The following is a 55,121-nucleotide window of genomic DNA, read 5'->3' on the forward strand; positions in this document are numbered from 1 at the left end:
TGAGGTGGCCGGTCTCGTGACGCCTACGAGAGCCGGGCGATGAACGGTCCCCGCGGCCTTAGGCCGCGGGGACCGGACATGCGCCACCCGACCCGTACGCCCTCACGTCTCTCGGAGCGTGTCTGGGGTAGGGCGTCGTGGGGCTCATCAGGGCTGGGGGAGGGGTTGGGCTACGGCGGGGATCGCGGACTGCGGGTCGACGGCGGCGAAGGCCAGCGTGATGACGAACCCGGCGACTTCTTCCAGTTGGCGGGCGCGGTCCAGTCCGCCGAGCACGGCGGGGATGCCTCCGATGTCGCGTACGAGTGAGCCGACAATCTCCACCGCTTCCGGGTCGTCGCCACACATCGCGACCGTGACCGGTGTCGGTGCGGGCGTGGTCCACTGTGTCGATGGGAACAGGTGCAGCGCTTTGACGACATGGGCGCCAGGGGCGAGGTCGGCGACGTGGTGCGCGATCGCGCGGCCGGGGTCGGTGCGTAGCACGCCGATGCCGTGATCGACGGCGTTCGTGGGGTCGATCAGGGGTTTACCGGCGAGCGTCCCGGCGGGCGCGCCGGCGGCGGTGAGAATGTCGGTGATGCCTTCCCAGTGCACGCAGAGCAGGACGACGTCGACGTGGTCGGCGATGTCGGGGAGCTGTCGGGCGTGGGCTCCGGACATGTTCGCCGCGGCGTCGGTGCGTTGGGGCGAGCGGCCGGCGATGCTGATGTCGTGTCCGGCCCGGGTCCAGGCGGTGGCGAGCGCCGTGGCGAGGGTTCCGGTGCCGAGGATTCCGATGCGCATGGCGTCAGACCCTAGGAAGTCTGATGCGAACCGATCAGGTCGTCACGCACCATCCGGTGCGCGTCGGCGGTGGGACGATTGTCGGATGTCTCGTGATACGGACAGCGGCTGCCTGGAGTTCGTGGCGGACTGCCGGCTGCGGATGGCAACGGACCTGTTCACGCATGTGTGGGATCCGGTGGTCCTGGCCGCTCTTGCCGCCGGCCCGCGACGTCGCCACGCGCTGCGGGCGATGATCGGCGGCATCAGCGACAAGGCACTCACCGAGGCACTGCACCGGTTGGACAGCAGCGGGCTTACCGAGCGCCTGTGGTACGCGCAGTCGCCCCCTCGGGTCGACTACGCCCTGACACCCCTCGGCCGAACCTTCGCCGACGGACCGATGCGCGCCCTCGCCGACTGGGTCACCCGGCACGGAGACGAACTCGTCGAGGCACAGCAACGGGTGCGCTCGACGTACACCTGACCCGGTCGTCAGGTGACGGGCCCGTCACGATCCCTGCTCGGAGTCAGGACGTGTCGGGTCCGCTCCCCGGCCCAGGCCGCTTCGAGGATCGCGGTCAGGCTGGCGGCGTCGGTCGGGCCCGGATGGTTCTGGATCAGGCGGGTGACGCCACTGGCCATCTCCGCGAAGCGCGGGAGGTCGGCGCGGGCCACGCCGATGTCGGCCAAGGTGGGCGGGATGCCGATGTCGGCGAGGAGCCGGTCGAGCCAGGTGAGGAACGCGTCTGCGGCCTCGGCATCCGAGGCGTCGGTCACGTCGAGCCCGCACACCCTCGCGAGGATCGCCAACCGGTCGCCGATGGCATCCCTGGCCGCGTCCAGCGCGTACGGCAGCAGCAGCCCGACGCCCAGGCCGTGCGGCGTGTGCGTGGCTGCGCCGATGGGGTACTGGAGGGCGTGCGGGGCCGCGTTGCCCGCGTGGGAGAAGGCGATTCCGGCGAGCATGGAGCCGTAGGACATGCCCGCCCGTGCGTCCGTGTCGCCGCCGTCCCTGACCGCACGACGCAGGCTACGGGCGATCCGCTCCGCGGCCAGGAGCGCGTAGTGGTCGGTGATCGGGTTGCGGCCGAGGAACACCTGCTCCACCGGGTCGCGCGGTCCGTGGGCCCGGGGTCGCGCGGTGTAGCTCTCCACCGCGTGACAGAACGCGTCGATACCGGAGTGGGCGGTGACGGTCGGAGGGCAGGTGTAGGTGAGTTCAGGGTCGACGATGGCGAAGTCGGGCACGATGTGGACGCTGGAAACCCCCACCTTCAGCTCGCGGTCGGGGTCGGTCAACACCGAGACGGGGGTGAGCTCGGAGCCGGTGCCTGACGTCGTCGGGACCGCGACGAGCGGAATCGTCGGCCCCGGCACCTTCGACTCGCCGTAGAAGTCGCGCGGCGTCCCACCGTGGCGCCGGATGACGCCGACGATCTTGGCGAGGTCGATCACCGTGCCACCGCCGATGGCGAGGATCACGTCGGCGTCCACCTCGGCGGCGACCGAGACGGCCAGGGCGACATCGGCGAGTGGCACGTCTGGAGTCGCGTCGGCGAACACCTCGACGACAGCAACCTCTTCCCGGACGGCGGCCACGATCTCGGCCACACTCGGCTGCCGGAAAAGTGCCTGATCGGTCACGACGAGGACTCGCGAGCCGATCTCGGCCACCACTCGTGGGATGTTCTGCGCGACCCCTTCGCCCACGATCAGCTGGCGCGGTCCGCGGACGGTCTCAAGCATGTCGGTGCCTCTCCGGAACGTCGGCGGCGATGTGCTGGGCGGACGTCCAGGTCAGCTGCGTGACCGGGACGGCGTCGGCGAGTTTGGCCGACCGGGTGACGCCAGCGTGCCCGCCGGGCGGCGTTGCGCACGCCGGCGCAGTGACCGACGTCCCGGGTGCCGGTGGCTTCGTGCCCGCTTCGGCCGGGGTCCCGTCCGCCGGGTGAAGACGGGCCGGGTGGCGTCCGCACAGGGCGCGGTGATTGCCGGTGTACGCCCGGAGCGGCAGGCCGGTCATGGGAGGTCGATCGCCGCGTAGGTGACGTCGAGGTATTCGAGGATGCCCTCGTGCGAGCCCTCCTTGCCGACCCCGGACTGCTTGACGCCCCCGAACGGGGCTGACGGGTCGGAGATCAGGCCACGGTTGATACCGATCATCCCCGTTTCCAGCCCCTCGGCGAACCGGAGCGCCCGCTGGAGGTCACTGGTGAAGACGTAACCGACCAGGCCGTGCTCGGTGTCGTTGGCCTTCGCCAGCACCTCGTCGTCGGACGTGAACGAGATGATCGGCGCGACCGGGCCGAAGATCTCCGCCCTGAGCATCCGCGCATCGTCGGGCACGTCGACGAGGACCGTGGGCGGGTAGAAGTGGCCCGGTCCGTCCGGACGCCTGCCACCCACCAGGACCCGGGCGCCCCGATCGACAGCGTCGGCGACCAGCCCGTCGATGGTGGCCACCGACGCCTCGTCGATCAGCGCTCCGACATCCACGCCGTCGTCGAGACCGTGACCCACCGAGAGCGCGCCCATCCGCTCGGCAAAGCGCGCCGTGAACTCCTCGCGCACCGGCTCCTCCACGTAGATCCGGTTGGCCGCGATGCAGGATTCCCCGATGTTGCGCATCTTGGCCACCATGGCGCCGTCGACTGCGCCGTCCAGGTCGGCGTCCGCGCAGACGATCAGGGCTGCGTTGCCGCCCAGTTCCATCGAGGTACGCAGTACGTTGTCAGCGGCCTGACGAAGCAGCACCCGCCCGACCTCGGTCGACCCGGTGAACGAGAGCTTGCGGGTCCGGGCGTCGGCCAGCAGTGCGGAGACCACCGCGCCGGAACGCTTGGTGGTCACCACGTTGACGACGCCCGGTGGGACGCCCACCTCCTCCATGATGCGGGCCAGGAGCAGCATGGTGAGGGGCGTCTGGCCTGCTGGCTTGGTGATCGTCGTGCAGCCCGCGGCCAGCGCCGGGGCGATCTTGCGGGCGCCCATGGCCAGCGGGAAGTTCCAGGGCGTCACGAACACGCACGGTCCGACCGGCTTCGGCACGGTGAGGATGCGATAGCCGCCTGCCGGAGCGGTGCTGTAGCGCCCTTCGACGCGCACCGCCTCCTCGGCGAACCAGCGGAAGAACTCGGCGCCGTACGCCACCTCTGCCCGGGCCTCGGCGAGCGGCTTGCCCATCTCCAGCGTGATCAGCCGGGCGATCTCCTCGGATCGCTCAATCAGTGCCCGGTACGTCGCGGTCAACAACTCTGACCGTCTCCGTGGTGGGGTCGCCGCCCACTGCCGCATTGCCGTGCTCGCCGCGTCCAGTGCCGCGAGTCCGTCCACGACGTCGGCGTCCGCCACCTCGGCGACGGTCTTGCCGGTCGCCGGGTCCTCGACGGCAAATGTGGCTCCGCTTGCGGCGTCGCGCCAGGCGTCGCCGATCCGGAGCCGCCGGTGCTCGGGGGCCAGGACGTTCATCGGGTCACTCATCGCGCCGCCTCCTGTGATCTTCTCGGTGTGTCGGCGTACCTCGGCGATCGCGCCGTGCGCGGAGGCGGGCGGTCACCCGCCCTCGTCGGGTGCCGAGCGGGTCGAACGTCGCAGTGGGCCGGTCTGCCCGGCGACACTCGGCGCGGTCGCCGGCTCGGGCCACGGCCGTCTCGGCGGTCCGTCGAGGTTCGATCGCCGCGTGCGGGCGCATGGTGCCGTCGCCGCCCGACGCGGTTACCGCCCGGCCTCGGACAGCGACAGCCCGGTGTCCGCATCGAACAGGTGCGCACGGTCCAGGTCGACAGTGACCTGCAGCTGCTCGCCCGGCGTACCGGTGACTGTGGGTCGTGCCTTGACCTTGAGGATCTCCGTCCCCACCCGGACGTCGACCACCGTCCGGTCACCGAGTGGCTCAAGCCCGTAGAGTTCCCCGGACAACGACGCGTGCCCACGTCGCTCGACGGACATATCCTCCGCGCGCAGGCCCAGCAGCAGCGGACGACCGTCCTCAGCCGTGGTCCAGCGGGGTCGCGGCAGCGTCCAGCCCTGCGCACCGATCAGTCGGTCTCCCTCGGCGTGGCAGGGGAGCAGGCTGATCGGTGGGCTCCCGACGAATCCGGCGACCCATTGGTTGGCGGGACGCTCGTACACCTCGGTCGGCGTGCCGACCTGTTGCACCTTCCCCTCCTTGAGGACCGCGACCTGGTCGGCCATGGACAGGGCCTCGACCTGGTCGTTCGTCACGTAGAGGAAGGTCGCTCCGAGGCTGCGGTGGATGCGGGTGAGTTCGGTGCGCATCTCGACGCGGAGCTTGAGGTCGAGGTTCGTCAGCGGCTCGTCCATGAGAAACGCGCGTGGGCGACGGACCAGCGCCCGGGCCAGGGCGACCCGCTGCATCTCACCGCCCGACAACTGCGCGGGACGACGCTGCAGCAGCCGTTCGATGTGCAACAGGCTCGACATCCGCTCGACGGCAGCGGCGATCTCGGCTGCCGAACAGCGGCGGGCGCGCAGCGGCGAGGCGATGTTCTCGTACGCCGTGTGTCGCGGGTAGAGGGCGTAGTTCTGGAAGACCATGGCCAGGTCCCGCTCGGCCGGAGCGTCAGCTGTCGCGTCCCTGCCGTCCAGACGCACCGACCCGGCGTCAAGCTTGTCCAGACCGGCGATCGCTCGTAGGGTCGTCGTCTTGCCTGCCCCGGAGGGCCCGAGCACGACGAAGAACGAGCCGTCCGGCACGTCAAGCGTCACCCCGTCGAGGGCCTGAACTTTGCCGAAGGACTTGCACAGCCCCTGCACTGCCACGGTTCCCATCAGGCCACCAGCTCTTCCGTGCTCACGTCGTAGACCACAGGGGTCCCCCCGGTGTGCCGCAGCCCGACACGTGCGTCAGCGGCGAAACGGACAGTCGGTGGCATCCGGACCCGGACGTCACGCTGGCCGCCGTGGTCGACCACGTAGATGATTTCGTCGCCCAGCCACTCCACCGAGACCACGCGGGCCGGAACCGAATCCTCCGCCCCTGGTTCGGTGACTTCCAGCGCCTCCGGCCGGACGCCGGCGACCAGGTGACGGTCGCGCGGCAGGCCTGGCGGTGGCGTGAGGACCAGCCCGCCCTGGCCGCGCAGCTTCCCGTCGGCCACCTCCACCTCGATCAGGTTCATCGGCGGGGAGCCGATGAATGCGGCGCAGAAGAGACTCGCCGGCCGGTCGTAGACCTCCAGCGGCGTACCGATCTGCTCGACGCGGCCCTTGTTGAGGATGGCGATGCGATGCCCGAGCGACATGGCCTCGACCTGGTCGTGGGTGACGTAGACCATCGTCGCCCCCAGTTCCCCCTGCAGGTGCTTGATCTCCGTGCGCATGTCCGCCCTCAGCTCCGCGTCCAGATTGGTGAGCGGTTCGTCCATGAGGAATGCGCGCGGTCGTCGTACCAGGGCGCGAGCCAGCGCGACGCGCTGCTGCTCCCCGCCGGACAGCTGGCGCGGTCGCCGGTCGAGCAGCGGACCGAGCCGCATCAGCCGGGCGGCCTCGGCGACCCGCTCGCGCACCTCCGCCTTGGGCAGTCCCTCGGCCCGCAGGGGGAACGCCAGGTTGTCGCGGGTTTTCAGATGCGGGTAGAGAGCGTAGAACTGGAACACCATGGCGATGTCGCGCTCGGCCGGCGGCAGGTCGTTGACAAGCGTGTCGCCGATGCGGATGTCACCTGTCGTCTGCCGCTCCAGTCCGGCTATGGCCCGCAGCGTGGTCGTCTTGCCGCAACCCGACGGGCCGAGCATCACGAAAAGCTCGCCGTCGCCGATGGACAGGTCCACGTGATCAACCGCGACCGTCCCGTCCGGGTAGCGCTTGTGCAGGGCTTTCACCTCGATGTCCGCCATCAGCGTCGCACCGCCCCGAGCGTCACACCGGCGATGAGGTGCTTGCGCACCAGGTAGGCGAAGACGAGCACAGGTAGGGCGAACACCACGGAGGCGGCGGCCACGAGACCCCAGTCCGTCGTGGTGCCACCGATGAGGCCGGCGATGGCCGGTGGAGCCGTCCGTACGTCGTCGCTGGAGGTGAGGAAGATGGCGAACACGAACTCGTTCCACGAGAAGATGAGAGCGAAGACCGCCGTCGCGGCGATGCCGGGCACGAGCAAAGGCAGGGTGTATCGCCAGAACGCCTGCAGACGGGTGTAGCCGTCGAGCATGGCGGCGTCCTCGTACTCCGCGGGCACCTCGTCGACGAACCCCTTCATCATCCAGATCGTGAACGGGACGTTGAACGCGGTGTAGATGAGGATCAGTCCGAGTTTGCTGTCTATGAGCCCGAGCTGGCGGTACATGAGGAAGATCGGGATCACCACCACCACCGGCGGCATGAAGCGGGTGGACAGGATGAAGAACAGTTGGTCCTTCTTGGCCCTCACGGCGAAGCGCGAGTAGGCCCAGGCCGCCGGGACCCCCAGCACGGTGGCCAGCAGCGTGGAGACCCCGGCGACCACCGCGGAGTTGAGGAACGCGACGGACAGGTCCGAACGGCCGCCGTCGGGAGCGACGAACACGTCCTTGAAGTGGTCCATCGTGACGGTGAAGCCGAAGAACTCGGCCGGGACGGCGTAGACGTCCCGGTTCTCCTTGATGGACGTCTCGATCATCCACAGCACCGGGAAGAGCATCACGACGGCCAGCGCGGTCAGCAGCGCGACCTCCAGCACGGACCGACCCCGGCCGCCGAAGCGGCGTGCGGGCGGCGTGCGGTCCCGGGCCGGGCCTGTGGACACGGCCTCGTCGACGGAGACGGCCATCAGCCCTCCTTGAGCTTGTTCAGGTAGCGCAGGTAGAGCTGCGTGAGAACGATGACGACGAGGACCATGAGGATCCCGTACGCCGAGGCGGTCCCGGTGTTGAAGCCCAGAAACGCCACCTTGTAGACGTGGAACGACAACGTCTCGGTGGAGACACCCGGGCCGCCGTTGGTGAGGATGTAGACGAGGTCGAACAGCCGGAAGGCCTCGATGGACCGGAACAACACGGCGATGAGCAGCAGCGGCCACACCAGCGGAAGAGTGATGGTGCGGAACCGGAACCACTCGGAGGCCCGGTCGATGGAGGCGGCCTCGTACAGGTACTTGGGCACCGCGGTGAGGCCGGCGAGGGCGATGAGCATGATGAACGGTGTCCATTGCCAGGTGTCGACCACGATCAGGGAGATCAACGCCGTTCGCTGTCGGGTGAGCCACTCCACCTGCCCCAGGCCGAGCGAGCCGAGCATGCTGTTGATCACGCCGAACTGCGCGTCGAGCATGAATCGCCAGAACAGCCCGACCACGACCGGCGACAGCATCATCGGGACCAGGAACAGGGTGGTCAGCACGCCCCGCCCGTGCGCGCGCCGGGAGATCAGGTAGGCGATGCCGAAACCGAGCACCGTCTGCAGGGTGACCGCGCCGACCACGTAGATCAACGTCGTCAAGGCCCGCTGGTGGACCTGCGCCGACGTCAGGATGGCTGTGTAGTTCGCGAACCCGATGAAACGGGCGGGCCCTCCGCGGGTGGCCGAGTAGTCGGTGAAGGACAGGTACAACGCCCACAGCAAGGGGAACACCGACATCCCGAGCAACAGCAGCAGCGCGGGGGAAATGAAGGTCACGGCGAGCACGCGGTCGCTCAGCCGGCGGGACCGACCCGGTGCAGGTGGCGGCGCGGACGCCACCTGCCCGGGGTGGTCGGTAGTCAGAGGGACGGGGTCACTCACAGCCCGCCGCCGCCCTTGCGGCTGCTGGAGTCGAGCACGCTCTGCTGCTCCTTCGCGATGTCGTTGAGCGCATCCGTGGGCGTCTTCGCACCGTTGAGTGCCGCGTTCACGTTCGTGTTCTCGATGTCGACGAGGCGTGCGTACTCCGGCACGTTCCACATGTCGCGCATCCGTGGCACCGAGTCGGTGTACACCTGGTTGAACGGCCCGGCGTTGAGGAACTCGGGCGATTCCAGGGCATCCGTACGCGACGGCACGCCACCAGCCGCGGCCCACTTCTTCTGGACATCAGCGCGCTGGAACCACTTCATGAAGTTCAGGGCCTCAGCCTGGTTCGCCTCGGGGGAGTAGGCCGACACGTGCATCCCCATACCGCCGAGCGGGACCAGGTTGGTCTTCTGGCTCGGCAGGGTGGCAAAACCCAGCTTGTCGAGGATCTGCTCCCGCGTGGTGCCGAGTGTCGACTGCTCCGGATCGAGCAGTCCACCGCTCGCGGCGATCCAGTTGAACGCGATACACGCCTTGCCCTGGGCGACCGCGGCGTTGACCTCGTCGATGAACCAGTTGCCGGATCCCCTGGCGGTCAGCGGCTTCATCTTGTTGACCAGGACGTCCATCGCCTCCTGGCCCGCAGCGTCGTTGAGGACGCCGTCGATCTTGCGCGTCTTGGAGTCCCACAGGTTGCCGCCGTAGACGCCGTTCACCGTGTTGTAGGTGACGGCCGCTGCGTCGGAGCCGTTGGCCTGGTGGAAAGCCAGGCCGCTGACGCCCGGGTTGTCCGCCTGGCACCTCTCGGCGACTGAGATCATCTCGTCCCAGGTCTGCGGTGGCTTGTCGCCGATCAGGTCCTTGCGGTAGATCATCGTCCAGGTGTCGCCGAGCAGCGGAAGTCCGTACAGGCTGGCGTTCTCGTCGCGCTTGCCGGTCTCCGCCTGGGGGAACTGGCCGTAGGCCGCGAGGAGGTACGGGTTGTAGGCATTGACATCGATGTTGCTCTTGACGAAGTCGGTGATGTCGAGGATGTTGCCGTTTGTCACGGCCTCGCCGATGTGTTGCGAGTCCAGGATCGCGATGTCGAAGTCGGTCTTGCGCGCGGCGAACTGGGTGAACATGGCGTCGTGCCAGTTCGCGTTCGGCACGGTGTTGACCTTGACCGTGGTGTTCGGTCGCTCCTTCTTGTACTCCGCGTTCGCGAAGGCTTCCAGCGCCTGGGCGGGCGGCCACTCGAACCAGATGAAGCTGAGGGTCAGCGGGTCCGTGGTGAGCTCCGGGATGGTCGCCGGCGCCTTGGGGGCGCTCGCCGCCCCGCCGCCTTCCTCGCCATCGCCGCACGCGGCCACGGTCGTGGCCATCAGCAGCATGGCCGCCGTCGCCAGCTGCACCCTTCGGCTGGGCACTGACATTCGTCGTATTCGCTGTTGATGCCGCATCTTCTCGCCTGCTTTCTGGGGTGGGGACTTCTAGAACCTCGCTATGTGCTTCGCCGAGCAGGTGCTGGGTTGTCCAGGCGTGTTGCCGGGCTGCCGCGGAGGGCCGGCGTCACGAGTGCGCCGCGATCTACTGGATCTTCGCGCCGTCGAGAAGTCCTCCGGCCCGGCTGCGGGCGGGCGGTGAACCGAGCAGGACGTCGAGCACGCTCATGGGAGCTCCAGGTGATCGAAGTAGAGCGATCGCGGGCGGCTCCGCGACGGTGCGCGATGGCGGTCATCCGCCATTTTTCCTATACGATCCGGGTGGTGCGTCAGCATGTCGCAGAGTTGTGACTGATGTCAACAGGTTCCGGAAGACGCAAAGAGAGGCCTCACGTCACGATGGACGACGAAGGAATGATCGCGCGGGGCCGTCGGGCCGTGACGGGCGGAACGCCACCGGGAAGATCTGGCGGCCGGCTTGCCGACGAGGTGTACGACACGCTGCTCGGACAGCTGATGTCGCTGCGGATCGAGCCTGGCTCCCGCGTGACCATCGACGTCCTGGCGCGCGAGCTGGGGGTCTCGCAGACGCCGATCCGAGACGCGCTGAACCGGATGGAGGCCGAGGGCCTGGTCGTGCGGGTGCCCCACGCCGGCTACCGCATTCCCCCTCAGATCACCCGTCACCGGTTCGAGGACATGCTCGAGGTCCGCCTGCTCCTCGAGCCGGCTGCGGCGCGCAGATCCGCCGAACGCGCGTCCTCGGAGCAGGTGGCCGGTCTGCGGCGAATGCTTGCGGAGATGGCGGAGCTGGAGGGCGGCAGCGGGCCCACGGCCTACGGCGCCTTCGGTCTACGCGACGCCGCCTTTCACGATCTCGTCGCGCTGAGCGCGGAGAACCAGGTCATCCGGGAAGCGCTCGCGCGCCTGCACAGTCACGTGCACCTCTTCCGGCTGCACCACGACGCCCAGGTCACTCACCTGGCCATGGCCGAGCACGAGGAGATCGTGGCCGCGATCGCCGCGCGTGACCCCGACGCCGCCGCCTACGCGATGCGTCGGCACATCCTGCGCTCCGGCGAGCGTTTCCGGCGATTGTTTGACGAAGCCAGGGACGCGAATGGCGTAGCGCTGGAGGCTTGACGGGCGGGCTGGGCCGGGGAATGCTGAGTCAATCGGATCGGATCGTATTGGATCTACCTCACCGGCCACCAGATGCGAGGAGAAGCAGGTGCCCAGAGCGCTGCTCCTGACCGGCGACGCCGCCGAGGAACTCGACACCATGTATCCCTACTACCGCGTCCAGGAGGGCGGCTGGGACGTCGACGTCTCGTCACGGACAAGGCGTGACGTGCAACTTGTCATCCACGAGTTCGACCCCAACTCCGACGCCTACGTGGAGAAGAACGGCCGGAAGCTGCCGGTCGACGTGCCCTGGGCCGAGGTCGACGTCGAGCGCTATGACGCCCTCATCATCCCCGGAGGACGCGCACCGGAGTGGATCCGGGTCGACGCCGACGTCAGGCGCATCACCGAGCACTTCTTCGCGCGCAACCTCCCCATCGCGCTTGTGTGCCACGGCGCGCAGGTACCAGCGGTGTACGGGCTGCTGAAGGGTCGGAAGACGGCGTGCTTCCCACCCATCACCGGCGACATGGAGAACGCTGGCGCGACAGTCATCGACGCCCCCGACGTCGTGGACGGCAACCTCGTCTCCTGTCGGGGCTGGCCGGACATGCCGCAGTTCGGCAAGGCGATGATGGAGGTCTTCTCGAAGTCAGTCGACCCCGCCTCGGCATGAGTACACCTTGCCCGACCCGCTGACGACACTTCGGACCGTCACCGTCGACGGCTTCCCCGTCCACGTCCTGGAGAGCGGCACCGGACCTGCGGTGCTGATGCTGCACGGCTCCGGGCCCGGCACGACCGGGTCCGGTGCCTGGGCTGTGACGGCGCAGGCGCTGGGCACGGCCTTGCACCTGGTGGCTCCTGACCAGGCGGGGTTCGGTCGTACCCCTGTCCCGGCGGGCGCCCGGGGTGGGCTCCGACTGTGGACGGAGCAGGCCGCGGGCCTGATGGATGCCCTCGGCATCGACCACTACGCCGTGGTGGGTCACTCCATGGGCGGCGCGGTGGCGCTGGCGTTGGCGGCCGCGCGCCCCCAGCAGGTCACCCGGGTGGTGGCGGTCGCGACGATGGGCGCCCCCGGAGCGCCGCTCTCCGCTGAGCTCGACGCGCTCTGGGCCGCCCCCGCCGGCCCCGTGGGGGCACGGGACATGCTGAGTCGCCTCGTCCTCGACCAGGCGCTGGTGACCGCGTCGGCAGTCGAGGCCCGGGCGGCTGCGATGCGAGCGGGGGCGGCGGCGTACGCGTCGCTGTTCCCTCCACCCAGGGCACGATGGGTCGACGATCTCACCCTCTCGGCGTCAACGCTGGCAGCGATCCGCGCGCCGGTGCTGCTCGTGCACGGCGCCGAGGACCGGGTCACCCCGCTCGAGACGGCAGCCCTGCCCCTACTCGGACACCTGGCCGATGTCCGTCTGCACGTGTTCGGTCGATGCGGGCACGTGCCGGCCATCGAGCACCCGCACGAGTTCAGGGAACTGCTGTCCTGCTTCCTCCGCCGCGACCACAGTCACTGATTTCCCGGGGCAGATCCGCAGCTCCGTGCTCGGACAGCCCAGCACGCCGATGCGCCGGCTCCCGCGCGGTCGGTGCCCGCCTCAAGCCCGGGACTGCTGCAGGAGAACCGGATGTCGAGCTGCGAACCCTCACCGCGGCCTGCCAGGCTGCTGGTGCGCGAGGCCCCGCACCGGCAGCCTCCGCGGGAACCCGAGGAGGACGAATGCGGTCAGTCGTTCCCGACTATCTGGCTGAGGTGCTTGGAGATGCCGAATCGGACACCTCCGGGGCGCAGGCGGGGTACATTCCCGAGCTCGCGACAGCTGATCCGGACCGCCTCGCAGTGGTCTTCGCCACGGTCGACGGCACGGTCCACGGTGCCGGCGACGTCGATGCCGCGTTCACGATCCAGTCGATCTCGAAGCCCTTCGTGTACGCGATGGCGCTCTCCGATCGCGGCTTCGACCGAGTACTCGCCAAGGTCGGGGTCGAGCCGTCTGGGGAGGCGTTCAACGAGATATCCCTTGAAAGCGAGACGGGCCGTCCCCGCAATCCGATGATCAACGCTGGCGCGATCACCGCTCACTCACTCGCCGGACCGGAGAACCTGAAGCCCGTCGAGCGGGTCGACCGCGTCGTTCAGGGGCTGTCGGCGTTCGCGGGCCGTCAGCTGACGGTCGATGAGACGGTGTGCGGATCCGAGATGGAGAACGCGCACCGCAACCTCGCCATCGCGCACATGCTCCGCAGCCACGACATCCTCACCGAGGATCCCCGGACCGTCGTCGACGGGTACATCCGTCAGTGCTCGGTGCTCGTGACCACCCGGGATCTGGCGATGATGGCGGCGACCCTGGCCAACAGTGGCGTGAATCCCCTCTCGAACGAGCAGGTGGTGGACGCGGCGGTGGTGCGCCAGGTCCTGAGCGTCATGGCCACCTGCGGAATGTACGACGCCGCCGGCGACTGGGCCACGCAGGTCGGCATCCCGGCGAAGAGCGGGGTGGCCGGGGGACTGATCGGTGCACTCCCTGGACAGCTCGGCATCGCCACCTTCTCGCCGCGGCTGGACCGGCACGGCAACAGCGTGCGTGGAGTGTCGCTGTTCGAGCGGTTCTCGTACGACATGGGGTTGCATGTGATGGAGGTCCCTCCCGCGGCGCGCGCGGTCGTGCGTTCCAATCGGGTACGCGGCGGTGGAGCGGACGCGACCCGGGTTCTCCGGCTGCAGGGCGGGATCCGCTTCGCGGGAGCCGAGCGGATCGTTCGCGAACTCGTGGAGAACGCGCCTGCGGAGCCCCGAGTGGTCCTCGACGTCTCGCTTGTGCACTCCATCGACGATGTGGCCCGACGGATGCTTCTGGAGGTGGCGCGTCGGCTGACGCTTGACGGTCACGAGGTCTGTCTCGTCGATCCGGAGACGATGATCCCGGATCCGGATCCCGGCGATGGCGGCCGACTCACGGTCATCGACGTGCTTGACCACGTGTGATCGCCGGCGTCCTTGAGCGCGCTGGCCGGCAGGACCGACCGATTTACCGGCCGATCCGGCGCGGGCCGCAGCGTCCGACACTCGTTGGGTGGACCCCACCGGGCGCGCCGCTGCGCCGGGCAGCCCGGCCCTGTCCTGCCGGATCCTTCGTGCGGACCGACCGACGTCCAGCTGCGAGGGACCTTCGTGTCGACCGACGAGCCCACGGCACGACCGACCACCAGGGAAGGACCCCATGACCGCGACGGGGATTGCGAAGCCCGATTTCACCTGGTTGCGCGCGATGTACATTAACTGCACCCTCAACCGTTCCCCGGGGCGTAGCCACACCCAGGGGGTGATCGACCGCAGTGTGGCGATCATGGAGGCGAACGGGGTCAGCGTGGACCAGATCCGCGCCGTCGACCATGACATCGCCACCGGCGTGCGTCCCGATATGACCGAGTACGGATGGGAAACCGACGAATGGCCAGCGCTGCTGACCCGGGTGCTGGCAGCCGACATCCTGGTCATCGCCGGACCGATCTGGCTCGGCGACAACAGTTCGGTGACCCGTCGGGTGATCGAACGGCTCTACGGCTACTCCGGCGTCCTCAACGAGCAGGGCCAGTACGCCTACTACGGGCGGGTCGGTGGCTGCCTGCTCACCGGCAACGAGGACGGTCTGAAGCACTGTGCGATGAGCATCCTCTACAGCTTGCAGCACATCGGCTTCACCGTCCCGCCGCAGGCCGATGCGGGTTGGCTCGGTGAGGTCGGCCCGGGGCCCTCCTACCTCGACGAGGGCTCCGGCGGGCCGGAGAACGACTTCACCAACCGCAACACCGCGTTCATGACCTACAACCTGCTCCACCTCGCGTCGATGATCCGTCGTGCAGGTGGATTCCCGGCCTACGGCAACCAGCGCACTGCCTGGGACGCAGGAGCTTATCCGGACGCCGCCAACCCGGAGTACCGCTGATCATCAGACAGCGCCAAGGATGTGACTGAGCATGACAAGCCCGGCAACGATGAGCTGGCCGAGCCTGCGGGTCTCGGACTGGACCGCCACCCGCGAGACCCTGCACATGTGGACCCAGATCGTGGGCAAGATCCGCATGGCCCACGCTCCGCTGCTCAACCACTGGTGGCAGGTGACCCTGTACGTGAGCCCGCGCGGGTTGACGACGTCGACGATCCCGTACGGCACGGGCGCCTTCGAGATCGAGTTCGACTTCCTCGATCATCGGCTCGACGTTCGCACCAGCAGCGGCGGCGCGCGGAGCCTCCCGCTGCGGCCGATGTCGGTCGCCGAGTTCTACTCGCGGGTCATGGCCATGCTCGACGAACTCGGGATCGAGGCACCGATCCGGCCGCGCCCCAACGAGGTCGATCCGGCGATCCCGTTCGCCGAGGACCACCAACACGCCTCCTACGACGGTGCGGCGGCCGCCCTGTTCTGGCGACAACTGTTGCAGGCGAACCGGGTGATCGGCGAGTTCCGGTCGCACTTCGTGGGCAAGGTCAGTCCGGTGCACTTCTTCTGGGGCGGGATGGACCTGGCCTGCACCCGCTTCTCCGGCCGGTCGGCCCCACCGCACCCCGGGGGCATGCCCAACTGCGGGGACTGGGTCATGGTCGAGGGGTACTCCCGGGAACTGTCCAGCTGCGGGTTCTGGCCCGGCGGCGGCGAGGAAGGCGCTTTCTACTCCTACGCCTATCCGACACCCGACGGGTTCGCCGAGCAGCAGGTCGGCCCCGAAGGCGCTTATTTCAGTACCGAGTTCCAGCAGTTCCTGCTGCCGTACGAGGCCGCCCGCGCCGCACCGGACCCGGACCGCGCGGTCGCCGAGTTCCTCCGCACCACCTACGAAGCCGCTGCGGACCGGGCGAACTGGGACCGCTCCGCGCTGGAGGACGACCCGACCCGGTGGCACCAGAAAGGTGCTCGATGAGGACCAAGAGCCAACCGGTGCCCGGTAGGTCAACGGCGTACGGTCGGACCGGTCGTCGCTAGCGCAGCCGCAGATCTCCATCGAAGTCGATCCTGGCCAGCTCGGTGCGGGAGGTGATGCCCAGCTTGGGGTAGACGCTGGCCAGGTGGTGTCCGACAGTGCGTGGGCTGATCAACAGCTGCGCCGCGATCTCCCGGTTCGTCAGACGATCCGCGGCCAACTGCGCGACCCGCAGTTCCTGCGCGGTCAGCCCGGCAGCGGTCGGAGGATCGGTCCCGCGAGGTGCGGCCCGCCGGTCGGTCAGCGCCTGCTCGCGCAGCGCCCGCACCCGCAGTGGGTCCGCGCCCAGGCGCTCGAAGGTCTCCGCTGCTGCGGCGAGCTGGGTACTGGCGTCGGCCCGGCGACGCGCCCGCCGCAGCCACTCCCCGTACAGCAGCCGGGTGCGGGCGTACTCGAACGGTTGCTCCGCCGCTCCCGCGACGTCCAGGGCGGCTCGGAACGACGCCTCGGCCGCCGATCCACCCTGGGCGAGGGCCGTGAGGCGGTGGCCGGCCGTGCGGGCCCAGGTCGCACCGGTACGCTGCGCCCACTCCCGCACCATGGCGACCTGAGGCCCGACGACGTCGCCGCTGCCCACCTGCACCGCCGCTTCGACGGTGTCCGGGGCGGCGAGCAGCGCGAAGGTGCTGTGGGCGGCGTCGTGGCCGGGCTCGACGAGGCACAGCAGGTCGCTCAGCGCCTCCTGGGGACGACCGTCGAACAGCGCCGCTCGTCCACGGATCCAGTACGCCGACGCGCTGAGCGCCCGTACGCCGCGCGGCACCGAGACCCGCAGCATCCGACAGGTGTGCTCCTCGACCGCGCGATGGTCGCCGCGAGCGGCAGCCAGCAGGCCGAGGCAGCTGCGACTCTGCGTGGCGAGGTGATCCGCCCCGACCTCCTCGGCCAGTCGCAGGCCCTCGATCGCCGCCATCTCGGCGGCGTCCCACCGGCCCGCAGCGGTGTCGAGGACCGCGATCTGGGCCAGCACCAGCGCCAGCGCGGTGAGCTCGTGCCGCCGCCGCAGCTGTGCGGCCTGCACACGCAGCACGTCGAGCAGGCCACCGTCGATGCCCCAGGCCTGGACCAACGGCACGGGCGGCAGCAACTCCCACGCGGCAGTACCAAGCTGACCGACGATGTCGCCGGCCAGGTTCCGGGTCGTCGGGGTGGCCTCGCCTGTCAAGTCGTAGCAGGACCACCAGTTCTCCAGCACGGGCATCAGCCCCGATACCGCGGCGTCGGCGGCGGTGTCCACGGCCCGCACCCGTCGTAGCGCCTCCTGTTGGAGGTCGGACCGGCCGGCCGACCAGGCGGCGCGGACCGCCACCGTGCCCAGCTCCACGGCGCGGCGAATCTCGGGTACCGCGGCCATGTCACTGGTCAGGTAATGGTGGGCACGCTCGGGCATGCCGTGTGCGAATTCGAGGATCCCGCGCAGTCCGCCGCTCAGCCGGACGACGGGAAGCACACCGCTGAGGCGTTCAGCATCGTCGAGCAACTGCCGCGCCGCCTCAGCGTTGCCGGCGTGCCACGCGGCGCGGGCGGCGGCGGCCAGCCGGCGCGCGGCATCCGCTGGCGCCGGGGACAGCTCCGCGGCCCGACGCAGTGTACGAGCCGCAATCGGACCCGCACTGCGTCGCAGGCACTCCTCGGCGGCGTGCTCCAGCAGTGCGGCGACGTCCTCGTCCGGCCCGTCGGCAGCGGCTGCCAGGTGCCGAGCCCGCTCCATCGTGGCGTCCCGCGGCAGGGCCGCAGCCAGCGCCTGGTGCACAGCTTGCCGTTCCGCGAAGGGGGAACCGTCGTAGATGGCTGCCGGGATCAGCGGGTGCCGGAACTCCAGGCGGGTCCCCGAGGCATGGAGCAGGCCCGAACGCAGAGCCTCGTCCCAGGCGGACGTGTCGACGCCCCAGACGGCCCCGGCCCGGTGCACGACGTGCCTGTCGCCGCGACCCTCGGCGGCGGCCAGCAGCAGCAACGCCCGGGTCGACGGTTTCAGGGCCTCGGCCCGTGCGCAGAATGCCCGCCGCAACCGTGGGCCCACCGGCACCGGGTTCCCGGCGGGCGGAAGGGTCGCCTCGTCGTCGGTCTCCCGATCGAGGGTGGGCAGTTCGTGCAGCGCCAGCGGGTTGCCACCCGCCGCCCGCACCGTCCGATCGGCACGTGCCGCGTCGATCCCCGGCACGACAGCGGTCAGGAGCTGGCGCGCGTCCTCGTCGGCCAGACCTCCGACCCAAAGGGCCGGCAACCCCTCCCACGGCCCCGAGGCGGGATCCTCGTGCCCGGTCAGCAGCACCGCGACCGGCTCCGTCGCCAGTCGCCGGGCGACGAACCCAAGGCACAGCGCGCTCGCCTCATCGACCCACTGGGCGTCGTCCACCACGACCAGCACCTGTCGCTCCCGCGCAAGACCGGCGAGCAGCGACAGTACGGCCGCGCCGATGAGGAAGCGGTTGGCCGGGTCCCGGCTCATTCCCAACGCCCCCCGCAACGCCGCGGCCTGCGGGGTGGGGAGCGTCTCCAGCCGATCCAACACCGGCCACAGCAACTCGTGCAGCGCCGCGAACGCCAGCCCCGCCTCCATCCGAGTGCCCCGACACCGCAACACCGTCGCGTCGGACGCCGCCGCGACGGCGTACTCCAGCAGAGCGGTCTTGCCGATGCCCGGTTCACCCCACAGCACGAGCCCGGAACCAGCGCGGTCCGCCGCCCGCTCCAGCAGCCGGTTCAGCACCGCGGTCTCGGCGCGCCGTCCGAACAGTTCCATGTCCCCCTCCGCCCGACCGCGATGACACAGCCGGTCAAGGCTATAGCCCGGTCCGCCCATCGTGAGATGACCGATCTGCCGGCCGATCCGCTTCGCCCACGCTGCCGCACACTCGTTCCTGTGACCCCCCGCACCAGGTCGTACTGTCGAGGTTCCCGGCATTCCGGTTCGTCCGAGCACGGTCGCCACGACGAGCGCGTCCCCCATGACAGCGCGGCTGCGCCCGAGGCGTCAGTGACGCAGTGTCACGATCCCGGGTGACGTGGTGTCACTGTTCGTAGTCGGTGGGCACCGGATACTTGGGGCTGGCCGGGACGGCATCCACCGGACCACCGTGCCGGTCAGCCCGCAGCGGAGCTGAGACCAGATGGAGAACACATGGCATTGAACGTTAAGGATGTCCCCGAAACCAGCAGGTACGAGGCTCGGTTCGAGGGAGAGTCCACGGTTGCGGGGATCGCGCAGTACATCCGCACCAAGGAACTCATCGCGTTCGTACACACCGAAGTTTCACCGGAGTACGAGGGCAGGGGAGTGGGGGCGGCGCTGGTCCGCGCCGGCCTCGACGATGCCCGCGCCGCGCGCCTGCTGGTCCTGCCCACCTGCCCATTCTTCGCGGGCTGGATCGCCCGGCACCCCGAGTACCAGGACCTGGTGTACCAGTCCCGCAGCAGAGTCAGCGACTGAACGACATGGCGCGGCCGCGGTGGAGATCGCCGGGCGGCAGATCAGGAGTGACCGTCCTCTGGACAGGGACTCAGTGAGGCAGCCTCGCCACCCAGTCAAGCACCAGGTCGACATCCGCGCGAGTCCACCCGATTGCCGGGTCGATCGAGACGAGCAGAGTCGGCGCGGTGCGCTGATCGGCCCACTGGCGGCCCGCCGGGGTGTGGTTGTCGTCTATCCACGCCGCCGGCCGGTCACCAACGACGGCGTCGATCGCCGGCACCTTGAGCTCAGGTGCGAACGGCGCCGGGGGTAAGCGGACCACGGGCAGTGGCTTGACCCCCAGCAAGGGAAGGTAGAGCTCGTTGGCGTCCTCGCCCCAGCCGGTCGCCCACCACAACTCTCCGGCAGCCGCCAGCTCACTGATCCAGGCACCGTGGGCGACGCAGTAGCGCTCGGCACCCTCGCCCTCGAAGAGCACACGTTCCTGGTAATCGTCAGGGCAGGAGGATGCGGCAAACGGATTCAGCACCCCATCCAGGTCGAGCAGGAGGACTGGCACTGATCGATCCATGAGCTGCAGCTTATGGCCGGCCCGGCAGCCGAGCCAGTCCCCGTCAGATGACGGCGAGTGCCTCGATCTCTACCCGAAATGCCGGGTTGATGAGCCCTTTCACCTGAACCAGCGAGCTTGCTGGCGGAGCTGAATGATCCAGGTATTCGTCGCGCACCTTTCGGAATACGGCCAGGTCGTCCAGGTCGGTGAGGTAGACGGTCAACTTGACCACCCGAGCGAAGTCGGAACCGGCGGCTTTCAGGGCGACCTCCAGATTGCGGAACACCTGCCGCGTCTGCTCCTCGGGGTCGTCGATGCCGACCGCGCGGCCATGCTCGTCCATCGGAACCTGGCCTGATACTGCTACGACGGTGCCGGAAAACGACACGACGTGGCTGTAACCGTTCACCGGGGGCAGTCCGTCAGGCCGCTGAAAATGGTTCATGCGATCACCATAGGCGGGAGCGAAAAGACGCGATGGACCGAGCCGGTGGGCTCGTGGACTCGTGGGGTGGCGGCGAATTCTGTTACGTCCTGCCGAGGGTCTTGTCGTTCATCCGGCAGACCGCCAATCGGTAGCGCAGGCGGTCGCGTGCAACGACGCCAGCAATTGCAGCCGGTCGGCGTCGGGGCTGCCCGGCTCGGCGGTGAAGACGAGCATGACGGAGCCGGGGTTTCCCGGTAGGGGATAGGTGTCCCAGTCCAGGACGATGTCGCCTACCTCGGGAACCCGGAAGGTCTTGGTGCCGCTCACCGACTCGCGTACGTCGTGCTGGGCCCACAGCCGCCGGAACTGGGCGCTGCGGATGCTCAGTTCACCGACGATCGCGGCGGCGCGTGGGTGGGTGGGGTCGGTGGCGACTGCGGCGCGCATCATGCCGATGTAGTCCAGCGCCTGCCGCTCCCAGTCCGGGCAGCGACGGTCGCCGGTCAGCGCGTCGTCGAACAGCAACAGGAGCATGTTGAGCCGGTCGGTCGGGTAGGCGTCCGGGTCGCCGAGCAGCGCCTGCGCCATCGGGTTCCAGTCGAGCAGGTCGAGATGCCGGCCGAGGATGACAGCAGGAGTGTCCATCACCCGCAGCAGGCGCCGGGTGCCCTCCGGCACCCGCTCCGGATCGCGGTTCACCTGGGCGGGCAGCGACCGGCGGGCCGCGTGGGCCAGGGTGAACAGGTGCCGACGTTCCTTGTGGTCGAGGCCGAGCGCGCCGGCGAGCGCGTCCAGGACGTCGTCGGACGGGCGTACCTCCCGGCCCTGTTCGATCCGCTGGTAGTAGTCGGTGCTCAGCCCGGCCAGCAGGGCCAGCTCCTCGCGCCTCAGCCCGGTGACCTTGCGCCGGCCGCCCGGCTCCAGACCGACGTCGTGTGGACGCAGCCGACCACGCCTGGCGCGTAGGAAGTCGCCGAGTTCACGAGCGTACGGATGTGGGCTGTTCATGCCGCAAGTGTGCAGCGGCCCGGGCCACCGAAGGTAGGTCCCGCAGACCTAGGCAACCGAGTACGACTGAACCCGCCCGGATCGCTCCTACCGTCGACCGACCAGCGCACCGACATCTCCAGGAGCCGCAGATGACCGGATGGACCACCGACCAGATCCCCGACCAGGACGGTCGGGTTGCCGTCGTGACCGGCGGGAACTCGGGCCTCGGCCTGGTCACCGCCACCGAGCTGGCCAGCCACGGCGCGCACGTCGTGCTCGCCGTTCGCAACACCCTCGCCGGTGAGGAGGCCGCCCACCGGATCTGCGGCGACGTCGAGGTACGCGAGCTGGATCTGGCCTCCCTCGCCTCCGTGCGGGCCTTCGCGGCGAAGCTGGCCGGCGACCACCCGGCGATCGACCTGCTGGTCAACAACGCCGGCATGGTGCTGCTCGGCCCGCGCCGCACCTCCGCCGACGGATTCGAGCTGCACCTGGCCAGCAACATGCTTGGCCACTTCGCACTGACCGGCCTGCTGCTCGGGAACCTGGCCGCGGCGCGGGAAGCACGCGTGGTCAGTCTCAGCTCGATCACCCACAAGAACGCGCACCTGGACTTCGATGACCTGATGTTCGAACGTGACTACCGGGCAGCCGCCGCCTACGGCCGGTCCAAACTCGCCACCACGGTCTTCGGCATCGAGCTGGACCGTCGCCTGCGCGCCGCCGGAGCACCTGTCGTCAGCACGCTGGCCCACCCCGGTCTCACCCGCACCAACCTGACTCCGCGTGCCTGGGAGCACCGGGGCCGGTTCGGCAGCCTGATCGCGCGGGCCGGGCTGCTGGCGACCCAGCCGGTGGAGCAGGGCGCGCTGCCGCAGTTGCGCGCCGCGACCGAGCCCGGTGTACGGGGTGGCCAGTTCTTCGGACCGTCCGGGCTCTGGGAGACGCGGGGCAGGGTCACCGAGGCCCGGCTCAGCCGGGAGGCCACCGACCCGGCCGTCGGCAGGCGGCTGTGGGCGGCGGCCGAGGACCTGACCGGCGTCACCTACCCCTGACCTGCGACTGTCATTGGCCATGTAGCCATTCCGGATCGCCGATTCATTGGGAGCGATACCACCGGGGCGACAATCTGCACCGTCCGATCGCTACACTCCCGGACATGGTCCGGGGCCGCCCAACAGGACCCGGTGCGTTGATCAGATCGGATGGAGACGCCATTGACCCGCGACGAGGCCGCACCCCCCGGAATCGACCTCGCCGTTCCCAGCGTGGCGCGGGTCTACGACTACTTCCTGGGCGGTAAGGACAACTTCGAGGTCGACCGGAAGGTCGCCGAGCACGCCCTGCGGATCACCCCGGACGGGCCGGCCGCCGGCCAGGCGAACCGGGCCTTCCTGCGCCGGGTGATCCGGTTCCTCGTCGCCGAGGCCGGCATCGACCAGTTCCTCGACATCGGGTCGGGGCTGCCCACTCAGGGCAACGTGCACGAGGTCGCCGCCGAGCACAACCCGAGCGCCCGGGTGGTGTACGTGGACAACGACCCGATCGTCCTGACGCACGGGCGGGCCCTGCTCGCCGCGGAGGGCACGGCGACGGTGATCCAGGCCGACATCCGGCGACCGCAGGAGATCCTCGACCATCCGGACGCTCGCCGGTTCCTCGACTTCGACAGGCCGATCGGGCTGCTGCTCTTCGCGATCCTGCACCACCTCGGCGACGACGAGGCGCCGGGAGCGGTGTCGGCCGAGTTGATCGAAGCGCTGCCGTCGGGCAGTTACGTGGCGATCTCGCACTTCCGTGATCCGGGTGAGCGGGACCCGGAAGGCTCCCGTAAGGCCCGTGAGGTCGAGCGGGTCTTCAACGAGTCGCTGGGCACCGGCCGCTGGCGTACCGACGAGGAGATCCTCTCCTTCGCCGACGGGCTGACGGTGCTGGAGCCGGGGCTGGTGCCGCTGGCCGAGTGGCGTCCGGATCCGAGCTCGCCCGCGCCGAAGCAGACCGACACCTACCACACCTTCGTCGGACTACTCGCCCACAAACCGTAGACAGTGCCGGCGTAGCCGCCGATCATCGTCAGCATTCCGGTGCCGGCGGAACCGGTGCGGCCCGCGATCAGCGGAACCGGGTCAGCTCATGGCCCAGACATCGTCGTCGTCTGGGAAGACGTTGGCGGCAGCCGAGTTGCTCGGCAGGTCGGAGGAGGTCGGCGCGGCTGACTCCTCGTCGATACGATCTCGCAACGTCTGCTCGACCACGAGGCGGACGCTGTCGTCGTCGACCTCCGGGACGACGTCGTCGCCCGACTGCCACTCCAACTCCCGTTGCGCGATCCGCTCAAGCAGTTGTTTCTCCTTGTCGCGCAACTGCGTCGCGCTTTCGAAGTCCTGCGCGTCGATCATCGCCTCCTTCTCCCGGCGTACCTGAGCGCAGTGCTCGTCGAGTTCGAGCAGGTCAGGCGGGCGCGCCATCCGCGCGACCCGTACCTGGGCGCTGGCCTCGTCGATGAGGTCGACGGCGTTGGCAGGCAGGCGGCGCTCGTGGAAATACCTGTCGGCCAGCCGCACCGCCTCGGACAGCGCCGAGTCCGTGATGCTGACCCGGTGGTGCGCCTCGTAGCGGTCGCGTAGCGCGACGAGCATGTCGTAGGCGGCCCGTGGGCTCGGTGGCGCGACGGTGATCTCCTGGAGAAAGCTGATCAGGCGGGGGTCGTCGCGCATGATCCGCCGGACGGTGTCGGCCGACCCGGTGGAGATGAGCTGTATCTCCCGGCCGGCCAGCAGGGCGCGGATCGTCCCCCAGACGGTCGCCGCGTCACCGCGCGGCGTACCAAAGATGAGCTCAATGTCCTCCACGAACAACAAGGTGTCTCCGCTGGTGCCGCGCAGGGCCAGGTGGACATCTCTGAGCCGCTCCTCCATCTCACCGTGCGAGCGCGAGCCGGCCGTGAGAGCAGCCAGGTCGAGGGCGTACAGCTGCTTGTCCCTGAGAGTGTCGAGCACCTCGCCCTTGGCGATTCTCTGCGCGAGCCGTTCGACAACTGCCGACTTGCCGACACCTGGCTCGCCGATCAGCACCGGGTTGTTCTTGGCGCGGCGTGACAGTACCTGCACCACTCGCTCGACCTCCCTGTCCCGGCCGACCACCGGGTCGAGCCTGCCCTCACGAGCGGCCCGGGTCAGGTTCCGTCCGAACTGGTCGAGCACCCGGTCGGTCGGCGGGGTGGGCACGATTACGGTGACGCTCGGCGTGGCAGACTCGTTGCCGCCGGGCGTCGGGGCACCGCCCGGCCGCCCGACGAGCAGGTTGATCACCTGACGGCGAACGAGGCCGAGCTCCGCGCCGAGCTTGATGAGTACCTGGGCACCGACTCCCTGGCCCTCGCGGATCAACCCGAGCAGGATGTGCTCCGTGCCGATGTAGTTGTGGCCGAGCTGCAGCGCCTCCCGCAGCGACAGCTCCAGCACCTTCTTGGCCCGCGGCGTGAACGGGATGTGTCCCTCTGGCTCCTGCTGACCCCGGCCGATGATCTCCTCGACCTGGTGGCGGACGCCTTCCAGCGAGACTCCGAAGCTCTCCAGCGCCGTTGCCGCCACGCCCTCACCCTCATGGACCAGACCCAGCAGGATGTGTTCCGTACCCATGTAGTTGTGGTTGAGTGCCCGGGCATCTTGCTGGGCCAGGATCACGACCCGCCGTCCCCGGTCGGTGAACCGTTCGAACATCGGGGCTCCTTCGCTGGCAAAGATGCGGTCAGCTGTCGCCGGTCAACACGGCGAGGTCCCGCTCGGCCCAGGTCACGGTCGGCACGTCACCGTCCAGGCGACGGCAGGCGTGGATCAACTCGCGCAGCAACGCGACCGCCTCCGCCCGCGCGCCGAGGCACGCCAGGTTGCGGGCGAGCAAGTGCTGCGTACGCAGGGTGTCGGGGTGGGTCGGGCCGAGCACCCGACGGCGGTCCGGTAGCAGGATGCGCAGCATCGCGGCGGCCTCGGTGCGAGACCCGGCTTCGCCCAGATTCACCGCGAGGAACTGGCGGGTGCGCATCGTCTCCTCGTGGTCGCTGCCGTAGGCGCCGGACTGCTCCTCCAGCAACTCGCGCAGCAGGTGTGCGGCCTCGCGCGGGTTGCCGGTCGCGCCGACCGCATGGGCGGCCAGCCGACGGGTGCGTTGCGTGTCTGGTTCGTCGGGGCCGAGAATGCGCGCCTGCTCGGCGGCCACGGCTTGGAGATCCGCCAGCGCCGCCGGCCACCGCCCGGCCGCGGCCAGAGCCGCGGCCTCGTCGAACCGCCGGGACATCGCCGTGGCGGCCACTGTCGCGAAGGCACGGTTGCGCGAGAGCACCAGGCTCCCGGCGGTACGGGAGATGCGGCTCAGCGGGATGGGCAGGCTCTGCCGACTCAACCGCTCCCGCAGGCCACGGTAGAGGTCTCCGACAGTGATGAACTCGGACTCGCCGTTGATGCCCTCGTTGAGCACACTGAGCAGTCGCCCGGTGAAGGCGGTGTGCTCCTCGCCCGGCAGGAACAGCGCGACATTGTTCGCCTGCGCCGAGGTCAACAGGCAACAGCCCTCGATTTCGAGCTGACCCAGTAGTGCCTTGGTCGGCGCGGCGAGTTCGTCGCCGAACGCCCGTCCGGAGAAGCAGCAGTCCAGGATGATGACCTTCGCCTGGGCTGGGCTGTCCAGCACGATCCTGCGAAGAGTCTCGTACTTCAGGGACGCGAAATCCGGTTCGTCGGGATCGGTCTCGTACATCGCCAGATACAGCTCGTGCCGGGGCCCGGCCTTGATGCCATGGCCGGCGAAGTACACGAGCAGCAGATCCTTGGCCTGCTCGGCCGATGCCCGCAGCTGCCGGCCGAGGGTGGGCAGGCTCGTCTCGTCCAGCAGCACGGCACACCGCGACCTCGGCACGATGCCGAAGTCCGGGTCAGTGAGGACCGTTTCGAGGTCGGCGATGTTGCGCGTGACGTGCGGAATGGCGGGCAGCCGGTCGGCGTCGTGGTAGCGGGACGAGCCGAGCAGCACGACCGACGAACGGTCAGGATCCGGCGGGCTGGTCACCGTGCTCCCCGGCGGTCAGCTCCCGCAGCATCCGCTCGATGGCGTCGGTACGGGTGTTTCGGGCGTCCAACACGATGGTCCGGCCCCCGCCGCGCTGATGGCGGATCTCGATGCGTACCGCCCGGTTGCGGGCCCGGGAGAGCCAGACGCCGAGCGCGCCGGCCAGCACGGTGATCGCCCCTCCGGAGCCGACCGCGATCGTCAACGCCTCGACCAGTCCACCCAGCTCGCCCTGGCGTGGCGTGCGTTTGTTGAAGGAGACCAGTGGCCGCAGATCGGGCTCTGTCACGAGCCAGTCGTGCAGATCCTCGTAAAGGGGCTCGACCTCTCCGTCCGGCGTGTTCTCGTCGGCAGAAAGGGTGAGGTACATAGCACTCCAGATTCTCCACCATCAGTGCGTCGAATGCGCATCGTGCCAGGGGCGACAGCGTTGGATCACCGTACCCGCCGCATGGTGAGGCCGGCCACCGCGCTTTATCACCGGCCGATGGTGATGGTCCCGGCGGTGCTGAGGTCGGTGTCTCACACTGTTGCCTGAGCTGCAACAACGCGGCGGCCGGTTACCTCGGCTCCCGGTCACGGTCGGGTTGCCGACAAAGCTGATCCCATAACGATTCGATGCCGTCGATATTCGTGAGTCCGCACCGCATCCGCCGAATGGTCTGACCCTAACGATGCTCGTGCCGACGATGTTCATCGCATGGACTGGGGCCTACAGCGAACCAGCCGGCACGTTCGCGAGCGAGTCCGTGGTGACGAGTGTCGGTACCACGGCGCTCGCGAAGGTCCGGGAGGACGTCGCCCGGGCCGTGCAGTCCGCCCTCGACGTGGACATCGTCGTGCAGCACGTCGGCTACCGGGCGGCACTGGAAGTGGCGGATCAGGCGGACTGACTCCAGCGTCATCGTGTCCTGGGCGGCTGCTCCGCCAACTCGACGTCGGCGTGCTGCGCTGAGGCTTCGCGGAGCAGCGCGTCACCGGTCCGGTGAAGCTCGATCAGTAACGGTCTGAGGGTCTGACCGGCGGCGGTGAGCCGGTAGGCGGTGCGAGACGGAAAGCCCTTCTGGCGGCGGCACTCGATCAGATCGTCAATTGCCAGCCTGGCCAGTCTCTCGCTCAGGACCTTCGCGCTCAGCGCGGGCAACGCGGCCCGCAACTGGCCGAACGATCGGGGTCCATGCATCAGTTCCCGCAGGAGGAGCGTCGTCCATCGACCGCCGACAGCGGCGAGCGCAACCTCCACGGGGCAGGTTGACGTGGGATGTCGCTTCGTCGCCGCGCCGGGCCAAGCTGTCACCGGCGCGGCGAGGGTGGCTGCCAACCAACGGTTCCTCGACCTCGGCCTGCCCATCGACATTCGTCCCCGGCACGTCTACCTGGCCGACGACATCGCCCTGTTGATCGTCGACTGGACGATCGACGGCCAGGGTGCCGACGGGCAGCAGGTGCATCTGGCAGGCACCGCTACCGACGTGGCGCGCCGCGGACCCGACGGCTACTGGCGGTACGTCATCGACAATCCGTTCGGCACCGAGAGGTTGTATGCCCGAACGCTCGGTCGTTGCCGAAGGCAGTGCGCCGTTTCGGACGCCAGCATTCAAACAGGTCACTGCATGGCGGTGGCTGGTGGGTGGTCGAACGAGACCGGGCAGCGGAAGATGTACAGGGCGTAGCCACGGCCGATGCAGACATCGGTGGGGTTGGACGGAGCCTGCGCCGGTTCCTCCAGCGGGCGCCAACTGCCGCCCGACCCGTGCCACTCGCTGGAGTCGGCGGTGAACAACAGCGTCATCGCGGTGCCACACTCCGGGCAGTCCACCGGATGCGGGTCGGTCAGCGACCAGTTCGCGAAGCCGCCCACCTTCCAGCCCGGCGCAAGTGACAGGTCGAACTGATAGTTGACCCCGTCCTCGTCGTCGCATTCCCCCTCGGACTCCTCCTCCCAGGCAGTGATCTGGGCGTCGAGTTCCTCGGGAAGCAGTCCGCCGTACTGGTACTCGCGAATCTGCTCCGGGTACACGACGCAGGGGGTCGGCAGATAGGAGTCGTTGACGACGGGTGGTTCGCCAGCCGCGACCACGGGCCGGCTGACGTCGGCGCTGCGCCGCCAGTACAGCCGTACCCGCGGGTTGTAGCCCTCCTCGGGGTGGTCCAGCGGGCACCACAGCACCTGCAGCAGGTCGGTGCCGTCCGGGCCGGCGAAGTCGGGAACGTCCCGGCGGTACAGCTGCGCCACCGCAACCAGCGGGATCGGCTGGTTCACCAGGCTGTGCGGCTCGGAGAAGTCGAGGTCCGGCACCTGTGCCCGTTCCTCGTCGGTCAGGTCGTAGCGGGTGCCCGCCGCGTCGGCACGGGCCTGCGCCGCCGCGTAGATCTCCCGGCTGCGGCGGACCGTCGACGGCGTCTGGAGCCGGAAAATGTAGTGGGCATCCCCATCGGTGCACACCGGCCACGCCTCGTCGGCCGGCCAGAGCAGCGGGCCACCGACCGAACTGTCGGCGGTCGTCGGCGTACCCGGCCGGGGATGCAGCCGCGTGGCCGTCGCCGCGTGCTCCCGCAACGCGGGGAAGAGCTCCGTGATGTCCAGCGGCCGCGGCGGCGTGGTACGGGTCATGGCCGACGATCCTAACGATCGGATACGACCGTTCATGTGGTCCGCCGAGCCCGCGACACGCTGCTGGGGGCGAGGTCCTCGTGCGTTTGTCGTGCCCGGGTGGGAGGGTTGCTGGCGTGTACGAGGAACTGTCGTCACCACTGCCGTACGTCGTGGCGTGGCAGAGCGTCACGCCGCCGGGTGCCGGGCCGAAGCGCATCGTGCCGGACGGCTGTCTCGACATCATCTGGCGGGATGGCACGGTCTTCGTCGCTGGGCCGGACACGACCGCCCAGGTCGAGCCTGCTGTGCCGGGCAGCCGGTACGCCGCGCTGCGGTTCGGTGCGGGCACCGGGCCCGGTGTGTTGGGGGTGCCCGCCGACGAGTTTGTCGATCGGCGTGTGCCACTGGACGCGGTGTGGCCACCGGCCGACGTGCGGGCCATCGCCGAGGCCGACGATCCTGTCGCCGCGCTGACCTTCGCCGCGAACCGACGCTGGCAAGGGGCCGACCGGGTGATGGTTGCGCTGGCCGGTGCCGCCCAGGCCGGATCGTCCGTCGGGTCGGTCGCCGAGCGGTGCGGTCTGAGCTCCCGACAGTTGCAGCGGCGCTGCACCACCGCGTTCGGTTACGGGCCGAAGACGCTGCAGCGGATCCTGCGGTTGCAGCGGGCCCTTGGGTTGGCCCGGTCCGGACGGTCGTTCGCGTCGGTGGCGGCCGATGCGGGCTACGCCGACCAGTCCCACCTGGCACGTGACGTGCGGGCGATGACCGGAGTGCCGCTGAGCGCGCTACTGCGGTGACTGCGCCCAGGCGAAGAGGTCCACGACGTTGCCGTCCGGATCGCGTACCTGTGCGTAACGCTGCCCCCATGGTGCGTCCCAGGGCGCGTTCACCGAAGAGTGTCCGGCGGCCACCAGCTCGGCATGGCATCGGTCCACCTCTACTGCATCGGAGCAGAGGAAGGCCCAGCCGCCGGAGGGCGGCCCCGGCTGGTAGTCCGGATCGAAGGACCGCAACGAGGCGTGTGTGTCCCACATGAGGCGGATACCGCCCGCGACAGTCGTCTCGACGTGCGGCTCCTGCTCGGCGCCGGCGGGGAACTCCAGGCCCAGCCGTCGATAGAAGGAGAGGGACGCTGCCATGTCGGCCACCGCAAGGCCGATCGCGTTGAAGGTGGGTGCCATGACTCCGACCATACGAGCGTGCGACCGAGGACGTCTTGAACGAATCGGACACCGGCCAGCCGCCCGGGAGGTTGTGCCACCGGCGGTCGGGCGGTGATCCATTCCGGGATCAGGCGTCAGGAGACGGACGGTGGCCAGCGGTGGGAGCGCCATTCGTGCCATGTCGTGAATCCGTGCGGTGGCTCATCGACGGGTTCGCTGCCGTCGACTTCGCCTGGCGTGGGGATGTCGATGGTGGCAGCCCATTCGGCGAGTTCGTCGTCGGACATGGGCCACGTGGTGTGTGGTGCGTCGGCTTGGCGCCTGTCGCGTCGGCTGCGTTGCTCGGCTGCGGTGAGTGCGAAGTAGCGCAGTTGCACCGTCGCGTCGAGGTCTGCTGCTGCCTGCCGCAGGGCGGAGCGCTCGTCCCGGCTCCAGAGACCGAAGTCGATCACCACGTTGGTGCCGAGTTCGAGGGCGCGTAGCCCGATCTTCCCGGTGCACATGCCGTTGTCGTCGCGGCGGCGGGGTTTATCCTGGGTGGCGGCGGGTCCGGGAAGTGACTTCTCCGAAGCGCCGGCTGGGGGATGAGAGCCGGTCACGCTGGAGCCAGTTGCGTTCCCCGTTGTCCTCCCGGGCCCGCCGCCGTGATCAATCGACAGGACCGCGGTGGCGCGCGGAGGCGAAACCGAGCCAGGTGTGCCGGTTGTTGGCCCAGCACCACCCGATCTTCGGCGCTCGGCGTCGGGCGGTGCCGTCGCGTCCGGTTCCGCCGCTGATCCAGATGGCAGGGGTTCGGGCGTCGAGGGTTTTGCCCTTGGGTTTGCGGGAGCCGATGGTCATGAAGCAGTGATTGGGTTCGAGGATCTTCGGTTCCTGGAGCAGCCAGCTGATCCCCTCGTGCACGGTGAGCGGTGTTCGTCCGCGTTCGAGGATGGCAGGTAGCGCCTCGTCGGGACTCCAGTTGCGCATGTCGTCGCCGCGGTCGGGTTCGCGGACGAGATAGAGCGGGCGGTCGGGCAGGGCGACGCCGTCAATGGGTACGAACTGCTCGAGGTCGACCATGTCGTCGACGACGAAGCCGGGTTTGTCGTGACGGCGCAGCAGCGGTGCCAGTTGACGCGCGGTGGCCAGCTCGGGGTGCACGGCCAGCACGCTCTGCGGCTCGTCTGGCAGCGCGGCGACGCAGGCGGCGAGTTCTGTCGGACTGCTGCCTGTGACGTCGGCGAGTCCGGCGTCGAGCAGGCGCTGCAGTTGGTCGGTCAAGCTCATCTGCTCTCCTGGTGGGTAGTGGTACACGGACCATTCGGGGAAACCGCTCGAGCGGCGCGGACCGTGGTGCGTACGGGTGCCGCAGGTGGCGGTCCGGCCGGGTTCAGTGGCGCAGCCTGCGGTACGCGCGTGCCGACAGCGGCACGAAGACGGCGGTCAGCAGGAGCGGCCAGCCGACCGCCAGCCACACCGCCCCGTCGACAAGCGGCCCCTCGGTGACGCCTGTCGGGTTGCCGAACAGCTGACGGGCGGCGGACGCGGTCGCGGACAGCGGGTTCCAGGCCGCGAGGGCGCCGAGCCAGCCGGGCATCGTCTCGGCGGAGACGATCGCGGTGGACAGGAAGCCGATCGGCCAGACCAGCACCTGCACCGCCACCGTGGCACCCTCGCCGCGGAAGGTCAGCCCCAGGAAGATGCCGATCCACAGGACAGCGAACCGCAGTAGGAGCAGGAGCAGCACGGCAAGGGCCGCCGATGCCGGATCCCCCGAGATCCGCCAACCGATGAGCAGGCCACCGAGGATCAGGACCAGCAGTTCGACAGCCGAGTTGGCCATGTCGGCGCCGACGCGGCCCAGCGCCACCGACGCACTGCCGATCGGCATCGAGCGGAACCGGTCGGTGATGCCCTTGCGGGCGTCGTTGGCCATGGCGGTGGCGGTGGTCTCCACCCCGAACATCATGCTCAGTGCCAGCATGCCGGGCAGCAGGAAGGTGATGTAGTCGCCGCCGCCCGGGACGCTTATCGCGCCGCCGAACAGGAACCCGAAGACCAGCAGCAGCATGATCGAGAAGAGCAGGCCGAAGATGGGTGCCCACGGCTGGCGTACCCAGTGGGCCAGATCCCGCTGGGTGATGACCCAGCCGGCGCGCAGGGTGGTCATCGCGCGACCTCCTTGTCGGTCAGGGTCAGGAACACCTCGTCGAGGGTGGGGCGGCGCAGCATCAGGTCCTCCGGGGTGACGCCGAGTTCGTCCAGGGCGCGGACGATCTCGGCGATCGCGACCACGCCGGTGCCGACTTCGAAGGTGATGGTGCGGGTGTCGGTGTCGATCGCGGGCGGTGCCCCGACGGCCACCGACATCCGCTGCGCGATGGACGCCAGGGGCTCGCGCAGCGGCACCGTGACACTCACCCGGTCCCCGCCGACCTGGCGTTTGAGGGCGTCCGGCGGGCCACTGGCGATGATCCTGCCGTGGTTCATGACGGAGATCCGGTCAGCCAACTGGTCGGCCTCATCGAGGTACTGCGTGGTCAGCAGGACCGTGGTGCCGCGGCCGGAGATCTCGCGCACGGCGGTCCATACCTCGTTGCGGGCGCGGGGATCGAGGCCGGTGGTCGGTTCGTCGAGGAACAGCACCGCCGGGGTCAGGATCAGTCCGGCGGCGATGTCGAGCCGGCGGCGCATCCCGCCGCTGTAGGTCGAGACCGCCCGGTCGGCGGCGTCCGTCAGGTCGAAGGTGTCGAGCAACTGGTCGGCGCGCACCCGGGCGTCGGCGGAGTTCAGGCCGTAGAGTCGGCCGAACATCACCAGGTTCTGCCGGCCGCCGAGGATCTCGTCGACGGCGGCGTGCTGCCCGACCAGTCCGATGCGGCGTCGGACCTGGCGGGCCTGGGTGCGCACGTCGAACCCGGCGACGCTGGCGCTGCCGCCGTCCAGGTCGATAAGGGTGGCCAGCGCCATGACCGCTGTGGTCTTGCCGGCGCCGTTGGGACCGAGCAGCCCGTGGATGACACCCGCGGGCACGCTCAGGTCGAAGCCGTCCAGCGCGGGCACGTCGCCGTACCTCTTGCGTAGTCCGTCGGCCGTCAGGGTGTGGTTCGTCAACGCCGGCTCCTAACTCCGTATGCCTTACGGAAATGGTGCGTGGTACACCGTACACCTCACGGGGTAATCTCCGCACATGGAAAGTCAGGACATCGACCGCACGCTCGGGCTGCTGTGGCGGCGCACCCTCGGCACGCCGCAGGGCTCACGGGGACCGAAGCAGCGGGCCACCATCGACGAGGTGGTCCGGGCCGCGATCGCGGTGGCGGACGAGGAGGGCCTGCCGGCCTTCTCGATGCGCAAGGTCGCCGATCGGCTCGGGCTGAAGCTGATGTCCATCTACACCTACGTCCCCGGCCGCTCCGAGCTGATCGGCCTGATGGTGGACGAGGTGGCGGGTGAGCAGAAACTCCCGCCGCACGAGGGCCCGTTGCGGCAGCGGATGACCCGGGTCGCCGAGCAGTTGTGGGACGAGTTCCACAGGCATCCCTGGCTGCTTCAGGTGGAGAACAGCCGGCCGTGGATCGGTCCGAACGTCTCCGACAGGTACGAGTGGCAGCTCGCGGCCATCGAAGGTGCCGGTTTCACCGATCTCCAGATGGACCAGGTGGTCACGCTGCTGAGCGGGTTCACCGCCGGGATGGCACGGGCATCGGTGGACGCACGGCGTACGGCGGAGCGGTCCGGCATCTCCGACGCCGAATGGTGGGAGATCAACGCGCCGGTTCTCGAGCGGGTGATGCCGGCCGACGCCTACCCGATCTCCGGCCGGGTCGGGCGGGTGGCCGGCGAGGAGTACAACGCGATCGACGATCCGGAGCGCACGTTCCGGTTCGGGCTCGACCGTCTCCTGGACGGGCTGGAGCAGTTCGTCAACGGCTGACGGGCCAGGTGCCGTCGATCCGGTTGGAGTGCGATCACCGCGCCTGGCCTGTCCTGGACGGGGGGCATGCCCCCCGTCCAGGAGCTGTGTTCAGGAGGCGGTGCACACCGGGGTCAGGCCGGTGGCGGTACCGACGCCCTGGAAACCGAACTCGGTGTACTGGCCAGCATTCACCGAGCCGTTGTAGCTGACGTTGCTGAACCGCACGGTGCCGCTGGTGCCGGTGCGATTGGCATTCCAGGTGTTGGTCACCGAAGCCCCGGAGGGCAGGGTGAGCTGGACGCTCCATCCGCTGATCGGCGCACTGCCGGCGGTGACCCTGACGGTGGCGACGAAGCCGCCGGTCCAGGAGTCTAGCGAGACGGTCGCCGAGCACCCGGTGGTCGGGTTGGGCGGCGTGGTCGGCGGCGGCGGAGTGGTCGGATCGACAGGTGGCGTGGTCGGCGGGACGGTCGGCGTCACCGGCGGCGTGGTCGGCGGCGCTGTGGGGTTGCGGCCCTTGTTCAGCTCGTCGAGGACCGCGTGGTAGGCGGCCTTCTTCTGGTAGCTGCCGTTGCCGCCGGTGAACAGCAGGCCCCGTTCCGAGGAGCGCCACGACTCGCTGTCGGAAATGCCCCAGACGGTGATGCCGGTGCACTGCGCGACGTTCAGGCAGGCCCGGACGACCTTGCGGTAGTTCTCCGCCTGGCCCGTGCCGATGTCGTTGTTGCTCAGGTCGTCGTCGATGTCCAGCTCGGTGATGTGCACCTCGACGCCGAGGTCGGCGAAGCGCTGGATGTTGGCCTGGAGGTCGTTTGTGATGATGCTGTTGGGGTTGTCGTTGAAGTGCGCCTGGAACCCGACGCAGTCGATGTACTGCCGATAGTTGCGGACGATGTCGTACAGCGCGTCGGCCTTGCGGTTCGGGGTACCGCCCTGGACCGTCAGGCCGTCGACGTCGTAGTCGTTGATGCAGAGCTTGGTGGTCAGCCCGCCGGCCTGCACGACCTGCTTGGCCCGGATGAACGAGTCCCGGATGACGTCGGTGTCGCCGGCGTCGAAGAAGTCACCGTCGCCGTTGGCGTCCCGGTTCATGGTGTGCGGCCACTGGTTACGACGCCGACCGGTGTTGTTGTCCTCAAGCGCCTCGTTGACGACGTCCCAGTACGCGATCCTGCTGCCCCAGCGGTTGATGGCGTTGCCGATGAAGGTGTTTAGCGTCGCCTGGCTGGCACCCTGCAACGCGCCGGCCTGCGAGTGCCAGACCAACGTGTGGCCACGGACCAGCATGTTGTTGCTCTGGGCGTGGTTGACCAGGGTGTCCGCACCGCTGGTGTTCTGCAGCCCGCCGCTGGAGGTGGCGATCCGGTCCGGCTTCATGTCGTTCTCAGGCGTCAGTTGGCTGAACTCCTGACCGACGATCGGGTAGAGCCGGTTGGGTGAGGCGGCGACGCCGAAGAACAGCCCGGCCTTGGCGGCTGCGGCCCGCAGCGTGGTCTCGGCCGCGGCGGCCGGCGCGCTGGACTGGACCACCACGGCGCTGCCGATCAGCAACAACACCGCCGTGGGCAACGCTATTCGAGCAGCCTTTTTACGCTGCCTCAGGTCGCTGGTCACCGGACCTCCTTGATGCTTGACCTCAGCAATCGACGCACATGCATGCCCCGAAGGGTCAGTGTCGATACCGGCCAGCCGCACTGTCAACAACTTCCGGAAACGTTCCGGAAACACCGGTACGGCTTCGCAGGCTCGCACCCGTGGGGCGAAGGGACAACGAGCAGATCGTGGTGCCTCGTACGATCAGATCCTCGAAAGGGAGACCACGGGGGCGTCGATGCGGGTCGGAAAGATCAGTAGCGGGTCGGCTGCTGCTGCACTCACCCTGCTCGCGTTCGGCTGCGCGGCCCCGGGCACCCGGGCCGGCGGCCCGGAGGCGACACCGACAAGTGGGCAGCCGTCGCCCTCAGTGGTGGCGGTGCCGACCGGGCCGCAGGCGGACGCACCGCCGAACCATGGCGACAACAACAGTTGGAAGCAGCGACGCGAGCTTTCCGAAGCGGACGAGCGCACCGGGAAGAAACTCGCCGTGCGGATTCGGCCCAAGCTTGAGGCCCTTCGCGCGGCAGGGGACTTCGCGCCGGCGTCCACCCGGCGAGCACTGCTTGACCTGGGCATCAAGGCAGACGCGATCGAGGTCACCGCCATGCGAACTCCGACCGGCCAGGAGACGACCCCACCGGGTGCGGTGTACGCGGTGCACTTCGCGCAGGTGGGCTGTGTGATCGGGGACGTGCGGCCGGAACGAGTGATGGTCGAGGTGACCGCATCTGCTGCCGAGTTCGGGTGCCTGGAGCCGTTCTCGCATTGAGACCCTCCGCCCACCAGGTGCGGCGACGGACGAGCCGGACCGTACGCCCCTGTTCTCGCCTGATCGTGGACGTGTCCTGACAGGATCGGCGCATGGCGTACGTCTGGTCCGGTGTGACGATCGACTGCCTTGACCCCGAGCGGGTAGCGCGATTCTGGAGCGCCCTGCTCGGGCGCGAGCCCGGCCCGTCGCAGGAGGGCTGGGTCTACCTGGGCGAGCGAGGTGATCCGCAGCCACGGCTGGTGTTCCAGCCAGTGTCCGAGCCGCCGACGGGCAAGGTGCGGATTCACCTCGACGTCTGCGTTGACGACATCGACGAGGCCATGACGACTGTCATCAGTCTCGGTGGCCGGTCCACAGGTGAGCGGCACGACTACGAGGGCGGCGTGGTCGTGGTCATGGCCGACCCGGAGGGCCACGAGTTCTGCCTGGTCGAGTACCACGGCTGACGGCGACGCGTGCACGCGTTCTCATCCGCCATGGCGTCCGGGCCACGCCCGTCGAGGGTCAGCGTTGTTCCGGCGGTACGGAACGGGTCAAGGATCGGACCAGGCGTTGACCGTCGGACCACGCGCCGAACCCGGTCTTGGAGTCCAGGTGCCCGACCGCGCCCGCGTCGTACAGTTCCGAGCCCCAGTCTCGCGCGTACGCTTCGAACTGCTCGAATGTCGCATGGGGATCGTTGCGGCTGGCGACCAGGATCGAGCGGAGCGGCAGTGGCTCGCGGGGCACGTTGGCCGATGAAGACATCGACGGTCCCGTGTGGGTCGGGAGTCCAGTCCGGATCCAGACACGTCAGTCGCCGATGCGAAGGCCGACGCCGCCACCCGATCACATCGACCTACGTCGTGGCGGCTACGGGTGTCGATGACCATCGATAAGGACGTCTTCGGCCGTCAGGACGTCGCGCACCTGCATGAGTGCGAACCCGAGCAGGTTGAGGCCTCGCCACCGAGCCGGATCGGCGGCGGCGGGGTCGTCCCGAGTCAGCCCGATGCCCCAGATCCGGTCCACCGGGCTGGCCTCGACGAGAACCCGCTGTCCGGTAGCGAGCAGAAACGCCTGCAGTTCGGCGTGCTGTTGAAACTTGGCCAGGTTGCCGGCTACGACGATGTCGAAGCGGTGCTCGTCCCAGGTCTGTTGATCGAAGCCGGTAACCCGCCCGCCGAGCGCCTTGGCCGCGTGGGGATGCGGCGCGGCGAGTATCCGCTCGGCCGTCGCCTCGTCACCGAACAGGGTGGCCTTGCGCCACATCATGTGGTGCTCGGCGGTCGCGAAGACGATCCCGTCGACGGTGAAAGGCGACGGCCACCACTGACTGAGGCAGCCAGCGCCGACGCGGCCGTCGCACTGCGGCTGGTGCCCCCAGAAGAACAGCAGCCTGATCCGCTCTCCCCGCGCGCTCGCAGCGATCAGATCGTCAGCACGCCACACGTCAACGTCCGTCATCGGCGGCAGGGGCGTGCTCGTCGATCGGGAGGAGTTCGAAGACGGGGTGGCGATCAGCCTCGGCCACGAAGTCCTCGACAGGTGCGTCCTTGTCCGCGCTGAAGTACGGCCGGGTGGGCGTGGCGACGGCGACGTAGCGCTTGAGTACCGGTCCGGCCTCCGTCGCCGAGATCTCGCGGACGGCGTAACTGCGCCGGTCGCCGCGTCGGGCCAGGCTGACTCGTCCGGCGGCGCGGGCGTTGTGCACCCAGGACACCGCTCCGTAGGGTGCGACCAGCCATTGCCGCCCCTCGTGCTGGACCACAGTCGCCGGGTGGGTGAGCGGCCGGCCGGTCTTGCGGCCTGTGGTGGTCAGCATGTACGTGCTGGGCACCAGGCCCGCTCGGACGAACACACCGATGACGGCGTCGCCTACGCGTCGCCCCCGGCTAGCGCGGAACTGCCGGGCTCCACGAGGACTTCCTGGCCCTGGTTGGCTGGGCGTCGTGTCAGTCACCGCTATCCGCCTCTTATCGATATCCGGTTGGGTTCGGGAAACCCGTCAAGCCTGTTCGGTCCGGGCCAGCGGGTCAAGGCGAGTCAACCAACTCACCCGGGCGCTGTGCCTGCAAACCCGGCGGCACGTCCAGCGTGGCTGGTAGGGACACGTCGCCAGCATCGATGACTAGCTCCAATTTCAAGATCAACGGAAAACTTCCCGTTGGGGTAAATGGATCGGGGCGCTCGTGCGTAAACCCCGTGTGGAACGAGCACGGAAGGACTTCGCGGACTTCTATCAGCGCTTCCGAGACAACTGCCTGCGTGCCGTACTGGCTGGTACGGGCGATCGGGCGCTGGCCGAGGATCTGGTCGCTGAGGCGTTCGCGCGAGCCTGGGCCTCCTGGCCGAAGGTGAGCCAGCATCCGGCACCGGCAGCGTGGGTGGTGCGCACCGCCCTCAACATCCGGGTGTCCTGGTGGCGGCTACGCCGACGGGAGGTGGCCCTCGACGGCCACGAACGGGTGTCCCTCATCGAGGACGACCTCGACCCGAACGACGCCCTGCTGGCCGCCGTACGCCGGCTGCCGCAGCGGCAGCGCGAGGTGGTGGTGTTACGTATCTGGCTCGACCTGGACACCAGGTCCGTGGCTGCGGTGTTGGGCATCTCCGCCCAAACCGTAGCCGTCCATCTGTCCCGTGCCACCGCAACCCTGCGGGCGCAGCTCGCGCCCGCAGCCCGTTAGGAGACTCGATCATGAACGACGATGAGGTGTGGGACGCGGTGAAACAGACCCTTTCCGACGTACAGATGGATCGCCCGGTCGAGGCGATCGAGCAGCGCGGCCGAGCCCGGCGACGCAGGCGCCAGTCGCTCGGCCTGGCCGCCGGCGGTGGCGTCGCGGCCGTGGCCGCGCTCGCGCTGGCCCTGCCGATGTTCACGGGATCCGGCACGGCCCCGACCGGCCCGGACAATCAGGCCGGAGCCACTTTCCCGGCATCGGCCGGCAACACCAGGCTTGTGTCCCTGGCAGCCAACCTCACCGCGGACAACGCCTCACTGCCGGGTGACGCGTCACTGATCATTGAGAAGGTCGATGTCCGTCGGGGCACAGTCCCATCTCGGACCCGCTACCACCTGTACACCGACAGCGGCGAGTACTACTACACGGAGGCCAGGAACGAACTTCCACGGGTGATCGTTCGTGGCGAGAACCTCGGCAACGGCTTCCACACCCGTGGGGTGGCGGCGGCGCGGTACGCGGCAACCGGTGACCTCACCAAGGCCCGGGAGCAAATGATCAACTCCGTGTACGACGAGGGAAAGCCCCCTACCGGCGCCGACCAGGACCGAACGGAGATCCTTCGGCAGAAGGGGGTCGCAAGCCCGTCGCCGCTCACCGATGAGGACCGGGAGAACATCGCCGCCAACCACCTCTGGGTCACCAGTGTCGACGTGCTCTCCGCAGGGGGAGGCGACCCGAAGGTACGGGCCGGCGTGCTTCGCCTGATCTCCACCATCCCCGATGTCACAGTCGTGGATTCGACGACCGGCGGGCAGCCCACCCTCACCCTCACCGCGAGCGTGTTCGGAGACGACACCCGACACGTGCTGACCATCAACGCTCAGAACGGGGTACCCATCAGCTCCCTGATGGACGACCCGGAGACGGGGACCTCTTTTGCGGGGAGCTTCAAGGTCTCCCGCGTGACGGTGGCCGACATCAGCGCTGGCGAGTTCTGAGCATCAACCCTGCACCGTGCGCGCCGTCCGCACCAGTGGACGGCGCGCACGGACCGCGCCTGTGGACAACGCGTCGCTTGAGTGGCTGGAGTCAGGTCGGCGCGGCCCGAGTGGAAGAAACGTCCTCAGTCTCTGGTCCGGCTCTCGCTTGGAAGGGCGACCACTCGGTGAAGCACCGAGCCCTGTCCGTGATCTATCGTGCACATCGCGGCACAACGATCCGGAGAGGCGCGTCGATGGCTCGTACGCAGCTGTACCTCGTCCGCCACGGCGAACAGAATCCGGAGTCCGACCACGTCTCGAACGCAGGCCTGTCGCAGCTCGGTCGCGAGCAGGCAGACCGACTGGGCCGGCGGCTGCGTACGGTGCCTTTCTCGGCGATCCACCACAGCCCGTTGGCCCGGGCGGCCCAGACCGCCGACATCGTCGCCGGCCATCTCCCACAGGTGCCGAGACATGCCTGCCATTTCATGGCGGACCGAACGCCGGTGCCCTCCGCCGGACAACGTGGCCGATACCCGGATCGGTGGCTTTCCTGGCTCGACAACGTCCCCGACGACGAGCGTGACGAAGACGCGATCGCTCTGCGGCTCGCTGTCGAACATTTCGGTGTCACCGGCAGCGAGGACCGGCACGAACTTCTGATCACACACAACTTCGTGATCGGGTGGTTCGTCCGCCACATGCTCGACGCCCCGGTCTGGCGTTGGATTGGTCTCAACCAGGCGAACTGCGCAATCACCATCGTGCAGTGGGACTCTGCTCGGCCACCGGCCCTGGTCAGCTTCAACGACACCGGGCATCTGTAGACGGCGCGGCCTGCTGTGACCGACCGGGCCAGGCCCGACCTGCGCATCAGCACATCCGGACGTCAGCGGCCGGCACCGGTGCCGGTGCACCTTCAGCGACGCGCACGTGGTGTGGCACGACAGCGAATGGGATCTTGGGGTGGCAGTGCCAGGTAGCGTCGCGCCCGGCGGACCACACGGCGCCGCCTCATCTGGCAGCATCCGTCGGATGCGCAGACTGATGGTGCTCCTTCTCGTGATTGCTGTTGCCGGCTGCGGCGACGGTGACGCGACCCAGTCGGGAACCACCGAACAGTTCACCCAGGGCGGCGTCAGTATGGAGCCAACGGTCAAGGCCGGTCAGGTTGTCACCGCACGGCCAGTATCCGGCACATATGAGGCACGGCGCGGCGATGTCGTCCTGATCCGTTCTCCTGGCGGTCTCTGGGGTGACCGTGAGGCACCGCTACTCAAACGTGTCGTTGCGGTCGGCGGCGAAACCATCGCCTGCTGTGACACCTCGGGCAAGGTGACTGTCGACGGTGAGCCGCTGACCGAGCCGTACGTGGCTGAGGACGCGCCACTCGACGAGCCGCCGAACCCCGCCTACTGCGGGCCGCGCCGGTTCGCCCCGGTCACCGTGCCGGCCGACTCCGTCTTCCTCCTGGGCGACAGCCGCGCCCGGTCGAACGACTCCCGGTGTGCCGGGCCGGTGCCGGTGTCGTCGGTCTTCGCCGTGATTGTCGACTGACCGGCGCACATCTGACGCTCACCCGGCGCGTCGAGGGCGTACCGGGGCACGCCACCGACGCCGGGCGAGAGGGGTCATCACGACGGCGGTAAGGACAGCAGGCGATCGGGAACCGGCAGCCGACGTGCCGCGAGGACGGCCAGGCCCGCACCCGTTGCGTTCAACAGCACGTCGTCTATCGACGAGACGCGTCCGAGTGCCAGCGCGTACTGCAGGACTTCCACCGCGGTCGACATGCCTGCCGCCGCTACGACCACATGTGCGAACCGCACCTGCCACCCCATGCCCAGACCGAACCCAACCGCCGCAAACACCAGTAGATTGCCCACGATCTGGAAGAACGCGGTAAGCGGATGATCGGCGAGGATCTCCACAAGGTCGCGCAGCGGCACCAGCCGAACCTCTCGCGGTGCGTCGAGTGGGGTGAGTACCACTATCAGCCACGGCAGCGTCCAGACCGCCATGACCGCCGTGGCCAATGCCCGCCGGACCGCCAGCCCCGCCGGGACGCCGCGGTGCTGGTAAGAGGCCACGAGGTGGCGCGTGCCGACGAGGCTGGCCACGACGAGAGTCACCGCAGTCGCCACGACCGGAAGCCAACGCAGGTACCCGCCTGGGATCATCGTGGAGCATCGTAGTCCGGCGCTTGCTGACGGTGACCAGCCACGTCCCCGGGGTGGCCGGCACGCCGTCGCGAACAATCCCGCGATGCAGGCGACGACGCACCCGGCGAGGCAGGTCCGACCTACGCCAGGAGGCGGACTCCGGCGGGTCGCCCTCAGTCGTGAGGGCTGAGAAAGTCGGTGATGAGGGTAGCGAGCTCCTGTGGGCGTTCGGCGACCATCGCGTGGCTGGCGCCGGCGAGATGCCGCACCCGCAGAGACGGGTTGTCCACAGCGGCAAGCCGTTCAGCGGTGACCTTGCGATATGCCTCGTACAGGCTGTGGAACGGCTGTTGTTCAGGCAGGTCCTCGGTGGCGAGGACGAGCAGCAGCGGGCAGCGGGCGTCGCGGTAGGCGGGCATCAGGTCGAGGGAGTCCATGGCGTCCCGGAGCTGCCGGGTGAGGTCCGCGGTGGGCCGCAACCGGCTGCGGCCGTCCTCGCCGGGCACGAGGTTGCGTTCGAAGGCCGCCCCCCATTCGTCGGGTGCGGCGCCGTAGCGCTGGGCCATGGCCCGCTGCCCCGCAAGCATGGCGGCCACCTGTTCGGCGGTTAGCGGTTCGGCCAGCATCGCGGCCATCCCGTCGAAGACGGCCCGCAGCTTGGCCAGCTCGGTCTCGGCCTGCTCCGGATCCAGCCCGGCGAGCTGGTCCGGACGGTTCAGCGGCGGATTGCCGTCGAAGCTGACGGCACCGGGGCACTCCGGGTGACGCTGCGCCCAGAGGGTGGCGAGCATGCCGCCGAGGGAGACGCCGACCACCGCTGGGCAGGTGAGGCCGAGATGGTCCGTGACGGCGGCCAGGTCGGCCAGTACGTCGTCCCAGCGCCACGGGCCGTCTCCGGACCGGCCGTGACCGCGCAGGTCGACGGTGACCACCCGGTAGATCGGGCGCAGGTGCTCGGCGAGGGTGGTCATCTGGGCGAGGTTGCCGCCGGCGCCGTGGAGGAGCAGCAGCGGTTGTCCGGGTCCGCCGAAGTCGCGGATCGCGATGGGCACGGTCCGGTGGATGATGCTCTCAGGCACGTCGGGTTCCTTCCTTGAGCAGTCGGTCGCGTACGGAGGCGGAGCGCACGCCGCCTTCGGGGTGGCGGGCGAGCTTGTCACGGGAGACCAAGTCGTGGACGCCCTGGCGGGTGATGCCGAGCATGGCGCCGGCCACCGCATACGACACGGATTCGGCGCTCGGGTGGCCGACCCGTCGCGCGACGGCCTGGCCGAAAGGACTGCGCCACCAGTCGATGGGTGGGTCGAACGGTCCGTCCCCCGGATAGAGGGTGGAAATCGCGCGCATGACCACGCCCGCGGCGGCCCGGTCGTCGCCGCTGACGATCGTGGTGGCCCAGGATCGAGCCCGCTCCCGGATGACGGCGCGCAGCGGGTCGATGGCGTCGTGACCGTCGACCAGGATTTCGAGGGGGTCGAGCAGGCGGATGTCGATCAATCGGATGAGATGCTCGGTCAGTTCCTCGGGGCTTGACGCCATGCTGCCTCCTCCGCTACTTGACACCCATCGTCAAGCACTTGACGTCGAGTGTCAAGCACGATGAGCGCGCTGGGCGGTACGGTCGACCGATGCTCGGCGACAACGGCGCTACCGCTACCTGGACCGTAGGAAATCGCGACGGTGGCGCTGCGGCGGTACCGGTCACGCCAGCCCTGCTCCACAAGAAGGACGCGTCCACACCAACCACCTCGGGCCGAGGACGCCCCAGGACTTTGCCGGAGCCCTGGATACCGCCACGGCTTCTGGTCGGCGACGGACCGGTCGGGACGTCCAGGATCGGGCGCCCCAGTCGGCAGATCCGGTCGTCGCGGCACCGGGTGTAGCCGATTGCCGTCCTGCCTGGAGGCTCGCCCCATCGATCACCCACCGCCGCCTACCCGCACCGACCTCACGATCAGGTGGCGAAGGCTTGTTCAACAACTCGCCGGTGGCTGTTGCTGATCCGATCGCTCAAGGCGGGTGCGACTGCCGTCGGCGTACGCCAGCACCTCGACCGCGACGGGTGGAATGCATCGTCAACGGCGGTGAGAGACGGTCGCGAGGTACGCGGCCAGCGAGGAGTTCGGATCAATCTTCTCCACGATGAACTTCATCGGCTTCTGATCGCGGATCACGGCAGGCGGCAGGCCAGGCGCGCGGAGAACGGTGGACCGCTGGCGAGGGGCGCTCAGGAGTCGGTCACGCTCGACGGCGTCGAGGTTGAACAAATCGATCAGTTGCTGCGTGGACAGGAGGCCGTGTCGTTGCACCGATGGCCACGCGGTCGCCGACATCGTGTGGAAAACCCGCGGATGATGCCCAATCAGTTCCTCGGCGTCCATGACGGTCACCCTGCCGGACATTTGCGACCACCGGCAATCAGGAAATCGATCTCCTCCCACCACCTGGTTGACGGGTAGCCACCAGCGTTGGGGCTCCTCGACGCCACGCCTACGCCTGTCGGGAAACCGCGACGCCCATCCGGGGACGGGCATGCGCGACGGAAGCGGATGCGCGACGGATACAAGAACGGCGAACACGCCGCACGAACATCGCTGATGCCACTGGATGTGGGGTAATTCGAGGACTTAGTAGATGCTGTCCAGATTCGCCTGTTGGTCGAGGGCTACGACCACACGAGGCGCTTCATCGAGCAGTGGGCCCACGCCAACGGCGCATCGGCCGGGTGCCTGAGGTCGCGATAGCTGGGGAGGACGTCGCTTGAGGTGGACAGGATGACGGACGACGCATGGCACGGCTTGAGTGATCCGCTCGTGGTCTGCTCACGCGGCTCCGTGGTGGAGTTGGCGGCGGTGTTACCAACGTCCGGCAGGTTCGTGGTCGCCCGCCTTGACGGTACGAGGATGGCGGATGCCGGCCGTGTCTTCTACGACTTCTCGGACGCGTTGTTCTTCCCCAGCTACTTCGGCTGGAACTGGAACGCCCTGTCCGACTGCCTCCGAGATCTGCACTGGCTGCCGTCGGACGGCTACCTGGTGATCGTCGACAACGCGCCCCAGATGTTGTCGGACAGCATCCAGGACCGGCACACGCTCCTCCGTGTCCTCGCCCGGGCAGTTCGCCACTGGGCCAGCCCGCTCGGCCGACCGGAAGGGCAGGTCACCCCGTTCACGGTACTGCTGCTGGCCGACGGCGACGAAGAGGCGGTGCAACTACGGCAGGACATCACGCAGGCACTTTCCGGTGGGCGCTGAATTCCGAACCGTGACCAGCAGCAGGCTGCCGGGTACCGAACCGCGCGGTGGCGTGGACCGGATCGTCGGCCAGGCTGTCGGAGCCCGGGCTGGGGCCACGGTCACCTGATGGTCATGTGGGTGAGGGCGCGCTTGTCCGGTTTTCCACTCGCCGCCACTGGAACCCGATCGATCGACTGGATCGTCTGCGGCGCTGACGGCGCCCCCAGTGTCTCCGTCACCAGGGTTCGCAGCCGTGCGGCATCCGGTGTGTGACCAGCGGCCGGCACCACGTAGGCGTGCACCGCCTCCCCGGTGACGTCATCGGGGAGGCCGACGACGTAGGCCTCGGCAATCGTCGGGTCGGCGGCGAGGACTCGCTCGATCGGGCCGGCGTACACCAGGTTGGCGTGCACGATGATGACGTCCCGGACCCGGCCGAGCAGGTGCAGGTAGCCGTCGTCGTCCAGCCGGGCCAGGTCACGGGTACGGACCCAGCCGTCGACGAAGACGTCGGCCGTTTCGACTGGATCATTCCAGTAGGCGGCGGCCTGCGCCGGCGTCCGTACGAAGAGTTCCCCCTCGGTCGCGGGGCGACCGTCGGCGTCGCGGATGGACAGTTCGGTCACCGCGGGTGGCCGGCCGACCGAGGCGAGCGCGGTCGGTGCGGCCAGCATCTCGGCCGGCGTCACCATCGTTATCATGCCGGTTTCGGTCTGTCCGTAGCCGTGGTAGATCACGGGGCCGAGGACGTCGAGTGCCTCGGCGAGCCGGCCCGGTGCCAGCGGGGAGCCGGAGACCAGCAGCGCCCGCAGGCTGATCAGGTCGGTCGGCGCGGTGCGCTGGTCCTGGACGAGTTGGTGCAGTTTGCCGACGGTGATCACGCTTGCTGTCGCCCGGTGCCGGTTGATCATGCCGGGGAAGCCGGGGGAGTGGTCCGCGATCAGGGTGCCACCCGCGGTCAGGGCGAGGACGGCGTACTCCAGCATCACCTGGCTGCTCAACGAACCGAAGACGAGATAGCGCTGGAGGCGGGGGGCCAGGTCGGCGATCGCCGGGGGCCAGCGGTCCGGGTACGGCACCCAGGCCGCGCTCAGCGACGCGTACGTCTGTGCGCAGCCCTTCGGGCTGCCGGTGCTGCCGCTGGTCCAGGTGATCCGCGCGACATCGCCAGGGCGCCCGGCGGCGACAAGCGTGGTTCCGGGGTGAGCTGTGGTTGCCAGTTGGGCGACGTGGGCGTCGTCGACGAGCAGCGGGTTGTCGTCGAGTTGGTGGGCGAGGTGCGCCGGGGTCAGGTCGGGGCGGATCCCGGAGACCCGGGCGCCGACCGCGAAGGCCGCGATGATCGCCGCGAAGGCCTCGGCGGTGACACCGAGGCGTAGGGCGACCCCGACGCCGGGTCCGGCCCCGGCGGCGCGCATGCCGGCGGCGATCCGGCAGACCAGCTCGGACATCTGCGCCGCGGTGACCGTGCGGTCGCCGTCGCAGAAGACCGGCCGGTCGCCCCCGGTGGCGAGCAGGTCCAGGACGGGCTGTGGCCAGATCTCAGTCGACATCGGACAGCACATCCTTGATGAAGAGGACGAGTGGCTGGTGGTGTACGACGGGAAGATCCTGCTCCGGGCCGGCCTCCAACACCAGATGGTCACGGCCGTTGCGCTCCAGCAGGGCGGCGAGCTGGAGCCCAGCCGGTCCGGCTCCGATGATCGGGTAGTCGAGCGTCATGCGACGCAACGTAATGACCTGATCTCAAAGCGTTCTGAGATTCCGTCTCTAGGGTGCGTTCGCATGACGAGAGAGGTAGATCTCGCGGTCCCGCTGCGGATCGCCGACCTGACCGCCGCTCGCGACCCGGTCACGGTCCTGGTCGGACCGGAGGTCCGGGAACGGGTCGCGACCGCCCGCGCGTTCCTGTCCGACGTGCTCGGCGACGACCGCGCGGTGTACGGCGCCACCACCGGCTTCGGCGCCCTGGTGGGGTATCCGGGACGGGCCGAGCTGCGCGACCAGGCCGACAACACGCTCGCTCACCTCGGCGCGGGTCAGGGTCCGGACCTCGGACCGGAGGTGGTCCGCGCGACCATGCTGATCCGGGCCTGGTCGCTGGCCCGGGGTGCCTCGGGGGTGTCTCCGCACGTCATCGACGCCCTCACGGCGATGCTCGCGACCACGTTCGTCCCCGCGGTGCCCCGGCTGGGGTCGGTCGGGGCCAGCGGTGACCTGATCCCGCTCGGTGCGGCCGCCCAGGCCTTACGCGGCCGTGGGTACGCCTATCTCGACGGGGTACGGCTGCCCGCGGCCGAGGCGTTGGAGAAGGCGGGACTCGAACCGCTGCCACTGGACGGTCGGGATGCCCTGGCGCTTGTCAACGGCACGTCGCTGACCACCGCGGCGGCGGCGCTGGCGCTGGACTCGGTACGCGCATCGCACCGGGCCGTCCAGGTGCTCACCTGCCTGCTCGCCGATCTGCTCGGCAGCGACCCGCAGTTTCTCGACGTCCGGCTCCTGCGGGCGTACGGCCATCCGGGCGCGGTCGCCGTGGGCGCGTACATGCGCCGGGTCAGCGCCGGGCTGGTGCCGTCCGGCAAGCGCCCGCTCCAGGAGCCGTACAGCATCCGCTGTGCGCCGCAGCTGCTGGGCGCGGCCGAGGACGCCCTGCGCTACGTCGACTCCGTGGTCCGGTCCGACCTCGAAGGCGTCAGCGACAACCCGTTGTTCTTTCCGGACGAGGACCTCGTCGTGCACGGCGGCAACTTCTTCGGGCAGCCCGCCGCGTTCGCCGCGGACCTGCTGTCGATGGTCGTGGCGCAGGTCGGCAATCTCGCCGAACGTCAACTCGACCTGCTCGTGGATCCCAACCGCACCGGCGGCCTGCCACCGATGCTGGCCGCCGGACCGGGACAGCAGCACGGGCTGCAGGGCGTGCAACTGGCGTCGACCGCGCTGATCGCCGAGATCCGGCGCGACGCCGTACCGGCGAGCATGCAGAGCCTGCCGACGAACCTGCACAACCAGGATGTCATCCCGCTGGGCACCCAGGCCGCCCTGCGGGTGCTGGACCAGGCCCGGCTGCTGCACCTGCTCGTCGGGTCGCTCGCGGTGGGGCTGCGCCAGGCCGCGTACGTCGGTGCGCGTGCGCCGACCGCGCCGGGCTGCGCCGAGGTACTGGCCGCGGTGGCCGCAGCCGTACCGCCGGTCGACCCGGACCGGCCATTGGACGGTGACGTACGGCGCGCCGCCGATGTCATCGCGACTGTCGACGTTTTTCCGAACACTCTTTCGTGAGGTGGCCGCTGTGACGCTTGACTACCTGATCATCGGGGCCGGGCCGGCCGGCCTGCAACTCGCCGCGCTGCTGGAGGCCGACGGCAAGCGCGACTATCTGGTGCTGGAGGGCGCGGACATCCCGGGGGCGTTCTTCGCCCGCTATCCCCGCCACAGGCAACTGATCTCCATCAACAAGCCGCACACCGGCTCGGACGATCCTGAGGTGAACCTGCGGTTGGACTGGAACTCGCTGCTCAGCGACGATCCGGCGCTGCGGTTCACCGGATACACCGAGCGGTACTTCCCGGACGCCGAGGTGATGGTCCGCTACCTGGCGGACTTCGCCGCGAAGACGGGGGCGAAGGTCCGGTACAACTCCCGGGTGACGTCGGTCGGCAAGGTCGACGGGATCTTCGAGGTCCAGGCCGGGCAGACCTTCCGGGCGCGGCGGCTGATCGTCGCCACCGGTGTGTCCCGGCCGTACACCCCGCAGATCCCGGGCCTGGAACTCGCGGAACAGTACGCGGACATGTCTGTCGACCCGCGTGACTACCTCGACCAGAAGGTGCTGATCATCGGCAAGGGCAACTCCGCGTTCGAGACCGCCGACAACCTGATGGAGACCACCACGCTCATCCATCTCGCCGGACCGAGTTCGATCCGGATGGCCTGGCGGACCCATTACGTGGGGCATCTGCGCGCGGTCAACAACAACTTTCTGGACACCTACCAACTGAAGTCGGCGAACGCGATCCTGGACGGCGAGATCCGACGTATCGAGCGCGACGGCACCGGGTTCACTGTCACGTTCGCGTTCTCCCGCGCGGACGAGGTGACCAAGGAGCTCTGGTACGACCGGGTGCTCGCCTGCACCGGCTTCGCCTTCGACGCGTCGATCTTCGACGACAGCTGCCGTCCGGAACTCGCGATCAGGGACCGTTTCCCGGCCCAGACCCCGCAGTGGGAGTCGGTGAACGTGTCCGACCTGTACTTCGCCGGCACGATCTCCCAGGAACGCGACTTCAAACGCTCGACGAGTGGCTTCATCCACGGCTTCCGGTACGGGGTACGGGCCCTGCACAAGATCCTTGAGCGACGGTACTACGACACCCCGTGGCCGTCGGAGAAGCTGGACGCCACCGCGGAGTCGATCGCCGACGCCATCGTCGCCAGGGTCAACCGCACCTCCGCCCTGTGGCAGCAGTTCGGCTTCCTCGGCGACGTGGTCACCGTGGCCGGCCCGGACGTGCGCTACCACTACGAGGTACCTGTCGAGTACTTCGCCCAGACCGGCCTGCGCACCGCCGACCACGACTACCGGCACGCCTTTGTCGTGACCCTGGAGTACGGCCCCGAGCACGACCAGGTGGATCCCTTCGACGTCACGGTCAGCCGGGTGGCCCAGAACGTCGTCGGTCAGGCCCACGCCGCCGCCTACCTGCACCCGGTCGTCCGCTACCACCGGGCGGGGCAGGTCGTCGCCACCCACCACCTGGCGGAGAACCTGGAGAACCAGTGGGACCGGCCGGACGTCCACGTCGCGCCGCTTACCGCGTTCCTCGGCCGGTGCCTGAGCGGTGTCGAGGGCTGACATGCTCGCGCTGGACGGCACGGGACTGAACCTGGCCGACGTGGCCGACGGCGCGCGGCGTCGCCTGGACCCGGTGCACTGGGACTTCTTCGCCGGCGGGGCCGGCGACGAGCGGACGTTGCGGGCCAACGAGGAGGCTTTCACCAGGCACCGGATCCTGCCCCGGATCCTGCGCGGCGCGCAGGTACGCGACCTACGGATCTCGCTTCTCGGCTGTCGACTCGCCATGCCGGTGCTGATCGCGCCTACCGCGTTCCACCGGCTGGCCCACCCCGAGGGCGAGGTGGCCACCGCCCACGCCGCCGCCGAGGCCGGCACCATCATGGTGGTCAGCATGGCGGCCACCCGCCCACTCGAGGAGATCGCCGCCGTCGGCGGCCCGCTCTGGTTTCAGCTCTATCCACAGTCGGATCTCGGGTTCACCTCGGCTCTGGTCCGCCGGGCCGAGGCCGCCGGCTGCCGTGCCCTGGTCGTCACTGTCGACTCGCCCGTGTTCGGTAGGCGGGAACGCGACCTGCGGCACCGCTTCGTCGATCTGCCGCCCGGACTGCTCTGCGAGAACATGCGCGACCCGAGCGGCCGGGTCCGCGACATCGAGATGGACGCTGGGCTGGACTGGCCGCGGATCGGCTGGCTTCGGGAGTTGACGACGCTGCCGATCCTGCTCAAGGGAGTCCTGCACCCGGCTGACGCCCGGCTGGCCGTCGCGCACGGCGTCGACGGCGTGGTGGTCTCCAACCACGGGGGCCGGCAACTCGACGGTGCGGTCGCCACCCTGGACGCGTTGCCCGGGATCGTGGCGGCCGTCGACGGCCGGCTGCCGGTGCTGCTCGACGGCGGCATCCGCCGAGGAACCGACGTCCTGGTGGCGCTGGCGCTCGGGGCGACCGCGGTGCTTGTCGGGCGTCCGGTGCTCTGGGGACTCGCGGTGGGCGGCGTCGCCGGGGTACGGCACGTGCTCGACCTGCTGCGGGACGACCTCGACCGGGCGCTGGCGCTGGCCGGCGTCGCCGGACCGGGCGAGCTCAGCGGCGACCTCGTCGCCAAGGTGGCAGGCGGATGAGCACCCTGACCGTGCTGGCCGTCCTGGCGGTGGGTGGCGCGGCCTGGACCGTCCCGTACTGGCTGCCGCCAGCCGTCGTCCGGCTCCGGGAGTGGGTCTTCGCCAGAGTCAACGGCGTCGAGGGCGTTCCGGTGCCGGGTCCCACCGTCGGCATCGAGCACTTCGAGCGGGTGTACGCGGACCCGGCGGCTGACGGACGCAGCCGGGGGGCCGGGTTGTCGGACCTGTTCTGGTACTGGCTGGCACCCGGTCCGCACATGCACCAGGAACATCTGGAGCCCGGTGAGCGCTACCGGACGGTGGCCGCCACGACCAGGCGGGTACTGGCGATCAGGCGAGAGCGCGCGGACGCGCTCGCGACCGCCGCCACCCGACGCGTGCTCGACGAGTTGCCGACCGATCGGATCAGCCACGTCCGGCTGCGCGACCTGATGATGCCGGTGTGGGCCGAGGTCTTCCACGAGGTGGTGTTCGACGAGGTGGGCACGCCCGCGGCCCGGGCGTTGATCGTCGCCAACGCCGACGACGTGGTCAGCGCGCTGAAGTGCACAGGTCTGCGGCACATGGATCGGCGCGACCGGCTGACCGGATACCTGCGCGACCGGATCGAGGCGGGAACGTGTCCGGTGACGCTGCCGCCGCCGTTCTCCGCCCAGGAAACGGCGTGGTACCTGCAGGGCGCCTTCTTCAACACGGCGATCGTGCAGATGTCCGAGGCGATGGCACACGTGCTGCTGGCGCTCGCCACGCGTCCCGAACTGCAGCGTGGTCTCGACGATGACGACGCGCTGGACCGGGTCGTCGACGAGACGCTGCGGGTGTACCCGCTCTTCGGTATCGCGCACCGGATCACGTCGGCGCCGATCACGCTGCCCACCGGGGTGTCCCTCCCGGCCGGGTCGGTGCTGCTGTTCAACTATCCGGCGTTCCACCGCGGGGGAGCCGCCGGCGACGGCCGGTTCGCTCCGGACCGGTGGCGCTGGCTCGCGCGCGCCGACGCGCACTTCATCCCGTTCGGTGTGCCCGCGAACCGGGCCTGCCCGGCCCGCGGTGTCGCCCCGGTGATGATGCGCGCCGCGACCCGTGAGGTGCTGCGGAGTTACGTGCTGACCTCCTCGGTGGCACATACCCGGTCGCTGCCCAGCCGAGGTCCGGCGTACCTGACGCCTGCCGGTCTCACCGGTCCGGGACGGCTACGGCTGGCCGCGATGCGGCAGCGGGACCGGTGGGCCGAGGTTGGCCGCAGTGTCCGGCAACTGGTGTTCGGCACCTGGATGGTCGTCGACGCCCGCCGGAAGCGGTTGTGTACCAACTACTTCGAGAAGGCGGTCCGATGACCCCAACGGAACTGGCGCCACGGTTCTTCATCGCGGTCACGGTGATCCTGATCTTCTGCAAAGGGGTCGCCTGGTTGCTCGGCAAGGCGGGCCAACCCGCAGTGGTCAGCGAGATGCTCGCGGGCGTGCTGCTCGGCCCGTCGCTGCTCGGGCTCTTCCTGCCGGAGGTGCAGAGCGCCCTGTTCCCGGCCCCCCTGCTGCCGGTCCTGTACGTCGTGGGTCAGGTCGGGCTGGTGCTGTTCATGTTCCAGGCCGGGTACGCGTTCAGTGCCCATCGGGTCACCGGGCTCGCCGGCACCGCCGGAGTTGTCTCGCTGGCCGGGGTCACCGCGCCGCTGCTGCTGGGGGTGCTGCTGGTGCTGGTGACCGCCGGCGCCGTGCCGATCAGGGCCGACGGGACGTCACTCGGGGTCTCGGCCGCGTTCGTCGGGGTCGCCCTGGCCATCACCGCGTTCCCGATGCTCGCCCGGATCATCACCGAGAAAGGGCATGCCGGCACAAGGCACGGCACGCTGTCCCTGGCCAGTGGCGCGATCGACGACATGGTCGCCTGGATCATGCTCGCCGTCGTCCTGGCCTTCGCCTCCGGTCGGGCCGGTCCGGCGATCGTCACCGCGGGCGGAGCGGTGGTCTTCGGACTGGTGCTCTGGCTCGGTGGACGGGGGGTCACCACCGCGCTGATGACCCACCGTGGTCTCAACGACCGGGCCCGGCTGCTCGGCACGGTCGCGCTGCTCTTCCTGGTCGCCTGGTACACCGACGAGATCGGGCTGTACGCGGTCTTCGGCGCGTTCGCGGTCGGTGTGGTGATGCCCCGTACGGAGAACACCGACAAGGTGGTGGACACCCTCACCCCGGTCGCCGCGACGCTCTTCCTGCCGTTGTTCTTCACCTACTCGGGCCTGCGTACGGAGTTCGGACTGCTCGGTTCCCCGCCTGTGCTGTTCTTCGCGCTGGCCTGCGTGACGGCGGCGATTGCCGGCAAGTTCGGTGCCTGCTGGGCGGCGGCCCGGCTGCGCGGCGAGCCGTCGGGTGTCGCGCTGCGGGTCGGAGCGCTGATGAACGCCCGTGGCCTGATGCAGCTCATCGCGCTGAACGTCGGGCTGGAGGCGGGCATCGTCAACCCGTCCCTGTTCACCGTGCTGGTGCTTGTCGCGCTTGTCACCACGCTGATGACGACGCCGACGCTGAGCTGGATCGAGCGCCGGGAGGCTCGACGGCCCGGTACCGAACGCACTCCCGCACTTGTGGTTTCAAATAATTGAAGAGACAAATAACGCTGCTTCCATCGGCCCTGATCTATGAGATTGTGGAACGCATGCGGGGTGGAAGATCGAACCGGCTGCTGCTGGTCGAGGACGACGCGGACCTGGCGGAGTTACTCACCGAGACGCTGGGCCAGGAAGGCTACCTCGTCGACCGGGCCGCCGACGGCCAGCGCGGACTGCATCTCGGGCTGACCCGTTCGTACGACGTGATGGTCATCGACCGGGTGCTGCCGGCACTCGACGGCCTCGACCTGGTCACCCGGCTACGCGCCCGGGCGGTCCCGGCCCGGACCCTGATGCTCACCGCGCTCGGCGCGGTCGACGACCGGATCGCCGGGCTCGACGCGGGCGCCGACGACTACCTGGTCAAGCCCTTCGACCTCGACGAACTGAGCGCCAGGGTCCGGGCGCTGTGCCGGCGCGCGTCCGAGTCGACAGACGTGCTACGCATCGGTGCCGGGCTGCTCGACCTGGCGCCGCGCGACGCGGTACTGGCCGACGGCACCCGGGTGGCGCTGTCCGCCCGCGAGTTCGAGCTGCTGCGGGTGCTGGCGGCCCGGCCGAACACCGTACATCCACGGGCCGTGCTGCGCCGCAGGGTCTTCGAAGAGGCCACCGCGGCATCTATTGTGGACACCTACGTCTACTACCTTCGACGAAAACTCGGACGTGCCGTGGTACGCACCGTGCACGGGCTCGGCTACCGTCTCGGAACACTCTGATGGAGGCGGCCGAGAAGGCGATCGTCCGACGGACCCGACTTCGGATCGGCCTGTTCGTCGGCCTGACCATCGGGGCACTGCTGCTGCTGGCCGGCAGCATCTCCTACGCGGTCCTGGTCCGCAGCCAGGAGGCGCAGATCCAGCGCGAGCTGAAGTGGGGCACCGAACACGGCACGATCGCCGGCCCGCCAGCCTGCAGTTGGATCTTCCAGTACGACGGCACCACAGTGCGTACCGGCACCAACCCGCCGCCACCGGGTTTCCCGTTGCGCGACGCCCTGGACACCGTGGCAGCCACCCGGACCACCGAGATCACCACCGTCGCGCGCAACGGCACGACCT

Annotated in this window: 58 protein-coding genes and 3 pseudogenes (1 of these 61 running past the window's edge); 28 read left to right on the forward strand and 33 right to left on the reverse strand. The window is 69.2% G+C overall.

Annotated features, from left to right (window positions below):
* Positions 1-147: 147 nt before the first annotated feature.
* A complete protein-coding gene (locus Van01_RS25250) occupies positions 148-786 on the reverse strand; it encodes an NADPH-dependent F420 reductase (RefSeq protein WP_204012549.1) in 639 nt (212 codons plus the stop codon).
* 85 nt (positions 787-871) lie between these two features.
* Here Van01_RS25250 and Van01_RS25255 point away from each other — a divergent pair, with 85 nt between their 5' ends.
* A complete protein-coding gene (locus tag Van01_RS25255) occupies positions 872-1,252 on the forward strand; it encodes a winged helix-turn-helix transcriptional regulator (protein WP_204012552.1) in 381 nt (126 codons plus the stop codon).
* Between the two features lie 8 nt (positions 1,253-1,260).
* Here Van01_RS25255 and Van01_RS25260 read toward each other — a convergent pair whose 3' ends face one another.
* The 7 genes from Van01_RS25260 to Van01_RS25290 all read right to left on the reverse strand — a co-directional run bounded on the left by Van01_RS25260 (position 1,261) and on the right by Van01_RS25290 (position 9,890).
* Entirely contained in the window at positions 1,261-2,514 is a 1,254-nt protein-coding gene (locus tag Van01_RS25260; protein WP_204012555.1) for an iron-containing alcohol dehydrogenase, read from the reverse strand.
* 273 nt (positions 2,515-2,787) lie between these two features.
* On the reverse strand, positions 2,788-4,248 hold the full coding sequence (locus Van01_RS25265) for an NAD-dependent succinate-semialdehyde dehydrogenase (protein WP_204012557.1): 1,461 nt from the start codon (positions 4,246-4,248) through the stop codon (positions 2,788-2,790).
* A gap of 234 nt (positions 4,249-4,482) precedes the next feature.
* Positions 4,483-5,559: an ABC transporter ATP-binding protein gene (locus Van01_RS25270; RefSeq protein WP_204012559.1), complete on the reverse strand. Its 1,077-nt coding sequence runs from the start codon at positions 5,557-5,559 to the stop codon at positions 4,483-4,485.
* Positions 5,559-6,626, reverse strand: a complete 1,068-nt coding sequence (locus tag Van01_RS25275; RefSeq protein ID WP_204012561.1) for an ABC transporter ATP-binding protein — start codon at positions 6,624-6,626, stop codon at positions 5,559-5,561. The genes Van01_RS25270 and Van01_RS25275 overlap by 1 nt, the downstream gene beginning before the upstream one ends.
* Entirely contained in the window at positions 6,626-7,537 is a 912-nt protein-coding gene (locus Van01_RS25280; protein WP_204012563.1) for a carbohydrate ABC transporter permease, read from the reverse strand. The genes Van01_RS25275 and Van01_RS25280 overlap by 1 nt, the downstream gene beginning before the upstream one ends.
* Entirely contained in the window at positions 7,537-8,382 is an 846-nt protein-coding gene (locus tag Van01_RS25285; RefSeq protein ID WP_239099285.1) for a carbohydrate ABC transporter permease, read from the reverse strand. The genes Van01_RS25280 and Van01_RS25285 overlap by 1 nt, the downstream gene beginning before the upstream one ends.
* Positions 8,383-8,483: 101 nt before the next feature.
* Complete coding sequence (locus Van01_RS25290; RefSeq protein WP_239099286.1) at positions 8,484-9,890, reverse strand: extracellular solute-binding protein; 1,407 nt, start codon at positions 9,888-9,890, stop codon at positions 8,484-8,486.
* Between the two features lie 408 nt (positions 9,891-10,298).
* Here Van01_RS25290 and Van01_RS25295 point away from each other — a divergent pair, with 408 nt between their 5' ends.
* The 6 genes from Van01_RS25295 to Van01_RS25320 all read left to right on the forward strand — a co-directional run bounded on the left by Van01_RS25295 (position 10,299) and on the right by Van01_RS25320 (position 15,947).
* On the forward strand, positions 10,299-11,042 hold the full coding sequence (locus Van01_RS25295) for a GntR family transcriptional regulator (protein ID WP_239099287.1): 744 nt from the start codon (positions 10,299-10,301) through the stop codon (positions 11,040-11,042).
* 88 nt (positions 11,043-11,130) lie between these two features.
* Entirely contained in the window at positions 11,131-11,700 is a 570-nt protein-coding gene (locus Van01_RS25300; RefSeq protein WP_204012572.1) for a DJ-1/PfpI family protein, read from the forward strand.
* Positions 11,701-11,707: 7 nt separating this feature from the next.
* Positions 11,708-12,541 (forward strand): alpha/beta fold hydrolase, encoded by an 834-nt coding sequence (locus tag Van01_RS25305; RefSeq protein WP_239099288.1) that lies wholly within the window; start codon positions 11,708-11,710, stop codon positions 12,539-12,541.
* A 203-nt stretch (positions 12,542-12,744) separates the two neighbouring features.
* Positions 12,745-14,013: a glutaminase gene (locus tag Van01_RS25310; RefSeq protein WP_204012574.1), complete on the forward strand. Its 1,269-nt coding sequence runs from the start codon at positions 12,745-12,747 to the stop codon at positions 14,011-14,013.
* Between the two features lie 235 nt (positions 14,014-14,248).
* Positions 14,249-14,974, forward strand: a complete 726-nt coding sequence (locus tag Van01_RS25315) for a flavodoxin family protein (RefSeq protein ID WP_204012576.1) — start codon at positions 14,249-14,251, stop codon at positions 14,972-14,974.
* A gap of 31 nt (positions 14,975-15,005) precedes the next feature.
* Positions 15,006-15,947, forward strand: coding sequence for a DUF5996 family protein (locus Van01_RS25320; RefSeq protein ID WP_204012578.1), 942 nt, complete (start codon positions 15,006-15,008; stop codon positions 15,945-15,947).
* Positions 15,948-16,005: 58 nt separating this feature from the next.
* Here the strand turns inward: Van01_RS25320 and Van01_RS25325 are convergent, their stop codons facing one another.
* Positions 16,006-18,753 (reverse strand): helix-turn-helix transcriptional regulator, encoded by a 2,748-nt coding sequence (locus Van01_RS25325; RefSeq protein WP_204012580.1) that lies wholly within the window; start codon positions 18,751-18,753, stop codon positions 16,006-16,008.
* Positions 18,754-19,131: 378 nt separating this feature from the next.
* Here Van01_RS25325 and Van01_RS25330 point away from each other — a divergent pair, with 378 nt between their 5' ends.
* Positions 19,132-19,440, forward strand: a complete 309-nt coding sequence (locus Van01_RS25330) for a GNAT family N-acetyltransferase (RefSeq protein WP_204012583.1) — start codon at positions 19,132-19,134, stop codon at positions 19,438-19,440.
* Positions 19,441-19,510: 70 nt separating this feature from the next.
* Here Van01_RS25330 and Van01_RS25335 read toward each other — a convergent pair whose 3' ends face one another.
* The 3 genes from Van01_RS25335 to Van01_RS25345 all read right to left on the reverse strand — a co-directional run bounded on the left by Van01_RS25335 (position 19,511) and on the right by Van01_RS25345 (position 21,410).
* Positions 19,511-19,981, reverse strand: a complete 471-nt coding sequence (locus tag Van01_RS25335) for a hypothetical protein (protein WP_239099289.1) — start codon at positions 19,979-19,981, stop codon at positions 19,511-19,513.
* 55 nt (positions 19,982-20,036) lie between these two features.
* Positions 20,037-20,420, reverse strand: coding sequence for a RidA family protein (locus tag Van01_RS25340; RefSeq protein ID WP_204012589.1), 384 nt, complete (start codon positions 20,418-20,420; stop codon positions 20,037-20,039).
* 108 nt (positions 20,421-20,528) lie between these two features.
* Positions 20,529-21,410, reverse strand: a complete 882-nt coding sequence (locus tag Van01_RS25345; RefSeq protein WP_204012592.1) for a helix-turn-helix transcriptional regulator — start codon at positions 21,408-21,410, stop codon at positions 20,529-20,531.
* A 131-nt stretch (positions 21,411-21,541) separates the two neighbouring features.
* Between Van01_RS25345 and Van01_RS25350 the strand changes: the two genes are divergently transcribed.
* Together Van01_RS25350 and Van01_RS25355 are read left to right on the forward strand one after the other, a co-directional pair.
* Positions 21,542-22,447: an oxidoreductase gene (locus Van01_RS25350; protein ID WP_204012595.1), complete on the forward strand. Its 906-nt coding sequence runs from the start codon at positions 21,542-21,544 to the stop codon at positions 22,445-22,447.
* A 162-nt stretch (positions 22,448-22,609) separates the two neighbouring features.
* The gene (locus Van01_RS25355; protein ID WP_204012597.1) at positions 22,610-23,437 is read left to right on the forward strand and encodes an SAM-dependent methyltransferase; all 828 of its coding nucleotides are present in this window, start codon (positions 22,610-22,612) and stop codon (positions 23,435-23,437) included.
* A 204-nt stretch (positions 23,438-23,641) separates the two neighbouring features.
* On the opposite strand, the pseudogene Van01_RS33820 reads toward Van01_RS25355, so the two are convergent.
* The 4 genes and pseudogenes from Van01_RS33820 to Van01_RS25370 all read right to left on the reverse strand — a co-directional run.
* Positions 23,642-24,604: pseudogene (locus Van01_RS33820) on the reverse strand (AAA family ATPase); the annotation flags it as partial.
* 74 nt (positions 24,605-24,678) lie between these two features.
* Positions 24,679-25,114 (reverse strand): annotated as a pseudogene (locus tag Van01_RS33825) (Clp protease N-terminal domain-containing protein); the annotation flags it as partial.
* 28 nt (positions 25,115-25,142) lie between these two features.
* Positions 25,143-26,456, reverse strand: a complete 1,314-nt coding sequence (locus Van01_RS25365; RefSeq protein ID WP_204012601.1) for a caspase family protein — start codon at positions 26,454-26,456, stop codon at positions 25,143-25,145.
* A complete protein-coding gene (locus Van01_RS25370) occupies positions 26,434-26,826 on the reverse strand; it encodes an effector-associated constant component EACC1 (protein ID WP_204012603.1) in 393 nt (130 codons plus the stop codon). The genes Van01_RS25365 and Van01_RS25370 overlap by 23 nt, the downstream gene beginning before the upstream one ends.
* A gap of 382 nt (positions 26,827-27,208) precedes the next feature.
* Here Van01_RS25370 and Van01_RS25375 point away from each other — a divergent pair, with 382 nt between their 5' ends.
* Entirely contained in the window at positions 27,209-27,349 is a 141-nt protein-coding gene (locus Van01_RS25375; RefSeq protein ID WP_204012604.1) for a hypothetical protein, read from the forward strand.
* 8 nt (positions 27,350-27,357) lie between these two features.
* On the opposite strand, the gene Van01_RS25380 is transcribed toward Van01_RS25375, so the two are convergent.
* Positions 27,358-27,699 carry a winged helix-turn-helix transcriptional regulator gene (locus Van01_RS25380; RefSeq protein ID WP_204012605.1) on the reverse strand — a complete coding sequence of 114 codons (342 nt, stop codon included), beginning with the start codon at positions 27,697-27,699 and terminating at the stop codon, positions 27,358-27,360.
* A 25-nt stretch (positions 27,700-27,724) separates the two neighbouring features.
* Here Van01_RS25380 and Van01_RS25385 point away from each other — a divergent pair.
* Positions 27,725-27,994: pseudogene (locus Van01_RS25385) on the forward strand (YybH family protein); the annotation flags it as partial.
* Between the two features lie 68 nt (positions 27,995-28,062).
* Here the strand turns inward: Van01_RS25385 and Van01_RS25390 are convergent.
* Entirely contained in the window at positions 28,063-29,070 is a 1,008-nt protein-coding gene (locus Van01_RS25390; RefSeq protein ID WP_204012606.1) for a hypothetical protein, read from the reverse strand.
* A gap of 116 nt (positions 29,071-29,186) precedes the next feature.
* Here Van01_RS25390 and Van01_RS25395 point away from each other — a divergent pair, with 116 nt between their 5' ends.
* Positions 29,187-29,852: a helix-turn-helix domain-containing protein gene (locus Van01_RS25395; protein WP_204012607.1), complete on the forward strand. Its 666-nt coding sequence runs from the start codon at positions 29,187-29,189 to the stop codon at positions 29,850-29,852.
* On the opposite strand, the gene Van01_RS25400 is transcribed toward Van01_RS25395, so the two are convergent.
* From Van01_RS25400 to Van01_RS25420, 5 genes are all read right to left on the reverse strand, one after another.
* Positions 29,841-30,236, reverse strand: coding sequence for a VOC family protein (locus tag Van01_RS25400; RefSeq protein WP_204012609.1), 396 nt, complete (start codon positions 30,234-30,236; stop codon positions 29,841-29,843). The two genes, Van01_RS25395 and Van01_RS25400, sit on opposite strands and share 12 nt — an antisense overlap.
* Before the next feature lie 116 nt (positions 30,237-30,352).
* Positions 30,353-30,721: a P-loop nucleotide/nucleoside kinase family protein gene (locus Van01_RS25405; protein WP_239099290.1), complete on the reverse strand. Its 369-nt coding sequence runs from the start codon at positions 30,719-30,721 to the stop codon at positions 30,353-30,355.
* Between the two features lie 145 nt (positions 30,722-30,866).
* Complete coding sequence (locus tag Van01_RS25410) at positions 30,867-31,487, reverse strand: DUF5701 family protein (protein WP_204012612.1); 621 nt, start codon at positions 31,485-31,487, stop codon at positions 30,867-30,869.
* Between the two features lie 103 nt (positions 31,488-31,590).
* Positions 31,591-32,370: an ABC transporter permease gene (locus Van01_RS25415; protein ID WP_204012615.1), complete on the reverse strand. Its 780-nt coding sequence runs from the start codon at positions 32,368-32,370 to the stop codon at positions 31,591-31,593.
* The gene (locus Van01_RS25420) at positions 32,367-33,314 is read right to left on the reverse strand and encodes an ATP-binding cassette domain-containing protein (protein WP_204012618.1); all 948 of its coding nucleotides are present in this window, start codon (positions 33,312-33,314) and stop codon (positions 32,367-32,369) included. Before Van01_RS25420 ends, Van01_RS25415 begins: the two co-directional genes overlap by 4 nt.
* A gap of 76 nt (positions 33,315-33,390) precedes the next feature.
* On the opposite strand from Van01_RS25420, the gene Van01_RS25425 reads away from it, so the two are divergent.
* Complete coding sequence (locus tag Van01_RS25425) at positions 33,391-34,137, forward strand: TetR/AcrR family transcriptional regulator C-terminal domain-containing protein (RefSeq protein WP_204012622.1); 747 nt, start codon at positions 33,391-33,393, stop codon at positions 34,135-34,137.
* 90 nt (positions 34,138-34,227) lie between these two features.
* Here the strand turns inward: Van01_RS25425 and Van01_RS25430 are convergent, their stop codons facing one another.
* Entirely contained in the window at positions 34,228-35,733 is a 1,506-nt protein-coding gene (locus Van01_RS25430; protein WP_204012625.1) for an endo-1,4-beta-xylanase, read from the reverse strand.
* 217 nt (positions 35,734-35,950) lie between these two features.
* Between Van01_RS25430 and Van01_RS25435 the strand changes: the two genes are divergently transcribed.
* Positions 35,951-36,484 (forward strand): DUF6993 domain-containing protein, encoded by a 534-nt coding sequence (locus Van01_RS25435; RefSeq protein WP_204012629.1) that lies wholly within the window; start codon positions 35,951-35,953, stop codon positions 36,482-36,484.
* A 92-nt stretch (positions 36,485-36,576) separates the two neighbouring features.
* Complete coding sequence (locus tag Van01_RS25440) at positions 36,577-36,933, forward strand: VOC family protein (RefSeq protein WP_204012631.1); 357 nt, start codon at positions 36,577-36,579, stop codon at positions 36,931-36,933.
* Between the two features lie 58 nt (positions 36,934-36,991).
* On the opposite strand, the gene Van01_RS25445 is transcribed toward Van01_RS25440, so the two are convergent.
* The 3 genes from Van01_RS25445 to Van01_RS25455 all read right to left on the reverse strand — a co-directional run bounded on the left by Van01_RS25445 (position 36,992) and on the right by Van01_RS25455 (position 38,306).
* On the reverse strand, positions 36,992-37,234 hold the full coding sequence (locus Van01_RS25445) for an RBBP9/YdeN family alpha/beta hydrolase (RefSeq protein WP_204012640.1): 243 nt from the start codon (positions 37,232-37,234) through the stop codon (positions 36,992-36,994).
* 105 nt (positions 37,235-37,339) lie between these two features.
* Positions 37,340-37,933, reverse strand: coding sequence for a riboflavin biosynthesis intermediates N-glycosidase (ybiA, locus tag Van01_RS25450; RefSeq protein WP_204012642.1), 594 nt, complete (start codon positions 37,931-37,933; stop codon positions 37,340-37,342).
* Positions 37,920-38,306: a nitroreductase family deazaflavin-dependent oxidoreductase gene (locus Van01_RS25455; protein ID WP_204012644.1), complete on the reverse strand. Its 387-nt coding sequence runs from the start codon at positions 38,304-38,306 to the stop codon at positions 37,920-37,922. The genes ybiA and Van01_RS25455 overlap by 14 nt, the downstream gene beginning before the upstream one ends.
* A gap of 352 nt (positions 38,307-38,658) precedes the next feature.
* Here Van01_RS25455 and Van01_RS25460 point away from each other — a divergent pair, with 352 nt between their 5' ends.
* The 4 genes from Van01_RS25460 to lepB all read left to right on the forward strand — a co-directional run bounded on the left by Van01_RS25460 (position 38,659) and on the right by lepB (position 41,693).
* Positions 38,659-39,156 carry a sigma-70 family RNA polymerase sigma factor gene (locus tag Van01_RS25460; protein WP_204012646.1) on the forward strand — a complete coding sequence of 166 codons (498 nt, stop codon included), beginning with the start codon at positions 38,659-38,661 and terminating at the stop codon, positions 39,154-39,156.
* Positions 39,157-39,167: 11 nt separating this feature from the next.
* Positions 39,168-40,154: a hypothetical protein gene (locus Van01_RS25465; protein WP_204012648.1), complete on the forward strand. Its 987-nt coding sequence runs from the start codon at positions 39,168-39,170 to the stop codon at positions 40,152-40,154.
* Between the two features lie 77 nt (positions 40,155-40,231).
* Positions 40,232-40,963 (forward strand): histidine phosphatase family protein, encoded by a 732-nt coding sequence (locus Van01_RS25470; protein WP_239099291.1) that lies wholly within the window; start codon positions 40,232-40,234, stop codon positions 40,961-40,963.
* A 208-nt stretch (positions 40,964-41,171) separates the two neighbouring features.
* Positions 41,172-41,693 carry a signal peptidase I gene (gene lepB, locus Van01_RS25475; protein ID WP_204012651.1) on the forward strand — a complete coding sequence of 174 codons (522 nt, stop codon included), beginning with the start codon at positions 41,172-41,174 and terminating at the stop codon, positions 41,691-41,693.
* A 77-nt stretch (positions 41,694-41,770) separates the two neighbouring features.
* Here lepB and Van01_RS25480 read toward each other — a convergent pair whose 3' ends face one another.
* The 4 genes from Van01_RS25480 to Van01_RS25495 all read right to left on the reverse strand — a co-directional run bounded on the left by Van01_RS25480 (position 41,771) and on the right by Van01_RS25495 (position 44,679).
* Entirely contained in the window at positions 41,771-42,280 is a 510-nt protein-coding gene (locus tag Van01_RS25480) for a VanZ family protein (protein ID WP_239099292.1), read from the reverse strand.
* Positions 42,281-42,471: 191 nt separating this feature from the next.
* Positions 42,472-43,377, reverse strand: a complete 906-nt coding sequence (locus Van01_RS25485) for an alpha/beta fold hydrolase (RefSeq protein WP_204012656.1) — start codon at positions 43,375-43,377, stop codon at positions 42,472-42,474.
* A complete protein-coding gene (locus Van01_RS25490; protein WP_204012659.1) occupies positions 43,370-43,837 on the reverse strand; it encodes a hypothetical protein in 468 nt (155 codons plus the stop codon). Before Van01_RS25490 ends, Van01_RS25485 begins: the two co-directional genes overlap by 8 nt.
* 536 nt (positions 43,838-44,373) lie before the next feature.
* Positions 44,374-44,679 (reverse strand): DUF7002 family protein, encoded by a 306-nt coding sequence (locus Van01_RS25495; RefSeq protein WP_204012661.1) that lies wholly within the window; start codon positions 44,677-44,679, stop codon positions 44,374-44,376.
* 393 nt (positions 44,680-45,072) lie between these two features.
* Between Van01_RS25495 and Van01_RS25500 the strand changes: the two genes are divergently transcribed.
* Positions 45,073-45,552, forward strand: coding sequence for a barstar family protein (locus Van01_RS25500; RefSeq protein WP_204012663.1), 480 nt, complete (start codon positions 45,073-45,075; stop codon positions 45,550-45,552).
* A gap of 101 nt (positions 45,553-45,653) precedes the next feature.
* Here Van01_RS25500 and Van01_RS25505 read toward each other — a convergent pair whose 3' ends face one another.
* Positions 45,654-47,087, reverse strand: a complete 1,434-nt coding sequence (locus Van01_RS25505) for a class I adenylate-forming enzyme family protein (RefSeq protein WP_204012665.1) — start codon at positions 47,085-47,087, stop codon at positions 45,654-45,656.
* A complete protein-coding gene (locus tag Van01_RS33240; RefSeq protein WP_239099293.1) occupies positions 47,077-47,256 on the reverse strand; it encodes an NAD(P)-binding protein in 180 nt (59 codons plus the stop codon). The genes Van01_RS25505 and Van01_RS33240 overlap by 11 nt, the downstream gene beginning before the upstream one ends.
* 63 nt (positions 47,257-47,319) lie before the next feature.
* Here Van01_RS33240 and Van01_RS25515 point away from each other — a divergent pair, with 63 nt between their 5' ends.
* The 7 genes in view from Van01_RS25515 to Van01_RS25545 are tightly spaced (at most 53 nt apart) and all read left to right on the forward strand, a layout consistent with a single transcriptional unit that may run on beyond the window.
* Positions 47,320-48,816, forward strand: a complete 1,497-nt coding sequence (locus Van01_RS25515; RefSeq protein ID WP_204012667.1) for an aromatic amino acid ammonia-lyase — start codon at positions 47,320-47,322, stop codon at positions 48,814-48,816.
* Positions 48,817-48,826: 10 nt separating this feature from the next.
* On the forward strand, positions 48,827-50,389 hold the full coding sequence (locus tag Van01_RS25520) for an NAD(P)-binding domain-containing protein (RefSeq protein WP_239099294.1): 1,563 nt from the start codon (positions 48,827-48,829) through the stop codon (positions 50,387-50,389).
* A 1-nt stretch (position 50,390) separates the two neighbouring features.
* Positions 50,391-51,452 carry an alpha-hydroxy acid oxidase gene (locus tag Van01_RS25525; protein ID WP_204012716.1) on the forward strand — a complete coding sequence of 354 codons (1,062 nt, stop codon included), beginning with the start codon at positions 50,391-50,393 and terminating at the stop codon, positions 51,450-51,452.
* Entirely contained in the window at positions 51,449-52,789 is a 1,341-nt protein-coding gene (locus tag Van01_RS25530; protein ID WP_204012671.1) for a cytochrome P450, read from the forward strand. Before Van01_RS25525 ends, Van01_RS25530 begins: the two co-directional genes overlap by 4 nt.
* Positions 52,786-54,054 carry a cation:proton antiporter gene (locus Van01_RS25535; protein WP_204012673.1) on the forward strand — a complete coding sequence of 423 codons (1,269 nt, stop codon included), beginning with the start codon at positions 52,786-52,788 and terminating at the stop codon, positions 54,052-54,054. Before Van01_RS25530 ends, Van01_RS25535 begins: the two co-directional genes overlap by 4 nt.
* A 53-nt stretch (positions 54,055-54,107) precedes the next feature.
* Complete coding sequence (locus Van01_RS25540) at positions 54,108-54,779, forward strand: response regulator transcription factor (protein ID WP_239099295.1); 672 nt, start codon at positions 54,108-54,110, stop codon at positions 54,777-54,779.
* Positions 54,779-55,121: the 5' end (the start) of a sensor histidine kinase gene (locus tag Van01_RS25545; RefSeq protein ID WP_204012677.1), read on the forward strand. Its footprint extends 944 nt past the window's final position; the window shows 343 of its 1,287 coding nt (coding positions 1-343); its start codon is at positions 54,779-54,781; its stop codon lies off the right edge, out of view. The genes Van01_RS25540 and Van01_RS25545 overlap by 1 nt, the downstream gene beginning before the upstream one ends.

It is taken from the genome of Micromonospora andamanensis, assembly GCF_016863495.1.
Classification (GTDB): domain Bacteria; phylum Actinomycetota; class Actinomycetes; order Mycobacteriales; family Micromonosporaceae; genus Micromonospora; species Micromonospora andamanensis.

Excerpts from the sequence above, each read along its gene's own strand:
- Van01_RS25250 (WP_204012549.1), bottom strand. The coding sequence starts at position 786 with ATGCGCATCGGAATCCTCGGCACCGGAACCCTCGCCACGGCGCTCGCC.
- Van01_RS25255 (WP_204012552.1), top strand. The coding sequence starts at position 872 with ATGTCTCGTGATACGGACAGCGGCTGCCTGGAGTTCGTGGCGGACTGC.
- Van01_RS25260 (WP_204012555.1), bottom strand. The coding sequence starts at position 2,514 with ATGCTTGAGACCGTCCGCGGACCGCGCCAGCTGATCGTGGGCGAAGGG.
- Van01_RS25265 (WP_204012557.1), bottom strand. The coding sequence starts at position 4,248 with ATGAGTGACCCGATGAACGTCCTGGCCCCCGAGCACCGGCGGCTCCGG.
- Van01_RS25270 (WP_204012559.1), bottom strand. The coding sequence starts at position 5,559 with ATGGGAACCGTGGCAGTGCAGGGGCTGTGCAAGTCCTTCGGCAAAGTT.
- Van01_RS25275 (WP_204012561.1), bottom strand. The coding sequence starts at position 6,626 with ATGGCGGACATCGAGGTGAAAGCCCTGCACAAGCGCTACCCGGACGGG.
- Van01_RS25280 (WP_204012563.1), bottom strand. The coding sequence starts at position 7,537 with ATGGCCGTCTCCGTCGACGAGGCCGTGTCCACAGGCCCGGCCCGGGAC.
- Van01_RS25290 (WP_239099286.1), bottom strand. The coding sequence starts at position 9,890 with ATGTCAGTGCCCAGCCGAAGGGTGCAGCTGGCGACGGCGGCCATGCTG.
- Van01_RS25295 (WP_239099287.1), top strand. The coding sequence starts at position 10,299 with ATGGACGACGAAGGAATGATCGCGCGGGGCCGTCGGGCCGTGACGGGC.
- Van01_RS25310 (WP_204012574.1), top strand. The coding sequence starts at position 12,745 with ATGCGGTCAGTCGTTCCCGACTATCTGGCTGAGGTGCTTGGAGATGCC.
- Van01_RS25315 (WP_204012576.1), top strand. The coding sequence starts at position 14,249 with ATGACCGCGACGGGGATTGCGAAGCCCGATTTCACCTGGTTGCGCGCG.
- Van01_RS25320 (WP_204012578.1), top strand. The coding sequence starts at position 15,006 with ATGACAAGCCCGGCAACGATGAGCTGGCCGAGCCTGCGGGTCTCGGAC.
- Van01_RS25325 (WP_204012580.1), bottom strand. The coding sequence starts at position 18,753 with ATGGAACTGTTCGGACGGCGCGCCGAGACCGCGGTGCTGAACCGGCTG.
- Van01_RS25330 (WP_204012583.1), top strand. The coding sequence starts at position 19,132 with ATGGCATTGAACGTTAAGGATGTCCCCGAAACCAGCAGGTACGAGGCT.
- Van01_RS25340 (WP_204012589.1), bottom strand. The coding sequence starts at position 20,420 with ATGAACCATTTTCAGCGGCCTGACGGACTGCCCCCGGTGAACGGTTAC.
- Van01_RS25345 (WP_204012592.1), bottom strand. The coding sequence starts at position 21,410 with ATGAACAGCCCACATCCGTACGCTCGTGAACTCGGCGACTTCCTACGC.
- Van01_RS25350 (WP_204012595.1), top strand. The coding sequence starts at position 21,542 with ATGACCGGATGGACCACCGACCAGATCCCCGACCAGGACGGTCGGGTT.
- Van01_RS25370 (WP_204012603.1), bottom strand. The coding sequence starts at position 26,826 with ATGTACCTCACCCTTTCTGCCGACGAGAACACGCCGGACGGAGAGGTC.
- Van01_RS25390 (WP_204012606.1), bottom strand. The coding sequence starts at position 29,070 with ATGACCCGTACCACGCCGCCGCGGCCGCTGGACATCACGGAGCTCTTC.
- Van01_RS25400 (WP_204012609.1), bottom strand. The coding sequence starts at position 30,236 with ATGGCACCCACCTTCAACGCGATCGGCCTTGCGGTGGCCGACATGGCA.
- Van01_RS25405 (WP_239099290.1), bottom strand. The coding sequence starts at position 30,721 with ATGTGCACCGGGAAGATCGGGCTACGCGCCCTCGAACTCGGCACCAAC.
- Van01_RS25410 (WP_204012612.1), bottom strand. The coding sequence starts at position 31,487 with ATGAGCTTGACCGACCAACTGCAGCGCCTGCTCGACGCCGGACTCGCC.
- Van01_RS25415 (WP_204012615.1), bottom strand. The coding sequence starts at position 32,370 with ATGACCACCCTGCGCGCCGGCTGGGTCATCACCCAGCGGGATCTGGCC.
- Van01_RS25425 (WP_204012622.1), top strand. The coding sequence starts at position 33,391 with ATGGAAAGTCAGGACATCGACCGCACGCTCGGGCTGCTGTGGCGGCGC.
- Van01_RS25435 (WP_204012629.1), top strand. The coding sequence starts at position 35,951 with ATGCGGGTCGGAAAGATCAGTAGCGGGTCGGCTGCTGCTGCACTCACC.
- Van01_RS25440 (WP_204012631.1), top strand. The coding sequence starts at position 36,577 with ATGGCGTACGTCTGGTCCGGTGTGACGATCGACTGCCTTGACCCCGAG.
- Van01_RS25445 (WP_204012640.1), bottom strand. The coding sequence starts at position 37,234 with ATGTCTTCATCGGCCAACGTGCCCCGCGAGCCACTGCCGCTCCGCTCG.
- ybiA (WP_204012642.1), bottom strand. The coding sequence starts at position 37,933 with ATGACGGACGTTGACGTGTGGCGTGCTGACGATCTGATCGCTGCGAGC.
- Van01_RS25465 (WP_204012648.1), top strand. The coding sequence starts at position 39,168 with ATGAACGACGATGAGGTGTGGGACGCGGTGAAACAGACCCTTTCCGAC.
- lepB (WP_204012651.1), top strand. The coding sequence starts at position 41,172 with ATGCGCAGACTGATGGTGCTCCTTCTCGTGATTGCTGTTGCCGGCTGC.
- Van01_RS25490 (WP_204012659.1), bottom strand. The coding sequence starts at position 43,837 with ATGGCGTCAAGCCCCGAGGAACTGACCGAGCATCTCATCCGATTGATC.
- Van01_RS25495 (WP_204012661.1), bottom strand. The coding sequence starts at position 44,679 with ATGGACGCCGAGGAACTGATTGGGCATCATCCGCGGGTTTTCCACACG.
- Van01_RS25500 (WP_204012663.1), top strand. The coding sequence starts at position 45,073 with ATGACGGACGACGCATGGCACGGCTTGAGTGATCCGCTCGTGGTCTGC.
- Van01_RS25505 (WP_204012665.1), bottom strand. The coding sequence starts at position 47,087 with ATGTCGACTGAGATCTGGCCACAGCCCGTCCTGGACCTGCTCGCCACC.
- Van01_RS33240 (WP_239099293.1), bottom strand. The coding sequence starts at position 47,256 with ATGACGCTCGACTACCCGATCATCGGAGCCGGACCGGCTGGGCTCCAG.
- Van01_RS25515 (WP_204012667.1), top strand. The coding sequence starts at position 47,320 with ATGACGAGAGAGGTAGATCTCGCGGTCCCGCTGCGGATCGCCGACCTG.
- Van01_RS25525 (WP_204012716.1), top strand. The coding sequence starts at position 50,391 with ATGCTCGCGCTGGACGGCACGGGACTGAACCTGGCCGACGTGGCCGAC.
- Van01_RS25530 (WP_204012671.1), top strand. The coding sequence starts at position 51,449 with ATGAGCACCCTGACCGTGCTGGCCGTCCTGGCGGTGGGTGGCGCGGCC.
- Van01_RS25535 (WP_204012673.1), top strand. The coding sequence starts at position 52,786 with ATGACCCCAACGGAACTGGCGCCACGGTTCTTCATCGCGGTCACGGTG.
- Van01_RS25540 (WP_239099295.1), top strand. The coding sequence starts at position 54,108 with ATGCGGGGTGGAAGATCGAACCGGCTGCTGCTGGTCGAGGACGACGCG.